Source organism: Winogradskyella sp. 3972H.M.0a.05 (genome assembly GCF_040493455.1).
Taxonomy (GTDB): domain Bacteria; phylum Bacteroidota; class Bacteroidia; order Flavobacteriales; family Flavobacteriaceae; genus Microcosmobacter.
In genome coordinates, this window is sequence record NZ_JANFDA010000004.1 from 1 (window position 1) to 57,671 (window position 57,671).

At 36.4% G+C, this 57,671-nt stretch carries 53 protein-coding genes and 1 tRNA gene (1 of these 54 running past the window's edge); 29 read left to right on the forward strand and 25 right to left on the reverse strand.

Annotation, left to right across the window (positions count from 1 at the left end):
- The 8 genes from NCE97_RS09065 to NCE97_RS09100 all read right to left on the reverse strand — a co-directional run.
- The coding region (locus NCE97_RS09065) for a hypothetical protein (protein ID WP_353778749.1) at positions 1-199 on the reverse strand (199 nt) is incomplete at its 3' end.
- 20 nt (positions 200-219) lie between these two features.
- Positions 220-9,423, reverse strand: coding sequence for a BspA family leucine-rich repeat surface protein (locus tag NCE97_RS09070; protein WP_353778750.1), 9,204 nt, complete (start codon positions 9,421-9,423; stop codon positions 220-222).
- A gap of 116 nt (positions 9,424-9,539) precedes the next feature.
- Entirely contained in the window at positions 9,540-11,222 is a 1,683-nt protein-coding gene (locus NCE97_RS09075) for a tetratricopeptide repeat protein (RefSeq protein WP_353778751.1), read from the reverse strand.
- Between the two features lie 162 nt (positions 11,223-11,384).
- Complete coding sequence (locus tag NCE97_RS09080; RefSeq protein ID WP_353778752.1) at positions 11,385-11,741, reverse strand: hypothetical protein; 357 nt, start codon at positions 11,739-11,741, stop codon at positions 11,385-11,387.
- A 128-nt stretch (positions 11,742-11,869) separates the two neighbouring features.
- Positions 11,870-11,942: transfer RNA gene (locus tag NCE97_RS09085), tRNA-Met, on the reverse strand.
- 112 nt (positions 11,943-12,054) lie between these two features.
- Positions 12,055-12,966 carry a leucine-rich repeat domain-containing protein gene (locus tag NCE97_RS09090; protein ID WP_353778753.1) on the reverse strand — a complete coding sequence of 304 codons (912 nt, stop codon included), beginning with the start codon at positions 12,964-12,966 and terminating at the stop codon, positions 12,055-12,057.
- 131 nt (positions 12,967-13,097) lie between these two features.
- The gene (locus tag NCE97_RS09095) at positions 13,098-13,283 is read right to left on the reverse strand and encodes a CPXCG motif-containing cysteine-rich protein (RefSeq protein ID WP_353778754.1); all 186 of its coding nucleotides are present in this window, start codon (positions 13,281-13,283) and stop codon (positions 13,098-13,100) included.
- A gap of 5 nt (positions 13,284-13,288) precedes the next feature.
- Complete coding sequence (locus NCE97_RS09100; protein WP_353778755.1) at positions 13,289-14,524, reverse strand: ABC transporter permease; 1,236 nt, start codon at positions 14,522-14,524, stop codon at positions 13,289-13,291.
- 8 nt (positions 14,525-14,532) lie between these two features.
- Between NCE97_RS09100 and NCE97_RS09105 the strand changes: the two genes are divergently transcribed.
- Positions 14,533-15,774, forward strand: a complete 1,242-nt coding sequence (locus NCE97_RS09105; protein ID WP_353778756.1) for an exo-beta-N-acetylmuramidase NamZ family protein — start codon at positions 14,533-14,535, stop codon at positions 15,772-15,774.
- Here the strand turns inward: NCE97_RS09105 and NCE97_RS09110 are convergent.
- From NCE97_RS09110 to NCE97_RS09130, 5 genes are all read right to left on the reverse strand, one after another.
- Entirely contained in the window at positions 15,771-16,169 is a 399-nt protein-coding gene (locus NCE97_RS09110) for a hypothetical protein (protein WP_353778757.1), read from the reverse strand. The two genes, NCE97_RS09105 and NCE97_RS09110, sit on opposite strands and share 4 nt — an antisense overlap.
- Positions 16,170-16,300: 131 nt before the next feature.
- Complete coding sequence (locus tag NCE97_RS09115) at positions 16,301-17,170, reverse strand: glycerophosphodiester phosphodiesterase family protein (protein WP_353778758.1); 870 nt, start codon at positions 17,168-17,170, stop codon at positions 16,301-16,303.
- The gene (locus NCE97_RS09120) at positions 17,157-17,999 is read right to left on the reverse strand and encodes a sterol desaturase family protein (protein ID WP_353778759.1); all 843 of its coding nucleotides are present in this window, start codon (positions 17,997-17,999) and stop codon (positions 17,157-17,159) included. The genes NCE97_RS09115 and NCE97_RS09120 overlap by 14 nt, the downstream gene beginning before the upstream one ends.
- A complete protein-coding gene (locus NCE97_RS09125) occupies positions 17,987-18,907 on the reverse strand; it encodes a hypothetical protein (protein ID WP_353778761.1) in 921 nt (306 codons plus the stop codon). The genes NCE97_RS09120 and NCE97_RS09125 overlap by 13 nt, the downstream gene beginning before the upstream one ends.
- On the reverse strand, positions 18,904-19,398 hold the full coding sequence (locus tag NCE97_RS09130) for a YkgJ family cysteine cluster protein (RefSeq protein WP_353778762.1): 495 nt from the start codon (positions 19,396-19,398) through the stop codon (positions 18,904-18,906). The genes NCE97_RS09125 and NCE97_RS09130 overlap by 4 nt, the downstream gene beginning before the upstream one ends.
- 59 nt (positions 19,399-19,457) lie before the next feature.
- On the opposite strand from NCE97_RS09130, the gene NCE97_RS09135 reads away from it, so the two are divergent.
- Positions 19,458-20,156: a class I SAM-dependent methyltransferase gene (locus NCE97_RS09135; RefSeq protein WP_353778763.1), complete on the forward strand. Its 699-nt coding sequence runs from the start codon at positions 19,458-19,460 to the stop codon at positions 20,154-20,156.
- Here NCE97_RS09135 and NCE97_RS09140 read toward each other — a convergent pair.
- The 3 genes from NCE97_RS09140 to NCE97_RS09150 all read right to left on the reverse strand — a co-directional run bounded on the left by NCE97_RS09140 (position 20,146) and on the right by NCE97_RS09150 (position 24,882).
- Positions 20,146-20,553 (reverse strand): hypothetical protein, encoded by a 408-nt coding sequence (locus NCE97_RS09140; protein WP_353778764.1) that lies wholly within the window; start codon positions 20,551-20,553, stop codon positions 20,146-20,148. The two genes, NCE97_RS09135 and NCE97_RS09140, sit on opposite strands and share 11 nt — an antisense overlap.
- Positions 20,550-22,172 (reverse strand): amidohydrolase, encoded by a 1,623-nt coding sequence (locus tag NCE97_RS09145; protein WP_353778765.1) that lies wholly within the window; start codon positions 22,170-22,172, stop codon positions 20,550-20,552. Before NCE97_RS09145 ends, NCE97_RS09140 begins: the two co-directional genes overlap by 4 nt.
- A 79-nt stretch (positions 22,173-22,251) precedes the next feature.
- The gene (locus NCE97_RS09150) at positions 22,252-24,882 is read right to left on the reverse strand and encodes a valine--tRNA ligase (RefSeq protein ID WP_353778766.1); all 2,631 of its coding nucleotides are present in this window, start codon (positions 24,880-24,882) and stop codon (positions 22,252-22,254) included.
- A gap of 163 nt (positions 24,883-25,045) precedes the next feature.
- On the opposite strand from NCE97_RS09150, the gene NCE97_RS09155 reads away from it, so the two are divergent.
- Positions 25,046-25,474 carry a DUF1573 domain-containing protein gene (locus NCE97_RS09155; protein ID WP_353778767.1) on the forward strand — a complete coding sequence of 143 codons (429 nt, stop codon included), beginning with the start codon at positions 25,046-25,048 and terminating at the stop codon, positions 25,472-25,474.
- Between the two features lie 35 nt (positions 25,475-25,509).
- Here NCE97_RS09155 and NCE97_RS09160 read toward each other — a convergent pair whose 3' ends face one another.
- The gene (locus NCE97_RS09160; protein ID WP_353778768.1) at positions 25,510-26,733 is read right to left on the reverse strand and encodes an aspartyl protease family protein; all 1,224 of its coding nucleotides are present in this window, start codon (positions 26,731-26,733) and stop codon (positions 25,510-25,512) included.
- Positions 26,734-26,984: 251 nt separating this feature from the next.
- Between NCE97_RS09160 and NCE97_RS09165 the strand changes: the two genes are divergently transcribed.
- The 4 genes from NCE97_RS09165 (at position 26,985) to NCE97_RS09180 (ending at position 30,748) form a co-directional block, all read left to right on the forward strand.
- Complete coding sequence (locus tag NCE97_RS09165; protein WP_353778770.1) at positions 26,985-28,175, forward strand: pyridoxal phosphate-dependent aminotransferase; 1,191 nt, start codon at positions 26,985-26,987, stop codon at positions 28,173-28,175.
- Positions 28,175-29,185 (forward strand): UDP-N-acetylmuramate dehydrogenase, encoded by a 1,011-nt coding sequence (gene murB, locus NCE97_RS09170; protein WP_353779211.1) that lies wholly within the window; start codon positions 28,175-28,177, stop codon positions 29,183-29,185. Before NCE97_RS09165 ends, murB begins: the two co-directional genes overlap by 1 nt.
- A 222-nt stretch (positions 29,186-29,407) precedes the next feature.
- The gene (locus NCE97_RS09175; protein WP_353778771.1) at positions 29,408-29,938 is read left to right on the forward strand and encodes an RNA polymerase sigma factor; all 531 of its coding nucleotides are present in this window, start codon (positions 29,408-29,410) and stop codon (positions 29,936-29,938) included.
- A gap of 12 nt (positions 29,939-29,950) precedes the next feature.
- Positions 29,951-30,748 (forward strand): anti-sigma factor, encoded by a 798-nt coding sequence (locus NCE97_RS09180; protein WP_353778772.1) that lies wholly within the window; start codon positions 29,951-29,953, stop codon positions 30,746-30,748.
- A gap of 71 nt (positions 30,749-30,819) precedes the next feature.
- Here the strand turns inward: NCE97_RS09180 and aqpZ are convergent, their stop codons facing one another.
- Positions 30,820-31,509, reverse strand: coding sequence for an aquaporin Z (aqpZ, locus tag NCE97_RS09185; protein ID WP_353778774.1), 690 nt, complete (start codon positions 31,507-31,509; stop codon positions 30,820-30,822).
- Between the two features lie 178 nt (positions 31,510-31,687).
- Here aqpZ and NCE97_RS09190 point away from each other — a divergent pair, with 178 nt between their 5' ends.
- The 7 genes from NCE97_RS09190 to NCE97_RS09220 are packed head-to-tail and all read left to right on the forward strand — an operon-like array spanning position 31,688 to position 38,970.
- Positions 31,688-31,891: a membrane or secreted protein gene (locus NCE97_RS09190; RefSeq protein WP_353778775.1), complete on the forward strand. Its 204-nt coding sequence runs from the start codon at positions 31,688-31,690 to the stop codon at positions 31,889-31,891.
- 5 nt (positions 31,892-31,896) lie between these two features.
- On the forward strand, positions 31,897-33,009 hold the full coding sequence (locus NCE97_RS09195) for a glycosyltransferase (RefSeq protein WP_353778776.1): 1,113 nt from the start codon (positions 31,897-31,899) through the stop codon (positions 33,007-33,009).
- Complete coding sequence (locus NCE97_RS09200; RefSeq protein ID WP_353778778.1) at positions 33,000-33,545, forward strand: RNA polymerase sigma factor; 546 nt, start codon at positions 33,000-33,002, stop codon at positions 33,543-33,545. The genes NCE97_RS09195 and NCE97_RS09200 overlap by 10 nt, the downstream gene beginning before the upstream one ends.
- Positions 33,545-34,762, forward strand: coding sequence for an NRAMP family divalent metal transporter (locus NCE97_RS09205; RefSeq protein WP_353778780.1), 1,218 nt, complete (start codon positions 33,545-33,547; stop codon positions 34,760-34,762). The genes NCE97_RS09200 and NCE97_RS09205 overlap by 1 nt, the downstream gene beginning before the upstream one ends.
- A gap of 41 nt (positions 34,763-34,803) precedes the next feature.
- Positions 34,804-35,682 (forward strand): lipoyl synthase, encoded by an 879-nt coding sequence (gene lipA / locus NCE97_RS09210; RefSeq protein WP_353778781.1) that lies wholly within the window; start codon positions 34,804-34,806, stop codon positions 35,680-35,682.
- Positions 35,683-36,699, forward strand: a complete 1,017-nt coding sequence (gene gap / locus NCE97_RS09215; protein WP_353778782.1) for a type I glyceraldehyde-3-phosphate dehydrogenase — start codon at positions 35,683-35,685, stop codon at positions 36,697-36,699.
- Positions 36,700-36,729: 30 nt separating this feature from the next.
- Positions 36,730-38,970, forward strand: coding sequence for an ATP-binding protein (locus NCE97_RS09220; protein WP_353778784.1), 2,241 nt, complete (start codon positions 36,730-36,732; stop codon positions 38,968-38,970).
- Here NCE97_RS09220 and lpxK read toward each other — a convergent pair.
- Positions 38,957-39,970, reverse strand: a complete 1,014-nt coding sequence (gene lpxK / locus NCE97_RS09225) for a tetraacyldisaccharide 4'-kinase (RefSeq protein WP_353778785.1) — start codon at positions 39,968-39,970, stop codon at positions 38,957-38,959. The genes NCE97_RS09220 and lpxK overlap by 14 nt on opposite strands.
- A 52-nt stretch (positions 39,971-40,022) precedes the next feature.
- On the opposite strand from lpxK, the gene NCE97_RS09230 reads away from it, so the two are divergent.
- The 4 genes from NCE97_RS09230 (at position 40,023) to NCE97_RS09245 (ending at position 43,185) form a co-directional block, all read left to right on the forward strand.
- Positions 40,023-41,117: a Nif3-like dinuclear metal center hexameric protein gene (locus NCE97_RS09230; protein ID WP_353778787.1), complete on the forward strand. Its 1,095-nt coding sequence runs from the start codon at positions 40,023-40,025 to the stop codon at positions 41,115-41,117.
- A 2-nt stretch (positions 41,118-41,119) separates the two neighbouring features.
- Entirely contained in the window at positions 41,120-41,899 is a 780-nt protein-coding gene (locus NCE97_RS09235; RefSeq protein ID WP_353778788.1) for a zinc ribbon domain-containing protein, read from the forward strand.
- Between the two features lie 134 nt (positions 41,900-42,033).
- Positions 42,034-42,690 (forward strand): peptide-methionine (S)-S-oxide reductase MsrA, encoded by a 657-nt coding sequence (gene msrA / locus NCE97_RS09240; protein ID WP_353778789.1) that lies wholly within the window; start codon positions 42,034-42,036, stop codon positions 42,688-42,690.
- A gap of 69 nt (positions 42,691-42,759) precedes the next feature.
- Positions 42,760-43,185, forward strand: coding sequence for a hypothetical protein (locus NCE97_RS09245; protein WP_353778790.1), 426 nt, complete (start codon positions 42,760-42,762; stop codon positions 43,183-43,185).
- Positions 43,186-43,212: 27 nt separating this feature from the next.
- Here the strand turns inward: NCE97_RS09245 and NCE97_RS09250 are convergent, their stop codons facing one another.
- A complete protein-coding gene (locus NCE97_RS09250) occupies positions 43,213-44,010 on the reverse strand; it encodes a class I SAM-dependent methyltransferase (protein ID WP_353778792.1) in 798 nt (265 codons plus the stop codon).
- Between the two features lie 41 nt (positions 44,011-44,051).
- Here NCE97_RS09250 and NCE97_RS09255 point away from each other — a divergent pair, with 41 nt between their 5' ends.
- Positions 44,052-44,726, forward strand: a complete 675-nt coding sequence (locus NCE97_RS09255; RefSeq protein ID WP_353778793.1) for a hypothetical protein — start codon at positions 44,052-44,054, stop codon at positions 44,724-44,726.
- A gap of 135 nt (positions 44,727-44,861) precedes the next feature.
- On the opposite strand, the gene NCE97_RS09260 is transcribed toward NCE97_RS09255, so the two are convergent.
- Positions 44,862-45,152: a GNAT family N-acetyltransferase gene (locus tag NCE97_RS09260; protein WP_353778795.1), complete on the reverse strand. Its 291-nt coding sequence runs from the start codon at positions 45,150-45,152 to the stop codon at positions 44,862-44,864.
- 1 nt (position 45,153) lies between these two features.
- On the reverse strand, positions 45,154-45,573 hold the full coding sequence (locus NCE97_RS09265; protein ID WP_353778796.1) for a (4Fe-4S)-binding protein: 420 nt from the start codon (positions 45,571-45,573) through the stop codon (positions 45,154-45,156).
- A gap of 103 nt (positions 45,574-45,676) precedes the next feature.
- On the opposite strand from NCE97_RS09265, the gene kynU reads away from it, so the two are divergent.
- The 10 genes from kynU (at position 45,677) to NCE97_RS09315 (ending at position 54,548) form a co-directional block, all read left to right on the forward strand.
- The gene (gene kynU / locus NCE97_RS09270; RefSeq protein WP_353779212.1) at positions 45,677-46,942 is read left to right on the forward strand and encodes a kynureninase; all 1,266 of its coding nucleotides are present in this window, start codon (positions 45,677-45,679) and stop codon (positions 46,940-46,942) included.
- Entirely contained in the window at positions 46,942-47,568 is a 627-nt protein-coding gene (locus NCE97_RS09275; protein WP_353778797.1) for an FMN-binding negative transcriptional regulator, read from the forward strand. The genes kynU and NCE97_RS09275 overlap by 1 nt, the downstream gene beginning before the upstream one ends.
- 99 nt (positions 47,569-47,667) lie before the next feature.
- Positions 47,668-49,065 (forward strand): FAD-dependent oxidoreductase, encoded by a 1,398-nt coding sequence (locus NCE97_RS09280; RefSeq protein ID WP_353778798.1) that lies wholly within the window; start codon positions 47,668-47,670, stop codon positions 49,063-49,065.
- Between the two features lie 124 nt (positions 49,066-49,189).
- Positions 49,190-49,624: a RidA family protein gene (locus NCE97_RS09285; RefSeq protein WP_353778799.1), complete on the forward strand. Its 435-nt coding sequence runs from the start codon at positions 49,190-49,192 to the stop codon at positions 49,622-49,624.
- A gap of 5 nt (positions 49,625-49,629) precedes the next feature.
- Positions 49,630-51,072 (forward strand): aldehyde dehydrogenase, encoded by a 1,443-nt coding sequence (locus NCE97_RS09290; RefSeq protein ID WP_353778800.1) that lies wholly within the window; start codon positions 49,630-49,632, stop codon positions 51,070-51,072.
- Between the two features lies 1 nt (position 51,073).
- Positions 51,074-51,844 carry an SDR family oxidoreductase gene (locus tag NCE97_RS09295; protein ID WP_353778801.1) on the forward strand — a complete coding sequence of 257 codons (771 nt, stop codon included), beginning with the start codon at positions 51,074-51,076 and terminating at the stop codon, positions 51,842-51,844.
- A gap of 33 nt (positions 51,845-51,877) precedes the next feature.
- Positions 51,878-52,369, forward strand: coding sequence for a 3-hydroxyanthranilate 3,4-dioxygenase (locus NCE97_RS09300; protein WP_353778803.1), 492 nt, complete (start codon positions 51,878-51,880; stop codon positions 52,367-52,369).
- A gap of 42 nt (positions 52,370-52,411) precedes the next feature.
- Positions 52,412-52,825: a PaaI family thioesterase gene (locus NCE97_RS09305; RefSeq protein ID WP_353778805.1), complete on the forward strand. Its 414-nt coding sequence runs from the start codon at positions 52,412-52,414 to the stop codon at positions 52,823-52,825.
- On the forward strand, positions 52,822-53,904 hold the full coding sequence (locus tag NCE97_RS09310; RefSeq protein ID WP_353778807.1) for an amidohydrolase family protein: 1,083 nt from the start codon (positions 52,822-52,824) through the stop codon (positions 53,902-53,904). Before NCE97_RS09305 ends, NCE97_RS09310 begins: the two co-directional genes overlap by 4 nt.
- Positions 53,904-54,548 (forward strand): O-methyltransferase, encoded by a 645-nt coding sequence (locus NCE97_RS09315; RefSeq protein WP_353778808.1) that lies wholly within the window; start codon positions 53,904-53,906, stop codon positions 54,546-54,548. The genes NCE97_RS09310 and NCE97_RS09315 overlap by 1 nt, the downstream gene beginning before the upstream one ends.
- A gap of 3 nt (positions 54,549-54,551) precedes the next feature.
- Here the strand turns inward: NCE97_RS09315 and NCE97_RS09320 are convergent, their stop codons facing one another.
- From NCE97_RS09320 to NCE97_RS09330, 3 genes are all read right to left on the reverse strand, one after another.
- Complete coding sequence (locus tag NCE97_RS09320) at positions 54,552-54,836, reverse strand: Sec-independent protein translocase subunit TatA/TatB (protein ID WP_353778810.1); 285 nt, start codon at positions 54,834-54,836, stop codon at positions 54,552-54,554.
- A gap of 80 nt (positions 54,837-54,916) precedes the next feature.
- Positions 54,917-57,181 carry a M1 family metallopeptidase gene (locus NCE97_RS09325; protein WP_353778811.1) on the reverse strand — a complete coding sequence of 755 codons (2,265 nt, stop codon included), beginning with the start codon at positions 57,179-57,181 and terminating at the stop codon, positions 54,917-54,919.
- 69 nt (positions 57,182-57,250) lie between these two features.
- Positions 57,251-57,671, reverse strand: partial view of a DUF6702 family protein gene (locus NCE97_RS09330; RefSeq protein WP_353778812.1) — the 3' portion only. 89 nt of this gene lie beyond the right edge of the window; only the last 421 of its 510 coding nucleotides appear in the window; the start codon falls outside the window, past its right edge — the gene reads right to left on this strand; it ends in the stop codon at positions 57,251-57,253.

Consider the following 57,671-nt stretch of genomic DNA (forward strand, 5'->3'; position numbering starts at 1 on the left):
TGTTGCCCGCCGTGATGGCAAAGCTAACCTGCATGTCCGCAAAGTTCGGGGAGGCGTTGGTGAAGTCTGGCGTTGCCACAAAGGTCATCTCATAGGTGTCGCCAGTGTTGTTGTAGTCGCTAACAACACTGAACTCATAGGTCTGTGCCGTCAGGGTCATGGTCGTTGCCATCAATACTATTTGTAATATGCGTTTCATCTCTTAAAGGGGTTGTGTTGTTAGTTGTTGTTCTGTTGCTTGTTTCGTTCGGTCATCTCTATATCGAATGCCATCCGTGCCGATGGCACCACTGCTGGGAGCTGCTCCAGGATGTTGTAGCCATAGAACTGGAGGAACTGGTTGATCGGATGGTTCAACACATCGTCCCTGAGCACGTTGGCATCGTTGTTCGCGCCGATGATGTTGGCGCCTCCTGTGAGATTGACATCCTCGTTGGTGTAGCCCGATACCGTGAAGCCATAGAACTGGATGATCTGGTTGATCGGGTCGTTGAGGATCGCGTCTCGGATCGTGTTGGCATCGTTTGGTGCGCCGATGATGTTTACCTTGCCATCGCCGTTGGCATCGCCTGCCCACATACCTTGAATACCTAGTGGCATGCCAAAGGTCGTCTGGGCGTTGGTGCCGAAGGTGGCTACACTGCCGTCGGTGAAGTCGACCACAGTTGTCGTACCGTTCAGTGCAATCGTTGAAGCGCTCATGATTCCTAAATGGTTGCGGTGCTTGACAGCTATATAATAGATTCCCGGGGATTGAACGAAGTCTACTGGTGAGGTCCCATCAACATCCACTACATCGCCGTCGCGCTGCAAGAGTGCCGACCTGTTGTCGATGATGGTCGTATTGGAACTGCCATCTCTCAACTCCACCCAGACCCAGTCAACTATCGCATCTGGTCCTGTGTTCGCGAGCACTGAACCATTCATGGTCAGTCCATCTCCATATGGAGATATTGTTGGAACATAACCAGACAGCCTTATATCGTCACGCATCAAGGTCTCTTCGCCAATATTTGGGTTTAAGCTCGCCCCCTGTAGATAAACTATTGGGTTGACCAATACAAAACTGCAGTCCAAACCTCCATCTGTTATAGTCCAGTTGTAAGTCGTGTCCAAGCTTATCCATTGTGGTTCGGCATTACAATAGTTGCTATTACCTCCATGAAATACAATATTGGATGGGACATCATCATCCCCGTCTCCTGCTAAGCCACTTTCATCAGTATGCCAGCCTATTAATGTAGCGTCGTAATTGGCTGTAGATAGTGCCGCTCCATTGAACATATTTTCCATGGTTGTGATATCACTTATATCCCAATCACCTAAGTCCTGATTAAAGTTCACTGTATTTCTAAACATTTGACTAATGCTAGTTGCCGCACCAATATCCCAGTCTCCGATATCCTGATTGAAGGCATTTGCTGTACTAAACATACTGGCAAATGTTTGTACACTACTTACATCCCAGTTGGTGATGTCTTGATTAAAATCTAGTGCACCTCTAAACATTTCACGCATATTGGTAACATTACCTACATTCCATGAGCTTATATCCTGATTAAAATCGTTGGCACTTCTAAATGCACCTCTCATATTGAGCACATTACTCACATTCCAATTTCCGATCGGCTGATTAAAGTTTGACGCGCCTTCAAATATTGAAGAGATGTCATTTACAGTACTAGTATCCCAATTGTTAAAATCAACGGTCCCAACAAGCGTATTACAAGACTGAAACATTTGCGCTAATGACGAGACGTTAGACAAATCTGGAATATCGGTAGCCACCACATCTAAGTTAGTGCAACCCAAAAAGGCTCTGCTCATGGTTTCCCAAGAAATAATCCCCCATTGCTGGACGGTTAATATCTTGTCCTTGTCTCCAGAATTATTAAAATATATACTTGGAAAATCTCCTGTGATACTCACCGCATGTATGCCTGGCGTAGTATATTGATGTGTAGCATCTCCTGTTTCATTGGTTGTTATGTTGCCATCACCCCAATCTACTGTATAGTTGTATGTTCCACTTGGAAGTGTTGGGATAGTTATAGTTTCGTTGGCTGTTGTGGTTTCCCAAGTAGTGATAAATGAAACTCCAGGGCAAAAGAATCCATCGTCAATAATGGTCCAGCCATGTGTATCGATTAAGTCTTGCCGTTCTACTTCTGAGTTACAATATTGACTATTGCCGCCATGGAAATCAACGTTAAAGGGTACGTCATCGTCACTATCTCCAGCTGCCCCACTTTCATCGGTATGCCAACCTATTAGAGTAGCATCATAATTATCTGTGGATAAACCTGCTCCTAAAAACATATCATGCATATGTTCATCTATACTGCTTAAATCCCAATTACCAATATCTTGATTGAAAGCTATAGCATCTCTAAACATATCCGTTGTATTAACTACACTAGACGTATCCCAACCACCTATGTCCTGGTTAAAGCTAACCGCGTTTTCAAACATTGAAAACATAGATGTTACCGAACTAGTATTCCAGCTACTTAAATCCTGATTAAAACTCATAGCGCTTTCAAACATACTTGACATAGTTGTGGCAGATCCAGTGTTCCAATTTCCAATGTCCCTATTAAAACTAGTGGCTTGGTAAAACATATCCCTAAAGTCCGTTACATTGGATGTATCCCAAGTTGTTATATCTCCATTGAATGCAGTAGCCTGTTGAAATACATCTTCCATTACCGTGATACTAGATGTATCCCAATTATTAAGGTCTTGGTTAAAAGCTTCAGCTTGTTGAAACATCCCTCCGATTATTGTTACATTAGAAACATCCCAACTGTTTAGAGGTTGATTAAACACCAAAGCGCCTAAAAACATTTCATCCATATTGGTAACATTACTTACATTCCAACCACTCAAATCCTGATTGAAAGCTTCAGCGTCTTGAAACGTAGAATCCATATTAGTGACATTACTCACATTCCAACTGCTCAAATCCTGATTAAATGCATAGGCTTCAAAAAACAATGCTTCCATAGTTGTAACATTACTCACATCCCACAAGTTTAACGGTTGATTAAAATCAGTTGCTTCCCAAAACACACGTTCCATAGTTGTAACACTTGACACATCCCAATCGTTCAGAGGTTGATTAAATACCGTTGCACCCTGAAACATTCTCTCAATATCGGTGACATTACTCACATTCCACAAGTTTAGAGGTTGGTTAAAACCAGTGGCATCTCTAAACATGGACTTCATGTCTGTAATTGTACTTGTATCCCAGTGATTTATGTTATTATTCATAGAAGTACATCCTCTAAACATTGCTTGGAGACTAGTTGCATTTGAAAGATCGGGGGCATCTGTCGCATTGATTACAAGATTTTCACAGCCGCGAAATGCATCTTCCATATTTTGCCACATTATGGTTCCCCATTGTTCTACTGATAATATTTTCCTGTCGTCTCCATCGTCATTAAATCGAATTCGCGGAAAATCCCCTATAATTCGTACCTCATAGGTTCCAGGTGTAGCATAGGTATGTGTAATGTCTCCTGTAACATTCGTATCACTATTGCCATCTCCCCATTCAACTATATAACTATAGGTTTGTCCTGAAACTGTTGGAATAGTAATCTGATTGTTATCTGATGACCCAGGGTTATCCGTTTTCCAGGTCGTTATAAAGAAGTCTGTATCTGAACAAAAACCACCATCTGTTATCGTCCAATTAAACGTATCTGTTAAATTCTGATGTTCTATTTCAGAAAAGCAATATATGCTATTGCCTCCACCAAAGATTATGTTGGACGGAACATCATCAATACCATCACCATCTGATCCACTGCTATCATTTTGCCAGCCTATTAATGTTGCATCATAGTTAGGGGTTGATATACTAACACCAGTAAACATGTTTTCCATTGTTGTGATGTTTGTAATATCCCAGTTTTCTAAATTTTGTTGGAAAGCAATCGCATTCCTGAACATACTACTCATTGTTGTTACATTAGAAACATTCCAGTTACTTATATCGCTATTAAAAGCACCTGCATTCTGAAACATACCTTCCATATTGGTTATCGTACTCACATTCCAAGCACTCAAATCACCTGTCATCGACAATGCGTTTAAGAACATGAATGATGTATTATCTGTTTGACTTAAATCTGGAGTATCAGTCGCGTTGACGATTACATTATCGCAATGCCTGAAGGCTGCTTGCATGGACGTCCACTGCATGCTTCCCCATTGTTCTATAGTCAATAACTTATCGGCATCATTAGAGGAAGTTCCTATAATTCTGAAATCTCCTAAAATTCTGATAGTGTAAGTTCCTGGAACGGCATAAGTATGTGTAATATCTCCTGTTACTCCGATATCAACATTACCGTCACCCCAATCAATATCAAAATCGAGCCCGCTTCCTTGTGTATCTATAAGTATTTGGTTATCTGACGTACTTCCTCCTGGTTGGTCAGTTTTCCATGTTGTTACAAACTGATCGGCACTGCAGGTACCTCCATCTGTAATAGTCCAATTATGTATACTTTGGAGATTTACTTTTCCATTTTGATCGAAGCACGAAATACTATTACCTCCATGAAAACTAATACTAGAAGGGATTTGTGTTTCTCCGGAATCAACATCTAAAATACTCCAACCTCTTAGCAGGCTGTCATAATGGTCAGTAGATAACGTAACATTTACAAACATGTTTGTCATATTGGTAATACTACTAATATCCCAAGCGCCTAAATCCTGATTAAAAGTCGTTGCATTTTCAAACATTTGCTGCATGTCCTCTACACTGCTTACATCCCAACTACTAACATTTCCATTAAAGGCTAATGCGCCTTTAAATGCTTCCCCCATATTGGTTATGGAACTCACATCCCAGTGGTTTAAATCTCCATTAACAAGTACTGCATCTTGAAAGATCCCAAACATACTGGTAGCATTACTTAGGTTTGGTGCATCGGTGGCATTGAGCAATAAGTTAGAGCAACCTCTAAAGGCAAATTGCATGTTGAACCATTCAATGTTTCCCCACTGCTCTACACTGAGGATTTTATCTTTATCGCCTTGATTATTGAACAGAATGAATGGAAATTCACCGATGATCTTTACTGTATATGTTCCAGCGGAATCGTAAGTATGTGTATAATCTTCAGTCAGGTTAAAGCTGTAATTACCATCGCCCCAATCAACGCTGTAATTGTAAGTATTTTGTGAAAAGGTTGGAATCGTGATTTGCGTATTCCCTGATGTCCCGGAATTATCCGTTTTCCAGGTAGTGATAAAACCATCGTCAAAATTAGTTCCACAGTCTGCACCATCATCAGAAATTGCCCAATTAAAAGGTGCAGAAGTCAAGATAGTTCTGGCGGGTTGTCCAAAACAATATTTGCTATCTCCTGCACTAAAAGTGATTCCTACGGGAATCTGTGTTTCACCCTCGTCTAATGTACTCCACCCTAAAAGCAAGGCATCATAATTTTCTATGCTAAGCGTAACACCACCAAACATGCTTGTAGCATCTGTAAGCGCACTGATATCCCAAGCACTTAGGTCTTGATCGAAAGCTGAAGAACCACTAAACATACTAGCCATATCGGTAATAGTACTCACATCCCAATTGTTAAAATCACTATTTACTGAAGTCGCCGCCGCGAACATACTGTTCAATGATGTCGCCCAACGCAAATTTGGTGCGTCTGTAGCATTAACTACCAGGTTCTGGCAAAAGAAAAAAGCGGCTTCCATGGATTGCCATCTCACATTACCCCATTGTTCAACAGATTTGAGTTTGGCTCTGTTTTCTGGTGTGGTATTTGCCATTAAAATGCGAGGGAATTGACCTATAATTCTAACTGTATGTATGCCAGGGTTGGCATAGATATGGAGTGCAATGCCAGTTCTATTAAAAGTTGTATTACCATCGCCCCAATCGATATGGTAATCGTAGGTATCGCTTGGTGATACCGGAATGATAATAACTTCATTAGGCGTAGTGGTTTCCCAGGTTGTAATAAAACCGTTATCAAATTGTTCGATATTACATTCTTGTCCTTGATCGTTGATTGTCCAACCATAAGTATCGATAATGTATTGGCGCTCAGCAATGGCTGCGCAATATTTAGAATCACCAGCATCAAAATTTTCATTAGGCATTAAACTTGGTAGGCTACTCCATCCCATCAATAGGGCGTCATAGTTGTCTATGGATAAGCCCGAATTGTTGAACATGTTTCCAAAATTGTTGACACTACTCACATTCCAATCACCGATATTCTGGTCGAAATCTCTGGCGTAAGAAAACATAAATTGCATTGTAGTCACATTTGAAACGTCCCAAGCACCAATGTCCTGATTGAATTTCAATGCAAGACCGAACATTTCTGTCATATCGGTAACGCTCGACACATTCCAGTTGCCCAACTCCTGATTAAAATCTTCGGCTTCATAAAACATTGACCTCATACTAGTGACATTACCCACATTCCAACTATTGATATTCTTGTTGAAATTTCGGGCAGCGTCAAACATTTGGTCCATATTTGTTACATTACTCACATTCCAATTACCAATCTCCCCGTTGAAGTTTGTGGCATAATTAAAAAGCTCTGACATATTAGTCACATTACTTACATCCCAATGGTTTAGATCAGCATTAAGACTGGAAGCACCTTCGAACATGCGTCTCATATTAGTGACATTGGACAGATCTGGAGCATCTGTTGCCAATACATTCATATTCTGACAATCAGAAAAGGCTGAATTCATAGTTTCCCATTGTATGTTTCCCCATTGATCTACAGACTGTAATTTTTGAGCATTATTAGTAGAGAAACCATCACCAAATCTTGCAGCAGGAAAGACCCCAATTATTTTTATTTGATAAGTTCCCAAGGCATCGTACACATGATCTATATGACCTGTAACATTCAAGTCCCTCTGCCCATCACCCCAGTCGATGTTATAGGAGTAAGTCAAGTTTTCATCTATCATGATGGATATGGTCTGTGTAGACGTCCCAAGATTTGTGTTCCACGTGGTAATCAATCCATTTTCAAAAGGATCACTGCAATCCTCACCATCATCAAAAATCTGCCAACCAAAATCATCAATAATCTGTTGGCGTGCCGCTGCACCTGCACAGTACATACTATTACCTGCATTGAACGTGACATTGTTTTGCAAGGAAAGATTCGCCCAACCATTTAATAAAGCATCATAATGATCCACAAATAACTCAGCTCCAGAAAACATGGCTGCCATATTTGTAACATTGCTCACGTTCCAAGCGCCTAAGTCCTGATCGAATGCAACAGCATCATGAAACATACTTCTCATATTGGCAACGTTACTCACATTCCAGTTCCCAATATCACTATTAAAGCTTGAAGCCCCTTGAAACATACTTCTCATATTGGTAACGTTACTCACATCCCAAGCGCTTAGATCTCCATTAAAGCTACTGGCATTAAAAAACATAAAACTCATCTCAGTCACATTGCTAAGATCTGGTATATCTGTTGCGTTAAGGGTCATATTGGTACAGCCGCTAAAAGCTCTTTCCATACTCGTCCATGAATTTGTTCCCCATTGCTCTACAGACACCAGCTTTTCTTTACTATCATTCGCTCCGAAATGTATTCGTGGAAAATCTCCAATAATCTTAACTGTATAGGTTCCTATTTCTGCATAACTATAAATAAAACTTCCTGTATGTCCAGTACTTATGTTACCATCACCCCAATCCACTGCATAATTATAGCCTGGTCCTGTTGTTTCTATGCGTATGGCTAAATCATGGTCAACTCCTGGGTTATCTGTTTTCCAAGTGGTAATGAAGGCATCAGAACAATTTAAACCACCATCGGTAATGGTCCAACCTTTTCCACCATTGGCAACTGTCTCCGTCAAGAAATCATGTTCTTCCTCTCCCAAACAATACGGAACCGTACCCACTGAAAATGTCTGGTTTTCTAAAAGCCCTGGCAGTGTACTCCATCCGATAAGTATGAGACCGTAATTGTAACTGGACAATCCTGAGTTCTCAAGCATAAGTTGAAAATTAGCGACGTTGCTAACATTCCAACTACCAAGATTTTGATTAAAAGATGTTGCATTTAAGAACATACGCTCCATATCAAGAGCAGCACCTATATTCCAGCTAGTGATGTCTTCATTGAAACTAGGATTATTTGCGAACATAAAGGCAAAAGACTCTACATTACTCACATCCCAAGCATTTAGGCCAGCATCGATATTTGTATTTTGAAACATGCGCGACATATCCACTACGTTGCTAAGGTCTGGTGTATCAGTGGCATTAATTACCAGATTAGTACATCCACGAAAAGCCTGATTCATGCTTGCCCATGCATTTGAGCCCCACTCTTCTACTGATAAAATCTTTTGTAAATCACCCGAATTAGCGAAATATAACTGAGGGAACTCTCCTTTAATTTTTACTGTATACGTTCCCGAGCTAGCATAGGTATGCGTAACATCTCCTGTAATATTGGTTTGAATATTACCATCTCCCCAATCTACTGCATAACTATAGGTTGCACTATTATTTGTTGGAATTGTAATTTGATTGTCACCAGATGGTCCATTATTATCAGTTGCCCAAGTCGTTACGAAGGCATCGTCAAAGAAGTCAATACAGGCATCGTTATTATCGATGAGTGTTACATTTGCCATGCAGGAACTTTGATTACCAGCATCATCCCGAACCGTCAATTCCACAATAGCCCCTGCCAAATTATCACAAGTTAACATGGGTGGCTCAACACTATAACTTGTTATTCCTGTATCATCTGTAGAACCTCCGTCGATATCAGATATTTGCACAATATAGTTACCTGAAGCATCTAAATTCGCTGTAAAATCCTGACAAACAGCTACTGGAGGTTCTGAATCAACATAACCAACTTCGAATCTTAGATCTTCATCGCTTTCTGAAATCCAATTGCTTCCTGTAAACCTTTGTGCACTACCATCAGAATAAGGTGGACTACCGCTAAATGATTCATAGCGTATAATTTCAGTATCCTCAATAGTGAATGTATAGACCTCTCCTAGAGTAACATTTATTGGGGATGACAGTATAATAGTATTACTGCCGATACTTGGAAAGTCTGTTGAAAAAGTCTGTAATAATGTAGCTCCACCACTACTCACCGCACCTTGATAAATTGATACATCAACTTCCGATCCTGTGGGCACAGAAGGCGCTGTATCCACCCAGACCCTAAACCGGTCAATTTGTCCCGTACAAGTACTTGTAAATGATTGTCCGTAACCTAATGCGGCAATTGATGCTGTATTAGCTTGGTTTTGTATAATCGTATCTCCTGCGCCACACTGTGTATTTCCTTTTGAGATGCCTGATAGAAAGATCAATACCATCAGGCCATATTGAAGAACTGTTTTCATTTTAAAGGGGTTTAAAAAATTCAACAGTTCAAATGTATATTCAGCTTACCCTAGTGATGAAATTTCAGGGGGCTACAAAAGGGCTACAAAATTTTAAGTTATTGATTTTCAGTATTTTAAAAATCTCTCAAAAATGCATAGATATCTTGATCTGGATTGAGATTTAGCTTTTTTCTGAGTCGATAACGACTCATTTTTACGGATGAGGGGCTAATGTTTTGTAGAATAGCTATCTGTTTACTATCCATATTTAACTTGATTAAAGAGCATAACCTTACGTCGGTTTTGGTAAGGTTTTCAAAGCTATTTTTTAAACGTTCGTAGAAAGCTGTACTCAGGGTATCAATCTGGCTATAAAATTCCTTAGTACTTTCATCAATCCACATGTGGTTTTTTATTTCACTTTCAAGATCTTTAAATGCTTTATTGTGCTTTACTTCAGAATCATTTTTAACATCATTGAGTTTATCTGATAGTACTTTTACCCATTCTTGATTCTTGGAGATATTAATAGCAAAATTGGTAAGGTCCTTTTTCTTGTGTTCAATTTCAGTACTCAATAATTTATTTTGGAGGGACATATATTTGCGCTTCGCTTTCTGTTTTACATAGATATAGATCAGTAGCCCCGCGAACAATATAAGTCCAATCAACATCCATTGAAATTGCACCCTTTTCTTCTTGGCTAGCACTTCTAAATTTGCTTCTGCAACTTCTCTTTCTTTGACCAATTGAAGACTATCCACTAATTTTTCTTGTCGAAATTCACTTTGAATTTCGAGGCGTTGTATTTTCCTAAGATTTTCGTCATTTATTAATGAATCTGAATGTTTTTTAAACAACTTATAATTGACTAGAGCCTGCTCAAAATCTCCTGTTTTATTTTGAATGTTGGATATTCTGTTATAGGCTTTGGATACACGCTGTTTCAACCCCTCTTCTTGAGCTACTTTCAACGAGGCTCTAGCATAAATCATTGAGTTGGGATAGTCCTCCATTCTATAATAGCTGGTAGACACATTGTAATTGGTAGATGCCATGGATGATTTATTCCCGAGCTTTGTATAATAGGCCAAATTCTCTAAGTTTAGCTTAAGGCTTTTATCATACTGTTTCTTTACATTGTAGAGCACAGCCATATTACCATTAACTCTATGCAGATCTTCTTCTCGGTCTAAATCCTTGAAAATAGATTTGGCTTTTTCATAGCAATATAGTGCCGAATCTAATTGATTTACCTTTCTATAGGACACACCTAGCATGTTGTAACCTGCTGCGACTCCTTTTTTATTTGAGTTTAGCGCCTCTAAAATGGCTATTGCCGATTTATAGTTTTCAATAGACTTAGGGTATTCACCCATAAATCGATACAAAACACCCATGTTGTGCATAATGTTGGCTACATTGGAGGAGTCTCCTATTCTGAAAAAGGTTTCTTTTGCTTTGACAAAATAAGACATTGCATCTGCATAATCGCCTTGCCTTCTTTTTACAATACCCAATATGCTGTATGGCGGAGCTAAGTAACCACCTTCTAATAAATCTTTATTGTTATTCACAATTTCAACAGCTGTAAGCAAGTGATCTTCAGCTTCACTAAATTCTCTGTAAACTTCATATTCAGCCAATGCGACTAACGAAGTTACCCTAGCAGAATCTGTTTTTGCTACTTTGTATTGTTGCTCTAGGTTTATGAGGATTGTATCCTTATCTTCTTTGGCAGTTTCATTTTCAGCTTGCTGCTGACTGTAAGAACTATTTGTAATTAATAGTAGTATGAATACTAAAACAAATCGCATGAACTAAAGGGTAAGAGGGTTATATACTCGTAAAGATATTAAACTTTACAGAGCAACATCAAATCCTTTAACAAAAAACTCCAACCAAAAAGGTTGAAGGTTTTACTTGTGGTGGGAATTGGACTTGAACCAGTGACCTTCAGGTATTGATGGTAAAAAAGATCATGAATTTCTTGTTACCAAAAATTCAAACTTAAAGAACTTTTGATTGGGAGATTGCTCAACAGAAACTTTATCGATGTTAATCAATTTTATTTCAGCGTTGTCTAGCTTGACGATATTTCTCTTATCAAAATCCAATGTAATAACCTTACTATGTTCATTATGCTCATTAAATACCAATTGGCTTATAGTTGCTCCTTGTTTTTTCTCCTCATCGATATAATCGGTGATGTTGCCATCAACCAATAACGTAACTAATTGATCATTATAAGGAGCATGAAGTTGAAAGTTGTAACCAAATGCCTCTTCCATAGGAGGAGTGAATGGGGATAAGACAATACTAAACAATTTATTCATAACAGGTATTTTTAAGAGAAAAGGTCGTTTCTGGTTGCGAGCCTGGTTGGGGGTTTATATCACAAAAATAAGAAAAGCATTCTAGTAAGAATAACTAAAATGCTTTTAATCAGTGGCCTTGGCCTTAGTAGCGGGAACTGGACTCGAACCAGTGACCTTCGGGTTATGAGCCCGACGAGCTACCTACTGCTCTATCCCGCGATATCGGACTGCAAAGATAACACCTTTTTTAACAATTCAAAGTATTTAAAACAAAAAAACTCCTACATTTCTGTAGGAGTTTAATCTAACTAAAACTATAAATGATGATTAACTAATCTTCATCTTCGGTATCCAATGTTGCTATGCTTCCTTTGCTATCTGTATTTGTGTAATCGAACATGATTCCTTCTGGTAATTGCTCACCAAGTGCGGCAAAATCTCCTTTAAAACCGTTATTGCCAATCATAAGCACTTTAAGGTTTGTTAAGCTCGCCATACCACTAGGTAAGTCCCCATAAAAGGCATTGTTGGAAAGCACCAATTCTTCAAGGCTTGCCATCTCTCCAAGCTTAGTAGGTAGAGTGCCAAATAGACTATTGTCAAAAACACTCAATGCTTTTAATCCTTTCAAATTAGAAATGCTGGCTGGCAGCTTTCCAGAAAGTTGATTACTACTGATTAATAGTTCTTTCAGGTTGTTAAGCTCACCTATAGAGCTTGGGATTGATCCCGTTAAACTATTGTTGTATAATTCTAATACTTGTAATTTCTTTAAGTTCCCAATATTTGATGGTATGTTACCCTCAAGTTCATTCATAAATAATTGAATGGACTCTAACTCCGTTAGCTGAGTTATTGCTTCTGGTATTTGCCCATTTAAATTATTGAAAGCAATATTTATTTCTTGAAGTGATTTCAGATTAACGATAGACTCAGGAATAGCACCATTGATTTCGTTTCTGAATAAACAAAGCTTTTGTAAATGGGTAAGATTTCCTAGCTCTTCTGGAAGTTCTCCGGTTAAATTGTTGAACATCAAATTTAGCTCAACAACTTTGTCTCCAGAGACAACCACACCATACCATTCACTAACTGGTTTGGTAAGATCCCAAGACGTACTCCAGGTATCTCCATTGGTACTCTTATAAAACGCCTCTAAGGCTTCTTTTTCTTGTGTTGAAATATTGGCAAATGCAAAAGCAGATACCAAACATAGTAGAAGGGTTAGTTTCAAAGATTTCATAATAGCAGATTTGAGGAGGGACTCATTAACACCACGAATCTACTAAAACATCGTTAAAATATCAATTTTTTTCGATGAAATGCATTAATGAAAACATATAAAACTGATATTCAATATGTTACAGAAAGTGATTATTGAACTATTTTTGCTGAAAAATCAGTAATTGCATCTGCTTCTATTCTGAAATTCAACTGAATAGGATTACAACACACTTCGCAATCTTCGATATAATGTTGCTGATTTTGAGAACTATCAATCAGCATTGAAATTTGTTCCCAGCAGTGTGGACATTGAAAGAAATATTCAAACTGATTCATGGCATTTATTCAAACCTAATTGCTTTTACTGGCGTAATTTTGGTGATGACATAAGAAGGTACCAGCAACATAATCATGCATACCAAAAATGTACCTACATTTAGTAAAATAACATAGTCTACACTAATATAAACTGGAGCTTCGGTCACATAATAGGTTTCAGGATTCAATGGTACTAGTTTAAAGTATTTCTGCATTAACAATAAGCCTAACCCGATAACATTTCCCCAGAACAATCCTAAACCAATAAGATAAGATGCATTGTATAAAAACACTTTTCTCACACTCCAGTCTGAGCTTCCGAGTGCTTTCAAAATACCAATCATTTGTGTACGTTCAAGAATAAGTACTAATAACGCAGTAATCATATTGATGGCTGCCACCAAAATCATAATACCTATAATACCATAGACATTGTTATCAAAGATTTTTACCCACTCGAATACTGATCCGTATTTGCTAGATACCTTTGTAGCGTTTAATAATGAAGGAAGTACTTGGTAAACTTCAACTGTTTTTTGATCTAGCTCATCAAAATCATCAATAAAGACTTCAAAATTCCCTATCATGTCCTCAGACCATCTATTGAGTCTTTGTACGTGTTTAAGGTCACCGATGATGAAGGTTTCATCCAGTTCTTGAAATCCAGAATTATAGATTCCGACTACTGTAAATGCTCTTATTTTTGGTACTCTCTGTAGATCTTCTTCTCCGAACACCATTTGAAACTTATCTCCTACTTTGAATTGTAGTCTATTGGCTAAATATTGAGAGATTAATACCTCATCACTCATTGTATCACCAAATGCTGGTAAGGTTCCTTCTCTCAAAAACTCTGAAAAATAATCCCAGTTATAGTCCTTTCCTACGCCTTTCAATACCACACCTTCAAAATCGGTTTCGGTTCTAATCAATCCAAACTTGGAAGCCACAGCCTGTACATGAGAGATCCCTTCAATGGTTTTGAAGTTTGGATAGAACTCTTGATTAATGGTTACAGGGACTTTGGACTCGTTTGAAAGGTTATTATCGTAGTTCGAAACCACAACATGACCATTAAAAGCCACCACTTTTTCGCGTATCTTTTTCTGTAGGCCAAGACCTGTAGCTATAGAGATAAGCATTACAATAATGCCGATTGCAATGGCTGCAATACCTATTTTTATTATTGGTGCCGAAACACTACTTTTATACGACTTACTGCCAATAATGCGTTTAGCTATAAAAAACTCGTAATTCAAAATTGAATATGCTTTTAAAGGTCCTCAAAAATACTGTTTTATTATTTGTTTTGGTATTGATTGCTTGTGGTTCTGGTGTTGAAAAAAATAAGACTCAAAATGACGAGATTCAGAATGACAATTTAAAGTTAAATGACACCGGAATTATTGTCGGAGCTAATCAAACCGAAAACTATTTACCGTTACTAAACGGAAAATCTGTTGGTATTGTTGCGAACCAAACTTCTGTGATTTTTAAAGATGAAAATAATAACTACGCACATATAGTTGATTCTTTGCTTGCTTTGAAGGTTGACATTAAAAAAGTATTCGCACCTGAGCATGGCTTTAGAGGAAAAGCAGATGCAGGAGAACATGTAGATGACGGTTTTGATACCAAAACCAATTTACCAATTGTATCACTTCATGGGAAAAACAGAAAACCTACTTCGGAGCAGCTTAAGGATTTAGACGCCGTAGTTTTTGACATCCAGGATGTAGGCGTTCGTTTCTACACCTATATTTCTACTTTGCATAATGTGATGGAAGCATGTGCTGAAGCTAATATCCCTGTAATAATTTTGGACAGGCCAAATCCTAATGGACACTATATAGATGGTCCTACTTTAGAAATTGAAAACAAGAGTTTTTTGGGAATGCATCCTATTCCCTTAGTCCACGGAATGACTATTGGTGAATATGCACAAATGATTAATGGAGAACATTGGTTAAAAAATGGAATACAATGCAATATCTCAATCATACCAATTAAAAATTATTCGCACAGTACTTCGTATAGTCTACCAATCCGTCCTTCTCCAAATCTTCCTAATGATCAATCTATTAAACTTTATCCTAGTTTAGGGCTTTTTGAAGGCACCAATATTAATGCTGGTAGAGGCACAGAATTTCAGTTTCAGAGATACGGAGCGCCATTTTTAAATAGTGAGACCATGAGTTTTACGTACACACCTATTGCCAATTTTGGTGCTAAATATCCAAAACACCAAAACAAACTATGCTATGGTGAGGACTTGAGAAATGCGGAAATTAATGGGCAAATGACTCTAAAATGGGTTATAAAAGCTTATGAAAACTCAACTGATAAGTCTAAATTTTTTAATACTGACAATTTCACTAAACACGCTGGTACTAGCAAGCTTCAAAAGCAAATAGAAAACGGAGATACCGAAGCTCAAATAAAGGCATCTTGGCAAGAAGGCTTAGCTAGTTTTAAAAAGGTTAGAGAGAAATATTTATTGTATGATTAGTCGTTTTTTGTTGCGACCAGATTTTCTTCTTCTGTAGTTACTAATGCCAAACCATCTTTGAGAACATTCACAACAAAAACAATTCTCAAAGGCGATTGCACGACTACAAATACATGCCTACCTCTAGACAAACTATTTAATGGCACTTGAAATTCGTTAGCATTGACTGTATAACTTAGTTCTCGTTTTACACTTTTATTGATGGAATAGACATAGTTTATCTTCTTATTGCTTTCTAGAAGTAATGTGTCCTTTGTAGCGTTGAGCTCATGGTACAAATCCTTGGCTTGTACATTGACATTCTTCTTTAGTGTGGCATAAGGTGTTTGTGCTGAAACTGGATTAAAGAACAATCCAAAACAGGCTAAAATGACCAGAATTGTATAAGTTTTCACGATTTACTATTAAGTTCTACTTCGTTGAACTCAACTGTAATCTTTAGCCCTCTCGTGGTAAATGTAGCCGCTTTCAGCAAAAACGAACTAATTTATCCACAAACGCATTAAAATATTCGAAGAAAAGCGATTTACTTGCCTAATAAGCCTATTAAACGGTCTGGGTAGTCAGTAATAATACCATCAACACCGTATAATATCATCTGTTCCATATCACTAATCTCATTGATTGTCCATGGAATTACCTTGAATCCTTCAGCCTGTAATTCAGTGACATTTTCGGCATTCAACAACTTATAATATGGGCTTATAATTTCTGGTGTATAACTAAGCTTAGACAGTTTGTTCACAATTGCTTCACCTTCATCTATTAATAAAGCAACTTCCATATTAGCATCTTGTTGTTTTATTTCTTCTAGAATCCTAAGGTCAAATGACTGTAGATTGGTTCTATCGAACACGTCTGCAGTTTTAAGTTGATTCATAACTAAAGCCACAAATTCTTTTGGGTTAGGTGTATAAATACCATCATATTCTGGTTTTGCCTTAAGCTCAATGTTGTATTTAATACTAGGATTGATAGCCTTAGTCATTTCAAAGACTTCACTCAAAAGTGGTTTGTAGACACTTTGCAACTCTTGATCTGGAAACCTTGGATGTGCTTTTGTACCACAATCGAATGTTTTGATACTATCAAAAGTCATTTGATATAGGTTGTATTGCTTATCTGATTCAACAGGAATATGATTACCATCAGGAAGTTTACAAATAGTTCTACTCATAAAGGGCTCGTGAGAAACTATAATCTTGTGATCTTTGGTCACTGCGATATCCATTTCTAAGGTATGGACACCCAATTCTATGGCTTTTTTGAACGCTGGCAGTGAGTTTTCTGGTAATAAGCCTCTACATCCTCTATGCCCTTGTATGTCGATCACTTTGTTTGAATTACAACTCGTTAATGCCATCAGAATAACTAGCAAAAATCTACTTATCTGCATCTGGGATATATGTCGGTTTTTGATACTTCTGAAAAGGTTGTTTCAACAATTCTATGATATCGCTGTTCTTCTTTTCATCTGGAAACACATCTACACCATAAATTAGTTTTTCTCTATCTATAGTCATGAAAGTCCCAAGCAATCGATCCCAGATTGAAAAGATATTGCCATAATTAGAATCTGTATATGGCAAGACATAATGATGATGGACTTTATGCATATCTGGTGAAACCAACACATAACTTATGGCTTTATCTACTTTCTTTGGCAGTTTGATATTTGCATGATTGAATTGTGTCGAAACCAAAGACAATGATTGATAGAGCATAACTATATATATTGGTGTACCTATGATCCAAACTCCAGCCAGAGTGAACACAAAACGAATCATGCTTTCTAGTGGATGATGTCGATTTGCTGTAGTAGTATCTACCTTATGATCGCTGTGATGCACCAAGTGTACCATCCATAATGGCTTCACTTTATGCTCTACATAATGAGGTAAATAAGCGCCAATAAAATCCATTAATAGAATTCCTAAAAGCACATAAGCCCAACTTGACATTTCGGGAAGCCAGTTGATGATTCCAAAATTATTAGCTTCAACCCAATCCGCTGATGAAATCAGAAGAAATGCCAAAGCAAAGTTTACAATGATTGTGGTTATTGTAAAAAAGATATTGGGTATGGCATGTCGCCATTTCTTATAATTGAACTTGAATAATGGCAATGCACCTTCGAGTAACCAAAACAGGGTTAACCCTCCGACAAGTATTATACTTCTATGAGATGATGGTATATCTCTGAAATATTCAATTATGGTTTCCAATTCTTTTCGGTGTTTTTAGTGATTATTAGTTCGGATTTCTTCAAATCTAATAAAGAAACTTTACTTTTCCATAATTCTGCTTCTTCTTCATCCTTTAATAATCGATGCGAAATGTAATTTAGAAAGTTAAACATGGATTGATTAATACTGTAGATTTCTTCTTTACTCAATCGGTTTAACTCTCTTAATATTTTTCTAGGCCTATTGACTACTGTATACTGATACACGCGTTGCAATTCACACTTTTGTGCAAAAGCCAATCGTTTATCTTCATCAACGTCGCCTAATAATTGCTTAGCTTCATCTAAATAAATTAGAGCTAGATCTATAATTTCATTTTCTACAGCAGAACTCTGAAAAATTGCATAGTCCATATACTTTGACGCCAATCGAAATGTGGTCGTGAAGTTTTTGACCTCAGCATAATTACGCAGCTCCTTATTGATGTAATAGGTGTTTAAGGCATATTTGTCTATGAGATAAGAAAGATCAACATTGGAATAATCCTGAATATTAAATTTAGCATTCAAGATATTTCCGTTAGTATCCATAATTTTGACGCTATCGTCATTGAATTTGCTGATATAGCCTAATCTACGTTTTTCCTTTATTTCTAAAAACAACTTCTCATAATTGGTTTCGCTGAGTTTAACAGGTACAAAATGTTCCCAGATAACTTCGTTAGCACTATTATTTCCTCTGGCGCTTACAATTATTGTATTGCCATTGGCATCCTTAAAGGTTATGGTTTGAAGGTCTGATGCTGCTTGTTCCCACATTACAAAGAGCATTTTGTTTTGAGTCAAAGCCAATCGTTTTGCAATATCCAATGAGGTCATCCATTCGGACTCTTGGCCAAATGTAGATATCGATAAACTCATTATAAGCAAAAGGACTATACGCTTCATAATCTTATTTTCTCTTTCATAGCTTCAACAATATTATATGCTGCCGGACAAATTGCAACATTCTTCAGTGTAAGATTTGAGATTTGTTGAAACTTCTTACGATCCGTATGCGGAAATTCTCGACAAGCCTTCGGTCTTACATCATATATTGAACAATAATTATCTGCTCCCAAAAACGTACAAGGCACAGATTGCAACACATAATCATTATCTTCATCTACCCTCAAATATTGTGCTATAAATTGTTGTGGCTTTAGTTTAAAGAACTTTGCTATGCGCTCTATATCCTTATCTGTAAATAAAGGTCCAGTGGTTTTACAACAATTTGCACATTCTAGGCAGTCAGTTTTTTCAAACTCATCATCGTGCAATTCTTGCATTACGTAATCTAATTGTTTTGGAGGTTTCTTTTTTAGCTTGGCAAAGAACGCCTTGTTCTCTTTATGTTTATCTTTGGCGAGCTTCGGAAGATTATCAATAATGTCTTGCATAGTGTAAAAATACTGAGAATAAGATGCTGAATCAAACTTAGCATTGCTAAAAATTGTTAATGAAAGACCTCATCGGAAAAGCAATGATCGATTACCAAAATGGTAATTATACTGAAGACATCATCACATCTACAAATATTTCTGATGATGATGTTTTACCACTTCCATATTTATTCAGAACTTATTCTGAAATGTCTAAGCTAGAACAAAAAGCGCTAAACCTTAGCAAAGGTAAAGTACTCGATGTTGGTTGTGGTGCGGGGAGTCATAGTCTATATCTTCAAAATAAAGGTTTAAGTGTAAAAGCGATTGATATCTCTGAAGGTGCTATCAACGTTACTAAAGAGCGTGGTGCCAATAATGCTAATGTTTTGAATATACTGGATGAAACCGAAACGTTCGACACCATTTTGTTACTCATGAATGGGACTGGTATCTTTCAGACTTTAGAGAATACGTTATTCTACCTTAAGCATTTAAAATCAACATTAAATCCTGGTGGTCAAATCCTGATAGACTCTTCAGACATTAAGTATATGTACGAAGATGATGATGGTGGTTATTGGATGGATATGAATGCCGCTTATTATGGGGAATTGGATTATTTCCTGAAGTATAAAGGTGAAGAAGAAACGCCTATGAAGTGGTTATATCTGGATTTTGAAACTTTAAGCACTAAGGCTGATTTGGTTGATTTAAAGTGTGAAAAGATTATGGATGGTGAGCATTTTGATTATTTAGCTAGACTTAGTCATTGATATTATAACGTGTATAAAGCCTTCCATTCATGGTAAATTGATCTTTAGAATCAAACCGCAACTCCTCTAGCACGCTACCGTATAAAGCACTTATTTCTAAATATGGCACAAAGCATTCCCCTTCTTGCTCCAAAACAATCCGATAGTCCTCATTAAAGACCAAATCGTATTTATTGGAATTTCTATTGGGATTAAAATCCATACTCTCCAAAGTCTCAATTTTGCCTGAAGTATTGCTAAAGGATATTTTATAAAACATCCCAGATGTTGACCCCTCTACCTTCCAGAATCCTTCAACAAGTTGCTTTACTTCATCAGATGATGGTAAGCAGGTATAGTCCTGAGCCATTAGTCCAAAACTAAAACAAAGCAAATATATCGACACTAGCTTTTTCATTTCACTTGTTCTCCTCCTATAAACGTATTAATCACCTTAATATTTGGAATCTCTTTGGCGTCTACAGTCATGATGTCTTTATCTAGCACAATAAAGTCTGCAAACTTTCCAACTTCAATACTTCCTTTTTCAGCTTCTTCAAAATTAGCATGCGCTGCCCAAATAGTCATGCCTTTCAAAGTTTCTTCTCTTGTTAACGCATTATCCATAAGGTAACCACCTTCTGGATAGGCTTCTAAATCTTGCCTAGCTACAGCAGCATAGAACGTAAGCAACGGACTTACTTTTTCAACAGGAAAATCTGTTCCTAAAGCCACCGTGCCACTAGCATCCAATAAATCTTTGAAGGCATAAGCACCTTTTTCGCGTTCATCTCCTAGTCGATCGCCTGCCCAATACATATCACTTGTCGCATGTGTTGGCTGTACAGATGGTATAATGTTTTTATTCTTGAATAATTCAAAATCATTATCTGTTATCACCTGAGCATGTTCTACACGCCAGCGTCTATCAGAGTCGTCGTTTAAAATATCTTTGTAGGTATTCAGCACCACTCTATTAGCAGAGTCACCAATAGCATGTGTATTCATTTGATATTCTGAATTTGCAATACGCTGAGCCAAGCTTTTAAAATCATTAACTCCTATAACCATAGCACCGAAATGGTTTTCTTTATCTGAATAGGGTGCCTTTAATACAGCACCACGGGATCCTAAAGCGCCATCTGCATAGACTTTCACAGATCTCACATTGAGATAGTCAGTTTTTATCTTGCCTTTAGGTAAGTAATAGTCAAGGTTCTCTTTGGTATTGCTAATCATGGCATAGACCCGCATTTTTAGAGCCTCGCCTTTTTGCATGGTCTCGATCAACTCTATCACTTTCTTATCCAGCCCTGCATCTGAAACTGTGGTAAGCCCAAGATCAAAGCATATTCTTTGCGCGTCCAACAAAGCCCTTTGTTGTTCTTCCAGTGTTGGCTCTGGATACACACCTTCAACCAATTCCATTGGGTTATCAATAAGGACTCCTGTCAATTTACCGTTTTCTTTTAAAATCTCTCCGCCTTCTATTCTTGATTCTGAAGTAATGCCTGCTAAATCTAATGCAGCTTGATTGCACAACATCGCATGACCATCGATACGCGTTAACGCAACTGGTTTGTCTGGAAATAATTTGTCTAACAGGTTTTTATCTGGAAAATTCTTGTCCTCCCAATCATTCTGATCCCAGCCTCTTCCTATTATAAAACTAACATTACGTTCGTTTTGAAAATCTACAACTCGCTTCATTACCTCTTCAAAACTTGTTGTTCCAGTAAGGTCTACTCTATTTTGATTGAGTCCTAAATTGTAAAAGTGGCAGTGTGCATCTATAAAGCCAGGCACAATAGTTTTACCTGTAAAGTCTAAGGTTTCGTCTGCTTCAAATTTATTTTGAATATCATCTTTTGAGCCTACTGCTACGATCTTTCCTTCATTAACAGCAAAAGCTTCAGCGATTTCAAAGTCTTGATTAACTGTATAGGTTTTGCCTGAAATAACTATGGTTTCTACTTGTTCTCTTTTTGAACAAGCCACTAAAATGAATACACAAAATAGTACTGCAATATTTCTCATAGGAGTTTCAATTTGCTATAAAAATAAAAAGCATTCTCGTAATTGAGAATGCTTTTTCAATATTATACGTAAAGAAGTTCTAGTTTAGACTCGCTAAACTGGCTTTTATCGTTTCAATTTTAGCTAGCGCGTCGGCTTCTTTCTTCTTCTCATTTGCAACCACTTGCTCTGGTGCGTTATTAATAAAACGCTCATTGGACAGCTTCTTCTGAACAGATTTCAAGAACCCTTCGGTGTAATTAAGTTCTTCTGAAAGTTTCTTTATTTCTGCTTCAACATCAATAGAACCGGCCATAGGAATAAAATACTCATTCGATTTTACCCTAAAGGTTAGTGCGCCTTCAACGGCTTCGGTAACATATTCTAGCTTTTCAATATTGCCAAGTTTGAGTATTACTTCATCAAAAGTATTCTCTATTTCCTCATTGTTCATAACAAATAAAGATATGGACTCTTTAAAAGCAATATTTTTCTGTTTTCTAATTGCTCTTATTCCTGAAATAACTTCAGAAGCAAAATTAAATTTATAGACAAGTTTCTCATCAAAAGTCTCCTTTTTTGGCCAGCTACTAATCATTAGTGCCTCCTCTGGTTTTCTTTCAGTAATATGTTGCCAAACTTCTTCAGTTAAGAATGGCATAAAAGGATGTAATATCTTTAAATTATTCTCTAATATTTCAATTACCGAACTATAAGTAATTTTATCAATAGGTTCACCATAAGCTGGCTTCACCATCTCCAAAAGCCAAGAACAGAAATCATTCCATATTAATTTATAAGTATCCATCAGTGCATCACTTAATCTATACTCACTATATAAATATTCGAACTTAATTAAAGTTTCTTGAAACTTACTTTCGAACCATTCAATTGAAATCTTAGCATATTCTGGTTGTTCTATATCTGCCACTTCCCAACCCTTAATTAATCGAAATGCATTCCATATTTTATTAGCAAATTGCTTTCCTTGTTGACATAGGGCTTCATCGAACATCAAATCATTTCCAGCAGCTGAGCTTAACAATAACCCTACTCTAACACCATCTGCCCCATATTCTTCTATGAGTTTAAGAGCATCTGGTGAGTTCCCTAAAGACTTAGCCATTTTGCGACGTTGCTTGTCTCTAACCAACCCTGTGAGATAAACATTCTCGAATGGTTTGGCATCCTTGTACTCATAACCTGCTATGATCATACGAGCTACCCAGAAAAATAAAATATCTGGGCCTGTAACCAAATCGTTAGTTGGATAATAGTAATTGATCTCTTCATTCTCAGGGTTGCGAATACCATCGAATACACTCATTGGCCATAACCATGACGAAAACCAAGTATCTAAAACATCTGAATCTTGTCTTAAGTCAGACACTTTCAAATCTGAATTACCTGTTTTGTCCTGAGCTAACTTTAAAGCTTCTTCAGCAGTTTCGGCAACTACAAAATCATTTTTACCATCACCATAATAGTACGCAGGGATTTGCTGTCCCCAGTATAACTGTCTAGAGATATTCCAGTCTCTGATGTTCTCCATCCAGTGGCGATAGGTGTTTTCAAACTTCTTTGGAAATAATTTTACTTCACCTGTTTCTAAAACAGCTTTTAGCGCAGGCTTCACCAAATCTTCCATATTCAAGAACCATTGGTCACTCAAACGCGGTTCAATAACTGCTTTGGTACGTTCAGAAGTTCCTACATTATGTGTAATGGATTCTGTTTTTACCAAAATCCCCATCTCCTCTAGTTCCTTAGCTACATCTTTTCTGGCAATAACACGGTCTTTTCCTTCATGATGTAATCCAAAACTGTTCATTGAACCATCTGGATTAAGGACATCTACTACGTCTAGATTGTGTCTGTCTCCTATCTCCTTGTCATTAACATCGTGTGCTGGTGTCACCTTTAAGCATCCTGTACCAAATTCGATATCTACATAGTCATCTTCAATTATTGGAATTGAGCGATTACAGATAGGAACTGTTACTCTTTTCCCTTTTAAATGTGTGTAACGCTCATCTTCAGGATTAATACAAACTGCGGTATCTCCCAAAATAGTTTCAGGTCTTGTTGTAGCAATGGTTACATAACCATCTTCACCTTCAATTTTATACTTTACATAGTACAACTTATCTGTACGCTCTTCATAATTTACTTCTTCATCAGATAATGTAGTCTGAGCTTGTGGGTCCCAATTTACCATACGATAACCACGGTAAATAAGTCCTTTGTTGTATAGATCAACAAAAACCTTGATAACTGCTTCAGACATGTCATCGTCCATAGTAAACTTGGTACGATCCCAATCACAAGAGCATCCTAGTTTTTTTAACTGCTCTAAGATGACTCCTCCATATTCGTGAGTCCAATCCCATGCATGGGCCAAAAACTCTTTTCTAGTTATGTCATTTTTGTCAATACCTTCTGCTTTGAGTTTTGCAACAACTTTAGCTTCTGTAGCAATGGAAGCATGGTCTGTTCCTGGTACCCAACATGCGTTTTTTCCTAATAATCGTGCGCGACGAATTAATACATCCTGAATGGTATTATTTAACATATGTCCCATATGCAATATACCTGTAACATTTGGTGGTGGAATTACAATAGTATAAGGCTCTCTTTCGTCTGGTTTTGAATGAAAATAGTTGTGTTTCATCCAGTAATCATAGCGCTTATTTTCTACTAAACTAGCATCATATTTAGATGGTATGCTCATACTTTGGAACAGTTTTTGGATAATGACTTGCAAAAGTACTTATATTTATGTTCTTTCGAAATTTTTAGGGCTATAAACGTTAATATTATGTTACCTTTCGTCTAATTAATTTTGTCGGACTTAAAAAAGTAAGTAGCTTTGATAATCAATTAAAACTTAAGTGATGAAAAATTTAATTACAATTTTATTTGTTGGTTTATTGAGTTTTGGTGCTTTAGCACAGGATAAGAAGGTAGCGAAAATAGAATTTAAAGAAACCACTATAGACTATGGAACTATAGAGAAAGGAGCAAATGGCGTAAGAACATTTGTATTTACTAACACAGGTAATGCTCCATTGATAATCTCTGATGTAAAGTCGTCTTGCGGTTGTACGGTTCCAAAAAAACCTAAAGGCCCTATTTTACCTGGTGAAACTGGTGAAATTGAAGTAAAGTATGATACTAAGCGTGTTAACCCTATTAGAAAAACAATTACTGTGATTTCTAATGCTGATACACCAACTGTAGCTTTAAAAATCAAAGGTCTTGTTGTAGACCCAAATAAAACAAGCGTTTTAGAAAAGAAAAACAAAAGTGTGGTTGAGCAATAGAAAAAGCCTACACTCAAAAAAATAAAACCCTCAAGTTATTGAGGGTTTTTTCTTTGAAATACATCTCTTAGTTTGAACTTAAAGGTCATTAATCGACCATCCCTATCGACTTTGATCTTTACTAGCTTACCCGTTCTATTACTCAAATAGCCATTAACATCTTCTAGAGTCATCCCCTGAGTTTCATTACCATTTATAGAGATAATAATATCATCAACCAGAAGTCCACATTCTTTCCCTGGAGAGTTGTCTCGCAATTCAACTATAGTAAAAGCTGGCTTTAAGGCATAGCGATAGGTATCGATCAAATTAATGGTGATATTATCTTCGTTTGATCTTCCGTAATTATCAACCGTATTTTGAGTGGATTTTTCTCTAACGACCCTAAACCCAATTTGTTCTAGTACAATACCGCTTTTGTTGTAATAAAACGGAGCTTTAAACTTACTATTCTTCTTTAAGGTTATCTTATTGTTTGGGTAATCAAAAATAATATTGAATCGTTTCAGTATTTCTCCAGAAATACTTCCATTTCGTTCTTTGAATCGCTTGGCATAACTAATCGATGTCGAATCAGGGAATGCTACATTGACATCTTTGAGCCTAAATTCCCCTATGTAAAATGAGTTTATCTTTGAACGTCTTCCATGTACATCGCCACTCAATCCCTTTCCAAGGAAGTCTTCAAAATACATTCCTTCGGGAGGCATTATGTTTCGTTCCTTGTCTTCGAACAACCACAAAGCATCACTTCCACCAGTATCGATAAGTAGTTTTACTGGCATTACTGTCCCCTGATCATCTATTTTCACCCTACCTTCTATAAATGGCTTATTGTTATTAATGGTTAATGGGAATGTCCTACATTTTTTACACTCTTTATATTCATGATTTTCGGGCTTGTAGAGTTTTATATATCTAGAACTATAGTTGACCTCTACTACAAAATCCTTGAATATATCGTAACCTATAATCCCATGAATGGGTACACCAAGCCTAGGTGTAAAGTTTATAGAACTGTCAAAAACTACGAATATGTCCTGATTAACATTGATAGCATCGCCAACTTTTACGAAATTGTTTTTGGATTTTAATGCTTCAATCATACCTCCTGCTCCCAAACCTCTTAAATACATTCTTTCTACATCCTTTATCTGCAAAGAATCGGTATTCACAAAATTGAATAAAATAGGTCTGCTAACACCAGAATCTAAAATAAAAGAGAGTTCCAAGCCATTTAATTCTACTGGTATGATCATAAGATTACCAATAAGCTTGAATCTTATCTTACTGCTTTCGCCTTGGGGCAAATTAAATTTACTTTGGGAAAAAACTGATATACAACCTATTAAGGCACATAATAAAAATGTAGCACGTATTATTCTCTTCAATTTAGATTAGGTTTAATAACAAGTTACAAATCTTTAACATAAAGGTTGGATTAATAGATGCTTTTTTAAAAAAACTTTAAGATTATTTTTAGAACTTTGCATTTCTAATTATAATTCTAATGCCAAAGATTTCCCAAAAAGGTAATTCAATGCCAGCTTCGCCAATTCGTAAATTGGTTCCTTATGCTGAAGAAGCTGAAAAAAAAGGAAAGCATATATACTATCTCAACATTGGTCAACCAGATATAAAAACTCCAGATGTTGTCTTTGAAGCTATAAGAGATATTGATATCGATGTTATAGCCTACTCAAGGTCTGAAGGTTCTGAAGCTTATCGCAAGAAAATATCTGAGTACTACAAAAAAAATGACATCTCTGTTGAAGCAAACGACATCGTTGTTACCACTGGTGGTAGCGAAGCGCTTTTATTTGCTTTTGGTAGTATCATGGATGCTGGTGATGAAATCATAATTCCAGAACCTTTTTATGCAAACTATAACGGATTCTCAACAGCATCTGGTGTTAAGGTCGTTCCTGTAATTTCTAAAATTGAAAACAACTTTGCTTTACCTCCTGTTGAAGAGTTTGAAAAGTTGATTTCTCCAAATACTAAAGCGATCCTAATCTGTAATCCTGGTAACCCAACAGGTTATTTATACAGTAAAGAAGAAGTTGAGAAATTGGCAGCAATGGTAAAAAAGCATGATCTGTTTTTGATTGCTGATGAAGTGTATAGAGAGTTTGCTTATGATGGTGCTACGCATCATTCAATTTTGAAAGAGCCAGGCTTAGAAGAACATGCTATCGTCATTGATTCTGTATCTAAGCGCTATAGTATGTGCGGCGCTAGAATTGGTTATTTAGTATCCAAGAACAAACAACTTATACAAACTGCTTTGAAATTTGCTCAAGCAAGATTGAGCCCTCCTACACTTGCTCAAATAGCGAGTGAGGCTGCTTTAGACACACCTCAAAGTTATTTTGACGAAGTTATATCAGACTATGTAAACCGACGAAACACACTAATTTCTGAACTAGAGAAAATAGATGGTGTCACAGTCGCTAAGCCAAATGGTGCTTTTTACTGTATTGCACAATTGCCAGTAAAAAACTCGGATGATTTTGCGCAATGGTTATTAGAATCTTTTGATGTAGATGGAGAAACAATTATGGTTGCTCCTGCTGCTGGATTTTATTCTTCTCCTGGCGTTGGTCTAAATCAAATTAGGATTGCTTACGTCCTTAAAGAAGAAAGCTTATTAAAAGCCGTTAATATTTTAAAGCAAGCTTTAAAAGCTTATAAAGACTGATCACTATCGAGCATAATATTTCCTTAAAACCTTATAATACCTTTGGCTTAGATGTTGTCGCAAAGCATTATGCTTCAATTGATTCTGTAGAATCACTTAAAGACACCTTAAAAAGCAAACCAGAGGATATTTTTATTCTAGGCGGTGGAAGTAATATGTTACTCACTAAAGACATTGATGCTTTGGTGCTTCATATAAACTTAAAGGGAATTTCGATTGTTTCTGAAGATGAAACCCATGTTATCGTCAAAGCTAATGCTGGTGAAAACTGGCACGATTTTGTGCTTTGGTGTCTACAACAAAATTATGGTGGCATTGAAAATCTTTCATTAATTCCGGGTAATGTTGGTACAGCTCCAATGCAAAACATTGGCGCATATGGGGTTGAACTCAAAGATGTTTTTCAATCGTGTGAAGCCTTAAATATAGATACCTTAAAAGAGCGAACATTCAACAATGAAGATTGCAATTTTGGATATAGGGAATCCATTTTTAAGCATGAATTAAAGGGAAAATATATCATAACAAGTGTAACATTCAGGTTGACCAAAACCAATCATACGTTACATACCTCTTATGGTGCGATTACATCGGAGTTAGAGAATTTGAATATTACACAGCCAACTATTCAAGACATATCAAAAGCCGTAATCAATATAAGACAGAGTAAATTACCAGATCCAAATGATATTGGAAACAGTGGTAGTTTCTTTAAAAATCCAGTAATTGATAAATCGCATTTTGAAGAATTGAAAACAATGTTTCCTGAAATTCCTAGTTATGTAGTTTCGGAAACACAAATCAAAGTCCCTGCAGGCTGGCTTATAGAGAAAGCTGGTTTTAAGGGTAAACGTTTTGGAAAATACGGTGTTCACAGTAAACAAGCTTTGGTCTTGGTGAATTATGGAGGTGCAGATGGAAAGGATATTCTTAATTTAGCGAGATTAATCCAGAAGACTATTCTTCGTATCTTTAATATTAAGATCGAAACAGAAGTAAATATTGTGTAACAAAAAAGCCATAACCGAAGTTATGACTTTTAGTACCATAGAATATTTTTATAGATAAAGCTATTAATCAATCATTTTAAAAAGAAAATGGATATTCTAAGGTTATGTTTTGGTAATTTGAGTATCTAGATTTTGTTACATTTACTGTTTCTAACAGTAGATACGATCCAAAATCAATTTTGGATCATCTTAAAATGTTAAAATTTAAAATAGTTAGATAAATTGAAGTTATCGATAGAGCAACAGATCATTCAACTCCTTGCAAACGAGGATCAACGTGCATTGAATTTATTGTACGAAAATTACTCGGATAGCCTCTATGGAGTTATTTTGAAGATCACTAATAATGAAGAAGTTGCAGAAGACGCTCTACAAGAAACCTTTGTAAAAGTTTGGAAAAATAGCAAAAAGTACGATTCTAAGAAGGCTAAATTATTCACTTGGCTGTACAGAATTGCCCGCAATACAGCTATTGACAAACTGCGAAGTTTTAACAACAGATTTCAAAAAGAAGTCCAAATAGACAATTCGAACGTATATATACTACCAACGATGAATCTCAATCAAGATGTAATAGACTTGAAAGAGCATGTTGGCAGACTCGATGAGAAGTATCAAATTGTGTTGGATGCCTTGTTTTTTCAAGGGATGACACAACAGGAAGCTAGTGATGAACTAGACATTCCGCTTGGTACAATAAAGTCGAGATTAAAAATAGGGCTAAGAGAACTAAAAAAAGTTTACAGTCCTTAAAAACAGGTAGATATGGAACACAAACTACAATCTTTTCTTAAGTCTGGCCTATTAGACAAATATATAATAGGCGAAACTTCTGCTACAGAAAACTTGGAGGTAGAGCATTACATTAATACCTACCCTGAAGTTGAAGCAGAATATCTAAGACTTCAAGATAATTTAGAAATTCTGGCCAAAGCAGATGCTGTTGAAGCGCCAAAAGGTGTGCTTCAATCTGTATTTGATGACATAAATGCTTTGGAAGAACCAAAAGTAATTACACTTCACAAAGAGCCAAAAACACGTTGGTATAGTGTTGCTGCAAGTGTAGCTGCTTTGTTATTTGCCGCTACTTCATTCTATTTTTATAATCAATATCAAATTTTACAAAAAGAAAGTTTGATTGTTGATGAAGAAATAAATGACTTGAGAGGCGATATTGAAAACAACAATCAGAAATTAGATGATTTAACACGTCAGCTTCTAAAACTCAACAACCCAGATTCGAGAAAATATGTCTTAAGTGGGAATGAGCGTGCTAAAGACCTTAAAACTGTGGCATACATCAACCCTATAGAGAAAACCTCTTTAATTGATGTTGTTGAATTACCTCAGTTACCAGAAGATAGATGCTATCAAATTTGGGCTGAAGTACAAGACAGAATGATTAGCTTAGGCATCTTAGATGAAACTGAGCGTCAATTACAGTCTATTCCTTATGTGGAAGATGCATTAGCCCTAAGCATTTCTATTGAACCAAAAGGTGGTTCTGAAGAATTTAACGAGGAAGAAAATGCAGTGGCTGAAATCTCTTTAAAGGATAATTAACCCCTTTATTATCCAAGAAAAAAGCCATCACTTCATTGCGATGGCTTTTTGTTTTATAGAATATCCTAAATCTATTCTTTATCAAAAAGTGCCTTGTGGATGAAACCAGCAATGATAGCTCCAGCAATTGGTGCTAACCAGAACAACCACAATTGACTCATAAATTCTCCATTGGTAGCAAATATTGCTTGACTAGTAGATCTCGCAGGATTTACTGAAGTATTCGTAATAGGAATACTAATTAAGTGAATTAGAGTTAGTCCCAAACCAATAGCGATTGGTGCAAATCCTTTAGGTGCTCTTGCATTTGTACTACCCAAAATAATGAGTAGGAAAAATGCAGTAAGTACAAATTCCGCTACTAAAGCCGATGTCATTGAAAACCCACCTGGCGATAGACTATCATAGCCATTTGCAGCAAAATTGCCTACATCTACAAACCCAGATTTGCCAGAAATTATAAGATATAAGACTCCAGCAGCTGCAACAGCGCCTACTAATTGAGCAATGATATAACCTACAAGATCTTTGGCATCAAATTTTCCTCCAGCCCAAAGTCCAAGTGACACGGCCGGATTAAAGTGCCCTCCAGAAATATGTCCAACTGCATAAGCCATAGTCAAAACTGTTAAACCAAAAGCTAATGCAACACCAACAAACCCAATTCCCAGCTCTGGAAATCCTGCGGCAAAAATTGCACTACCACAGCCTCCAAAGACTAGCCAAAAGGTTCCAAAAAATTCTGCAAAAAGTTTTTTCATAATCATAAAGTGTTAGTTGTTAGTATTTAAAAATACGAATAATCGATAATTTAGACACAGCTTATAAAGTTCAAGTCACATATTCAAACTCTATAAGCCGACTTATAAATTTGGAAATAACATCTAAAAAAATCGGACAAAAGCGTATCTTTGCAAACAGATTTTAGAAAACTTCAAAATGAAATTAGTAATCCTTACTTTAGTCCTACTTGGTATTGCCGTTGCAGGTATAGCAATAAAACTTTGGGCAAAAAAAGATGGTGAATTTGCTGGAACTTGTGCAAGTCAAAACCCAATGCTTAACCAAAGTGGAGAAGCCTGTGGTTTTTGTGGTAAAACACCAGACCAGTTCAAGGATTGTACCGATTCTAACCACGCTTAGATTTCATGCTATTTCTTGACATTCTCTTCTATGCATTTTGCATCATAGTTGCAATTCAAGTTTTATTTTATTCAGGAATATTTACACCCTTTACGGTTTCAAAACCAAAGAAATCAAATCGGAAAAACATCCCGATTTCTGTACTGATTTGTGCTAAAAACGAATCAGAAAACCTAAAAACCTTTCTTCCATTAATAATCGAGCAAGAGTATTCAAACTTTGAGATTATTCTAATTGATGATTCTTCAAGTGATGATACACTAGATGTAATGAAAGAATTCAAGTCCAAGCACGATAACATAAAAATTGTTGAAGTTAAAGCTATTGATGCCTTTTGGGGAAATAAAAAATATGCCTTAACGCTTGGTATCAAAGCAGCTTCAAACAACTTTTTACTATTTACTGATGCAGATTGCAAGCCTACCTCGAAACATTGGATTACTGAGATGAGTAGTCATTTCTCCAATAGTAAATCTATTGTCATTGGGTATAGTGGATATGAACACATCAAAAATTCATTCTTAAACAAATTAATCCGTTTTGAAACACTGATGACTGCGGTGCAGTATTTCTCCTATGCCAGAATTGGGCTGCCTTATATGGCAGTGGGAAGAAATCTAGCATATCGAAAAGAATTGTTTTTCAATAATTCTGGCTATATGAGCCACATGAATATTAGGTCTGGCGATGATGATTTATTTATCAATCAAGTTGCTAATAAAGAAAACACAGCGCTCTGTTTTTCAAAAGATAGTTTTACCAAAACACAGCCTAAAACGACTTTTAAAGATTGGATCAATCAAAAAAGACGACACGTAAGCACTGCAAAGCATTATAAGTTTAAGCACAAGTTCCTACTCTCTTTATTCTATTTTTCACAATTCTTTTTTTGGGTTTTGGCTATTCTTCTGATGAGTTTTTTATTCCGTTGGGAATTCGTTTCAGTATTAATTCTGTTAAGATTTATTAGTTTATACATTGGTTTAATCTATGGAGCGAAGCAGTTCAACGAAAAAATGTTAATTCCTTTCTTCCCAGTACTCGATTTATTTTTAGTTAGCACGCAATTGGTTATATTTATATCTAATCTAATTTCAAAACCTGTAAGTTGGAAATAGAGGACGCAATTGCTAAAGCTAAAGACAATAATCAAATTGCCTTTAATTTTTTGTTGGATAGATTTTGGAACGACGTTTATGCATTTCAATTAAAACGCATTGAAAATGAAAACGACGCAGAGGATATTACTATCCAAACATTTTCTAAGGCCTTTGATAATATTCACACGTTTAATGAAAAGTACAACTTCAAAACTTGGCTGATTACGATCTCTAAGAATATTCATATAGACCTCATCAGAAAAGAAAAGAATAAGCTAGCTCCACTTTACAAAGATGATGATGACAAAGCTTATCAAGTACTAGACGAATCTCCATCACCTGAAGACAAATTGATTACAGAACAAAATCTGGCTAAGTTGCTACGAGACATAAAAAAGCTAAAGCCGCATTACCAGGAAGTAATTAATCTAAGATACTTTCAGGAGTTAAGCTATAAAGAGATTTCTGAACAACTCAATGAACCCATGAATAATGTCAAGGTAAAACTCCTTAGAGCTAAAAAACTGTTAGCAGAAATTATTCAAAAAAAATAATGCGTTCCATACTCAAAAAACTTGGTCCAGGACTACTCTTTGCTGGTGCAGCAATTGGTGTTTCGCATTTAGTACAGTCTACAAGAGCAGGTGCAGATTTTGGCTTGGGATTGATCTGGGCTTTACTTTTGGTCAACCTGTTTAAATATCCATTTTTTCAATTTGGACCAAGATATGCCTCCGCTACTGGTGAAAGCTTGTTGGATGGTTATAAAAAACTAGGCAAAGGCGTTTTAATCGCCTATTTCGTACTTACATTAGCCACAATGTTCACCATTCAAACTGCAGTAACTATTGTCACCGCAGGATTGGCATCTTCGCTCTTTGGTGACTTTGTTAGTATAGAAGTTTGGACTATCATCATTCTTGTAATTTGTCTTTCATTATTATTGATTGGTAAGTATAAGCTTCTTGACAACCTCATTAAGATCATCATTCTTACGCTTACAATTAGTACTCTCGCTGCAGTTGGTTTTGCTTATTTTGGCAACTCTGACCCAATATCTTTTACACAAATTTTTCCTGAAAGTACGCTTGGAATAGCATTTCTGATTGCCTTTATGGGTTGGATGCCTGCGCCTTTAGATATCTCTATTTGGCATTCTCTATGGACAGTTGAAAAACGAAAAGATACAGAAGAGTTTACACCAAAAACAGCACTGTTTGATTTCAATATTGGGTATATAGGAACTATAATACTAGGTATATGTTTCGTATTATTAGGAACTCTGGTCATGTACAATTCCGGAAGTACTTTCAGTACTAAAGCTGGAGCTTTTGCTTCCCAGCTCATAGATATGTATACAACAAGTCTAGGAGATTGGGCTTATATAATTATTGGAATAGCAGCCTTTACAACCATGTTTAGCACAACACTTACAACACTCGATGCTTCACCTAGAGCGATGGATAAGACCGTTGAGTTATTAGCTAAGAAGGATTACAAGAAAGGATACCTGTTTTGGATTATTTTTTTAGTTCTAGGAAGCATAGCTATATTTCTTTTATTAGAATCTAGAATGGACTTATTGATAGAGATAGCCACCATTCTATCTTTTCTTACTGCTCCGTTTTATGCTATAATTAATTACATACTTATTTCGAGTAAGCATACGCCAAACAATTGGCGTCCTAGCTTGTTCTTACATATTCTTAGTTGGTGCGGTATTATATTCTTGATAGGATTCGGAATTTGGTACCTTATCACATTGTCATAATTCGTATTAGTATTCGTATCTTTGTAAGCTGAAATTGTTGTATGGAAACAAAAGTTGCTTCAAACATATTACCAGAGCGTCAACCTAAGCCAAAATGGCTTCGCGTGAAGCTACCTACTGGTAAAAAATATACAGAACTTAGAGGATTAGTAGACAAGTACAAACTCAATACTATTTGTACTTCTGGAAGCTGCCCAAATATGGGTGAATGTTGGGGAGAAGGAACCGCTACATTCATGATTCTTGGGAATATTTGTACACGTTCTTGTGGTTTTTGTGGTGTGAAAACGGGTCGACCAGAATCTGTAGATTGGGATGAACCTGAAAAAGTAGCACGTTCGATTAAGATCATGAACATAAAGCATGCTGTACTAACTAGTGTCGATAGAGATGATCTTAAGGATATGGGAAGCATCATGTGGGCTGAAACGGTTAAAGCCGTAAGACGCATGAACCCTAATACTACGCTTGAAACTTTGATACCAGATTTTCAAGGTGTAGAACGTCATATAGACCGTATTATAGATGTTGCTCCTGAAGTTGTATCACACAATATTGAAACAGTACGACGATTAACTCGTGAAGTAAGAATCCAAGCAAAGTATGATCGTAGTCTTGGTGTACTGAAATATTTAAAATCGCAAGGACAACGTAGAACCAAATCTGGTATCATGCTTGGACTTGGAGAAACAAGAGAAGAAGTTATTGAAACGCTTCATGACCTTAGAGCTAATGATGTCGATGTTGTTACAATAGGTCAGTATTTACAACCAAGTAAAAAACACTTACCAGTAAAACAATTTATTAATCCAGCTCAATTCGATGAATACAAACAAATAGGTTTAGATCTTGGTTTTAGACATGTAGAGAGTAGTGCGTTGGTAAGATCTTCCTATAAAGCTCAAAAGCATATAAACTAAATGATCAATGTTGCCATAAATGGTTTTGGTAGAATTGGCAGACGCGTTTTTCGACTTATTGAAAAACATCCAAATATTCAAGTTGTGGCCATCAACGATTTGGCTGATGCTAAAACCTTAAGCCATCTTCTAAAGTACGATAGTATTCATGGGTTATTTGACGAGGCAGTAAGTCACGATGCAAATAACATCATAGTCAATGATACAGCTATACCTCTTGGCAACCATGATCATCCTCAGCATATAGACTGGTCTTCTTATGATGTAGATTTCGTTATAGAAGCTTCGGGCAAATTCAAAACAGAATCAGAGCTTACGCATCATGTTAGCAATGGTGCAAAAAAGGTAATCTTAAGTGTTCCACCTACTGAAGAATCTATAAAAACTATAGTCCTTGGTGTAAATGATGATGCTTTGAATGGAACTGAAACCATTATCTCCAATGCGTCTTGTACCACGAACAATGCGGCGCCGATGATGAAGATCATAGATGACCTTTGTGGTATTACGCAAGCATACATTACTACAGTTCATTCTTATACTACTGACCAAAGTTTGCACGACCAACCGCATCGCGATTTAAGAAGAGCTAGAGCTGCTGGTCAATCGATTGTGCCAACAACAACTGGTGCAGCAAAAGCATTGACAAAGATTTTTCCCGAACTCTCTAGTGTTATTGGAGGTTGTGGCATTAGAGTTCCTGTCGCAAATGGATCTCTAACCGATATCACATTTAATGTAAAAAGAGAGGTCTCTATAGAAGAAATCAACAACGCTTTTAAAGAAGCTTCACAAGATTATCTAAAAGGTATACTCGAATATACTGAAGACCCAATCGTTTCTATTGATATCGTTGGAAATAGCCATTCCTGTATATTCGATTCATTGATGACATCAGTCATCGGAAACATGGTTAAAATTGTAGGCTGGTACGATAACGAAACTGGCTATTCTCACAGGATTTTAGATTTAATTTGCAATTTATCGGATAAAATAGCACTTTTATCGAATAAATAATTATATTTGTTTTAATTAAGTGATCTAAAAATGTCCCGAATCAAATATATTTTATTTGTTTTTTTAGTATCAAGTGCTTGTATTTTGGCAGCTCAGAATGTAACTCAAGATGAGGATTTGCTAAAAATGCGCATTGAAAGTCATATCGCTCAAGCAGGTTTTGAAAGCGAGAGAGGTGACTATTACAATGCTGAAGAGAATCTAGAAAAGGCTCTTGAGATTGCCGATAAGGTCGGTGACCAAAAAAGCAAAGGTATTATCCACACCAAAATAGCCAAGCTTCAGTTTTTAGTTCAAGAACCAGAAAAGGCTTTAGTATCACTTACCAAAGCAGCAGAAATTCAAAGAGAAATAGACGATTATCCCAATCTGGCACTCACCTACAACATTAGAGGTGTCTTGCATACTAGCAAGAAAGAATATCAGACCGCTTTGGGGTATTTTAAGTCTTCAAAAGCTAAATTCGAAGAAGAAGATCTCGAACAATATATCCCAGAGGTTTTACTGAATGAAGCCAAAGTATATGTAGAATTATCTGATTTTAAATCTGCTAAGACTGAATTGGAAAAAGCTATTGTGCTGTCAAAGAAGCATGAGCTATCAAGCGTGCTTAGTAGTGCATTAATTCTTAGTGGTAAGGTTCATAACAATTTGGGTAATTCAGATCAGGCTTTGAACATGACCAATGAAGGGCTTCAAATTGCAGTATCGCAAAACCTTATTGAGAATACAAATAATGCTTACCTAACCTTAAGCAACATATATCAAAGCAAAGAGGATTTCAAGCTTACAAGTGAATATCTGAGAAAGCATATCAAACTCTCTGATTCTATCTTAAACATTAAGCGCGAAAGCTTGTCTGCACAAGACAATTCAAAATTTATAACACAATATAATAAGGCTGAAAACCAACAGCTAAAGGCTCAGATAGATGAAACTGAAGCTGGTAGTAACCTCACTAGGATTACAACCATATTGAGTATTGCTTTGATTACCATTCTATCATTATTAACGCTTTCGTTATATAAAAACAACAACATAAGGCTTAGAACCAACAATATGCTTCATAAGAAGAATGATGAACTTATTGTGGCAAAAGAAAAAGCTGAACTTGCATCTAAGACCAAAGCCAACTTCTTATCTACGGTAACACACGAGCTAAGGACACCGCTTTATGCCGTTACTGGTCTGACCACTATGTTGATGGATGAAAGTCCAAAACCAGAACAGATTCCGCATTTAAAATCTTTAAAATTTTCAGGTGATTACTTGTTAACCTTTATTAATGATATTCTTCAAATCAATAAAATTGAAGCTAATAAAGTAGAACTAGATCCTGAGTTATTCAACTTGAAGAATAAAGTAGAAAATGTGATTTCTGCGCTAAACAATTCAGCATTAGAAAACAATATCAAAATGCATTTTGAGTATGAAGCTGGGTTACCTGAAAACTATGTGGCAGATCAGCTCAAAATTTCTCAAATACTCATCAATCTTATTGGTAATGCCATTAAGTTTACTAAAGATGGTGATATCTGGGTGCGAATAAGCAAAATTGCCGAAAAGAAAGACAAGCACACGCTTCGTTTTGAAATTGAGGATAATGGGATTGGTATTACAAAAGAGAAGCAAGAACACATGTTTGAAAGCTTCTCGCAAGGGTCTGTACAAATCAATAGAAAATATGGTGGTACAGGACTTGGTCTATCTATTGTAAAGGGATTAATTAAAATATTAAAAGGAAAAATTTACTTAAAGAGTGAACTAGGGAAAGGATCTACATTCTTCTTTGAAATCCCTATGGAAGTTTCTAATGAATCCATTGAAACTAAAAAACCTGAAACAAAAACAACAAATAACATTAAGAACTTGGATCTAAGCAACATTAAAATTTTAGTAGTAGAAGACAACAAGATCAACCAAATGATTACTAAGAAGATTCTTAATAAAATGGATCTTTATTGTGATGTTGTCGATGACGGAGAAACTGCTGTAGAAAGTGTGAAGAAAACCAATTATGATGTTGTGCTTATGGACATCCACATGCCAGGAATAAGTGGATTAGAAGCTACAAAGATCATTAGAACTTTCGACAAGGAGATCACAATCTTTGCACTAACAGCCGTAACATTAGAAGACAAAATGCCAGAGTTTGAAGAAGCTGGTTTTGATGACATTATTTCTAAACCATTCAAGCAAGAAGACTTTGAGAAGAAGTTATACTTAGCTTTGAATAGCGAGAAAGAAATGCTACAATTTAATAGGTCTTAATAAAGTCCTTAACCTTGTCTTCAAAAGCGTCTTTATTATTCAACTTTACTTCAATAGGTAAGTAAAACAATGTGTCCTCATCTTTAAAGTAAGGACTCAATCTCATATAATCTTTCTCCGTAGTTAATACAAGTTCCTTTTTCTTGAGTGCAGTAATTTCATCTTCAGAAAACTTATGATGATCCTTAAAGCTTTGATGTTCAAAATCCAATCCTAAAGACTTAAGATGACTAACCAAAGGGCTAGGATCTGCAATACCTGTCACTAAAGTAAACTTCACACCGTTCATTGAATTCAAACCTCTGGTAGTATTTGACGATATAACCTCGTTAGCATAATCTATATGAGAAAAATAAACGACTTGATGTGATTCTGGACTCAAGAGTCTTTCAATTTTCACCTGTAAGTCTTCCGATAAATCTTCAGGACACTTCGTAACGATAATGACATCGGCGCGTTTTGCTCCAGATATAGGCTCTCTCAAATTTCCGGTAGGTAAACAAATGTCATTCACATAAAGTTTATCATAAGGCGTCAGCAAAATATTGAAACCAGCTTTCACATATCTATGCTGAAACGCATCGTCTAAGAGCACCAAATCTAAATCTGAGTTTTTAGATTTAAGCGTATCAATACCATTAACTCGCTTTTCATCAACAGCAACAATGATATCTTCATTATACTTAGAATAAAACTGAAACGGTTCATCGCCAAGAGATTCAGCAGTACTTTTAGAGTTTGCCTGTATAAATCCTTTTGTACTTCTGCCATAACCCCGACTTAGGGTTGCCAGTCTACGATCATCTTTGAGAAGTCTAATTAAATATTCCGTCACTGGTGTCTTCCCTGTGCCTCCTGTGCTTAGATTTCCAATACATATTACTGGGAAATTGTAAGATTTAGATTTTAAAACACCAAGGTCAAAAAACCAATTCCTTACCATGGCAACAAATCGATAGATAGGTACTACTGGCAGTAACAAGTATCTAAGTAACTTCATAACAACGAAAGTAATTATTTTATATTTGTTGAGAATTCAATTATCATAGAATATGATTGTTCAAGATGTTATTAATTGCCTACACGACTTAGCACCATTACATTACGCTGAAGATTTCGACAATGTCGGTCTTCTGGTAGGCGATAAATCCATGAAGGTTACCAATGTCCTGGTAACATTAGATACTTTGGAAGCTGTTGTCGATGAAGCCATTGAAAAAGACTGCAACCTCATCGTAAGCTTTCATCCTATAATTTTTAAAGGGCTAAAGAAACTTACAGGGAAAACCTATGTAGAGCGTGTTGTGATAAAAGCCATAAAGCACAATATTGCAATATTCTCTATTCATACTGCATTAGACAATGCACTACAAGGTGTTAATGATATTATTTGCAATCGTCTTGGCTTGGTTAACAAGCAAATTCTTATCCCACAAACAGGAACCATCAAAAAACTAACTACCTACGTACCAAAAGCCAATGCGCAAGAATTAAGAGCAGCTTTGTTTAATAATGGTGCAGGACATATAGGCAATTACGATTCCTGTAGTTTTAATACTGAAGGTATGGGTACGTATCGAGGCAATGAGGAGTCAAACCCAGCAATTGGTGAAAAAGGTGTTTTGCATGAAGAAGAAGAAACTTTGGTTTCTGTAACATTCTTGAAGCATTTGGAAAGTAAAGTCGTAAGCGCACTTTTCAAAACGCATCCCTATGAAGAAGTGGCTTATGAAATAACCACACTAGACAATACCAATCAAATGATAGGTATGGGAATGATCGGTGAACTTGAAAATCCTATGCCTGCTAATGATGCCTTATCCTTTGTAAAAACACAAATGAATGCATCTAGCATAAGACATTCTGAACTGACTGATAAACCTGTCAAAAAGATAGCCGTTCTTGGAGGCTCTGGTGCGTTCGCTATCGGTGCAGCTAAAGGTGCTGGCGCTGACCTTTTTATAACAGCAGATTTAAAATATCACGACTTTTTTACTGCCGAAAACCAAATTGTATTAGCAGATATTGGTCATTATGAGAGCGAACAGTTCACAAAAAGCTTTTTAGTCGACTATCTCTCAAAAAAAATTACTAATTTTGCAATCATTTTATCAGTAACAAATACAAATCCGGTAAAGTATTTATAATTATGGCAAAAAAAGCTGAGGTTTCTGTAGAAGATCGTTTAAGAGCACTTTACGACTTGCAACTTATCGACTCAAGAGTAGATGAAATAAGAAACGTAAGAGGTGAGCTTCCATTAGAAGTTAGAGACCTAGAAGATGAAGTTGAAGGTTTAAATACAAGACTTGAAAAACTTAATGCTAACCTAGAAGTTATCGATGACGATATCAAAGCTAGAAAAAACCTTATCGAAGAGGCAAAAGCATTAATAAAGAAGTACAGTGAGCAACAAAAAAATGTTAGAAATAACAGAGAATACAACTCACTTACTAAAGAAATTGAATACCAGGAATTAGAGATTCAATTGGCTGAAAAGCATATCAAAGAATTCAAAGTACAGATTGAGCAAAAGAAAGAAATCATTTCTGAAACTAAGGACAAGTTAAAAGACCGTCAAACACACCTTAAGCACAAAAAAGGTGAATTAGACGAAATTTTGTCTGAAACAGAAAAAGAAGAACATGCACTTATTGCAAAGTCTGAAGAATTTCAAAAGAAAATTGACGAGCGTTTAGTAAAAGCTTACTTACGCATAAGAAATAATGTAAAGAATGGTTTAGCTGTTGTACCAATTGAAAGAGGTGCTTCAGGAGGTTCTTTCTTTACAATTCCACCTCAAGTACAGGTAGAGATTGCATCACGCAAGAAAGTAATCACTGACGAACACAGTGGTCGTATCTTAGTAGATGCTGTTTTAGCTGAAGAGGAAAAAGCAAAAATGGAAAAATTATTCGCTAAACTATAACTAACTTTTTAAGTTAAAATTGTAGAGCCTTATCTCATTAGAGTTAAGGCTTTTTTTATTGTGAAAACTTTTACAATTTAATTTTAAGGTTTCGTAAATTTATACGTCTACCTGAAAAAGAAAACATAAAATTCATGAGACGTATACTTCCAATTATAGCAATATCACTTTTATTCAGTTGTAACAACACTGCACAAGTCAATCCAAAACAACAAGCCGTTATTGATGCTGATCCTGTAGTAGTACCACTGCAGAATGGTAAAGCAAGAGCTTACTTTGCAAGCGGTTGCTTTTGGTGTGTAGAAGCTGTTTACGAAAGCGTAAAAGGTGTAGAAGAATCTATTTCCGGGTATTCTGGCGGCTATACAGACAACCCAACTTATGAACTTAGCAATACAGGAAGAACAGGTCATGCAGAAGCAGTGGAAGTAATCTATGATCCAAATGTGGTGAGCTTTGCGACTTTGGTTGATGTATATTTTGCATCTCAAAATCCAACTCAAGTTAATGGTCAAGGACCAGACAGAGGCTCGCAATATCGTTCTATAATCTTCTATCAGAATGATGAGCAGAAGCAAATCATCTTAGAAAAGAAAGAAGCGCTCGCTAAGAAACTTGGAAAAAAAGTGGCTGCTGAAGTATATCCATTCCAAAAATTCTGGATTGCTGAAGCATATCACCAAAACTACGAAAGGCTGCACCCAAATCAATCTTACATTAGAAATGTATCTATTCCTAGACTAAGACGTTTCCAAGCGAAAATGCCTGAAGTATTGAAAGGGAGTCATTAAACTCGTGCACTTGTCCATCTCAATGAGGAAAGTTGACTAACTTTGTTTATAAGATATAGAAAGACAAAAGTGAATAATAAAAATGTTGAGTTAATTAAATTTGCTAATGGTTTAGACTCTCTGGCAGAGAATCTTGAAAAAGACTTTAAAAGATTTAAAACAGGTAAAGGAAAGAAATACAATACAGACTTTCTCTTTACAGAATGGGAATATCTAACTCAAGCAGGAGAAATTCTATGGCACGTTTTTGATAATCATTATTCTGATTTAGACAAAAAACTTCAAATTATAGTAGGAGATTGGAAAAGTCAAAATAAATCGTCTTACAATCCAAATTGGGCAAAGGCTAGAACATTTGAAAATGTTTGCAAAAAATGGATTCATAACTTTGATTGGATTCAGAAATCAAAAGGCTCTACTCTTTCTTACTCAATCGGAATGAAAAAAATTTCAGAATATTTAATTAGCTTAAATCTGGAACATAACAATTTATAGTATTCTTCTATTTCTTCAGAAAAGCACTTACTTACTCGCCTTCACCTCAAAAATCAAAGGATACAATTTATCCTTGGTGACATACATTCCAGACTCAGTCTCTGATAAACTTGTCAACACATCGTAAGGTGACTCATCGTATTCGTTGAGATACTCAATTTGCAACCCTGCTTCAATCAATGACGTAATCACTTCGCCAAGACCATGGTTCCAACCATATTCTTTACTTACCATCTTTGAGGATTCATTAGCATAGGTCCCTTCATATTCTTCGTAGATTACTTCATCTTGCATATAACCATACCTAAGCTTTGGCGGATTCTCCAGATAATCAAACATCCAAACTATAGGATGAAACTCGGCCATATAAAACGTACCTCCAGGCTTCAAACGTTCAGCAATCATCTTTGCCCAAGGCTTTAAATCGGGCAACCATCCTATAACACCATAACTGGTAAAGACAATATCGAAAGTTTCATATACATACTCAGACGTATCCAAAACATTACAGCATACAAATTCAGCATCAAGCTCTAATTCATCATTCAGTTGTTTTGCTAGTTTAATTCCAGCATCACTCAAATCTACACCTGTGCACTTAGCTCCCATCCTACTCCAGCTCAAGGTATCTTGCCCAAAATGACATTGTAAATGCAACAATGATTTTCCTTTCACATCGCCAAGAGCTTCTAATTCATAAGGCATCAGTGAGGATTTCCCTGCTTTGAACGCCTCCATATTGTACATATCACTCTTAGAATGAATATCCACCTTGGTATTCCACGTCTCTTGATTCGTCTTAAAATAATTAGCGTACTTATTCATGGTTGCTTAATTTCGCACTAAAATATAGAATCACTTTGAAAATGAATTATAAACAGGTATTAATTATTGTAGGGTTTATCGTTTTGGGATGTAAAAACGAAGAATCGAAAAAAGTCTTAGTAGAAAAAGATTTAACCGTGGCAGAAAGGATTGCCAAAGCACATGGTTATGATAATTGGGATAATGTTAATCGTATTGAATTTACCTTCAAAGTTGATAGAGAAGGGCAGTCTGGCTCTGGCCGTCATTGGGCTTGGGAACCAAAAAATGATGCTATAACATTGACTACTTCTAATGATACCATTTCATACAACAGAAAAAGCATTGATAGTCTATCTCAAAGAGCAGACAGAGCATTTATCAATGACAAGTTCTGGTTATTATTCCCGTTTCAATTGGTTTGGGATGAAGGCATTACAATCTCAGAACCAGAGCAGGTTAATGCTCCAATTAGTAATGAACTAGTCAATAAAATAGTTTTGACTTATGGTAATGAAGGTGGCTACACGCCTGGCGATGCTTACGATATTTATTATGATGACAATTACATCATAAAGGAATGGGGATTCAGGGAAGGTAACGCCGAAGAGGCATCATTAGTGAACACTTTTGAAACTTATAAAGATTTCAATGGGATAAAAATAGCCACAGAACATAAACAGAAAGACAAAGACTGGAATCTAAATTTCGCCGACATAAAAGTAATTGTAGAATAACAACTTTGGCATAACATTTGAATTTAACTATGTAAGTTAGTCAGGCAGATTACGACTTACTTTTCATAGTTTCATCCGCATTATGCGTCCATATATGTTCACCTGCGCTTTGTGATTTTTTGCAAAGCGCTTTTTTTATACGTTATATTTTGGTGACAATATGCGCTTCCATTCAGGATGTCTCTTGATATATGCCGCAACAAATGGGCATAGAGGTGCAAGCATCAGGTTTTGACGCTCAATGTCTTCTAGTGCAGCTACGACCAATCTTGATCCAATACCTTTACCCTCCATGGACTTAGGCACTTCAGTATGTGTAAGATAAATAGTGTCTTTTGCTTTTATGTATTCAATTATGGCAAACTCACCATCAACATTGGCTTCATAACGCTTCTTTTCGGGATTATCCCTTACTACCAATTCCATATTAACCTGCAAAGTTTTCCCTCACATGGGCGCCATCACAATACGGTTTGTTCTGAGAAGCTCCACACCTGCAAAACGCTGTGGTTTTGTTTTTCGTTTCAGAAGAACCATCTTTATGAGTTACCTTAAGCGTACCATATACTAACAGAGGACCATTTTCTAGAACCTCAACATTAGTCTCTAAGGATTCAGCTTCATGATTACCTTCAGCATTCATGTAATAACTCAATGCTCCTGAAGGACAAGCCTTTACTTGTTTCACCAAATCTTCGCTACCAGCAGCATCCATGGTTATCCAAGGGCGTTCTTTTGGCTTAAACACATTTGGTAATCCCCGAACGCAAATACCAGAGTGAATACACTTTTCTGGTTCCCATACAATGGTAACATCTCCATTGCTATATTCTTTAGTTTTTCCCATGATTTCTTTTTCTTAAAGTTACAAAAAAGTTCATCAATTTTTAAGCTTCATTTCTTAGATATTAATCCCTATTTTTGTGGGAAACCTAAAAAACAATCTAACCTTGTCCAACTATAAATTAGGTCTTCAATTTGCTAAAGAGCAAGACCAAAACGATGCTTTATCGACTTACAGAAATCAGTTTCATATTCCTAAAGACAGTAACGGAAATGATTTGGTGTATTTCTGTGGAAATTCATTAGGATTACAACCAAAAACCACTAAAGCATATATAGATCAGGAGCTAAAAGATTGGGCAGAATTAGGTGTTGAAGGACATCTCGAAGCAAAAAACCCTTGGCTTCCTTATCATGAATTTTTAACGGATAGCATGGCAAAATTGGTTGGAGCCAAGCCTATTGAAGTGGTTACGATGAATACCTTAACGGCTAATCTACACTTTATGATGGTGTCGTTTTACCAACCTACCCAGACGCGTTATAAGATTGTGATTGAAAGTGATGCATTTCCTTCCGATAAATATGCCGTGGAATCACAACTACGTCACCATGGATTTGATGATAAAGAAGGGCTTATTTTGTGGAAACCTCGCGAAGGAGAAGAATTGCTACATTATGAAGACTTAGAAGCCATTATGGAAGCACAAGGTGATGAAATTGCCTTGATTATGATTGGTGGTGTCAACTATTATACTGGTCAATTTTTTGACTTAAAACGTATTACTGAGCTTGGCCACGGCTATGGCTGTAAAGTCGGTTTCGATTGTGCTCATGGTGCAGGAAACGTGCCTTTGAATCTTCATGATTCTGGAGCAGATTTTGCCATTTGGTGTTCTTATAAATATTTGAATTCAGGTCCAGGAAGTCTAAGTGGCTGTTTTGTACACGAGCGTCATGCTCATGACAAAAACCTCAATAGATTTACAGGATGGTGGAGCCACAATAAACAGACACGCTTCAATATGCGTCATGAATTTGATGTATTGCCTGGAGCTGAAGGCTGGCAACTCTCGAACCCTCCTATCCTTTCGTTGGCAGCAATTAGAGCTTCACTAGATATTTATAATGAAGTTGGCATGGAACGATTAAGAGAAAAATCGTTGAAGCTTACAGGTTATTTTGAATTTTTGATGAAAGACTTAGGTGACGATGTAGTAAGAGTGATAACACCTTCAAATCCTGAAGAAAGAGGCTGCCAGTTATCTGTTCAAGTTAAAAATGCAGACAAATCATTACATAACAGATTAACTAAAGCTGGTGTCATTACAGATTGGCGTGAACCTGATGTAATACGCTGTGCGCCTGTACCTCTATACAATTCTTTTGAAGATGTATATGAAATGGTAGAACGACTAAAAGCACTTCTATAATGTACATACCGAAAATATATCAAAATCATGATGAAGCTGATATAAAAGCATTTATACAGCAAAACAGTTTTGGTATATTGGTTACGAATCAAGGCGGAAAGACAATAGCAACGCATATTCCTTTAGAGTTGCTTACCAATTCAGAAGGAAAAGAAGTCCTCCAAGGGCATATTTCAAAAGCCAATCCTCAAGGTCAACATTTTGATGAGGATGCAGAAGTACTTTGCATCTTCAATGGCCCACATAGCTATGTGTCATCATCATGGTACGATTTTGAAGAAGTCCCAACCTGGAACTATATTGCTATCCATGTATATGGTACTATTAAAACTATAGAAGGAGATGCTTTATATCAATCCGTAAAACATTTGGTTGATAAATACGAAGCAGATTCAGAGCGTCCATTGAGTATGGAAACACTTTCAGACAAAACCATGAGACAGCTTAATGGTATCACTGGTTTTGAAATTGAAATACAAGATATTCTAGCGAAAAAGAAGTTATCTCAAAACAGAGATGAGAAAAACCATAAAAACATCATTTCAGAATTAAATAAAAGAGATGATTATGGCTCCAAAGCTATTGCAAAAGAAATGGAGAAAAATAAATTAGAGTCTGGTGGTTGAGCGGAGTCGAAACTACTAACTAAATGATTAAACAGGTCACTTCGACTCCGCTCAGTGACCATATAAACAAACAGATTCCCACTTTGACGGGAAATGAATATGAATACACAAGAAAACATACTTATTATTGGCGCAGGTCTTTGTGGTAGTTTGCTAGCATTGCGCTTAGCTCAAAGAGGATATAACGTTACGGTTTATGAAAGTAGACCAGATCTTAGAGTTACAGACATTTCTGCTGGGCGTTCAATAAATCTGGCTTTATCAGATAGAGGCTTTAAAGCATTGCGTTTGGCTGATGTTGAAGATAAAGCTAGAGATATCTGTATTCCTATGATTGGGCGATTGATACATGATGTAGAAGGAAATACGTTTGCCTCAAACTATTCTGGTAGAGAAGATGAGTATATCAATTCCATATCGAGAGGAGATCTCAATGGTATGCTTTTAACCGAAGCTGATAAATTCGACAACCTTACTATTCACTTTAATACTGAATGTACTAGTGTAGATCTCGACACAAACACTGTATTCTTTAAAAACCATGTTACTAAAGAAGGGTTCAACATCACTGCTGATGTTATTTTTGGAACTGATGGTGCAGGCTCCGAGTTAAGAAAAAGCTATTATCTAGAACGTAAATTCTTATTCAGTTACTCACAGAATTTTCTAACCCACGGTTATAAAGAATTAGAAATACCTGCTGCATCGGATGGTGGTCACCAAATCAGTAAAGATTATTTACACATTTGGCCACGAGGAGAATACATGCTTATTGCCTTAGCAAATTTAGATGGAAGCTTTACAGTGACTCTGTTTTTAAGTCATGAAGAAGGTGAATACAATTTCAAAAATCTATCTTCAGAAGAAAATATAAAAACCTTTTTCTCAAAACAATTTCCTGATGCTTTAGAGCTAATACCAAATATTGCTGATGAATTTGCCAATAATCCAACAGGAGCACTTGGTACAGTAAAGTGTTCGCCTTGGTATTATAAAGGTCAAACACTTATCTTAGGAGATGCCGCTCATGCAGTGGTACCATTTTATGGGCAAGGTATGAATGCTTCTTTTGAAGATGTATCTGTTCTCGATAGCATTATTGAAAAGCATGAAGGTGATTGGGAAACCATCTTTAAAACCTATCAAAAAGCTAGAAAAGCAGATGCTGATGCCATAGGTGAGCTCGCAGAAGAAAACTATTATGAAATGCGTGACCATGTTGCGAATCCCATTTTTAAAGAAAAGCGCAAAATAGAAATGGCTTTAGAAAAGCATTATCCTGAAGCCTATTTTTCAAAATACTCAATGGTAACCTTCAATGAAAACATTGGTTACCGTGAAGCCATGACCAAAGGACGTGCTCAAGACAAGGCTATTCTAAATATGATAGCTGATGGCTCCATGAGTGCTGATGATAATTTAGAAACCATTTTCGAGAAAGTAAAACAAGAAACCGAAGCCATTCTAGAAGACGATAGAATTGCAGGATTAAAGTAGGTGTTAGGTGTTAAAATATAAAATCAGTTAAAATATTGAAGAATGTTGATTTTGAATTAGTTTACCCTGAGCGCAGTCGAAGGGTTTTGCTTCAAGACAAAATGAACATTAAAAATAGAATTATATGAGCAATAAAGACCATGAGATTCCTGCTTCCGCAGGAACTAAAGTAACCCCTCGAGGTGCCTATCCGCACACTAAACGTGCAGGTGACTTTATATTTGTCTCTGGAACCAGTTCGCGTAGACCAGATAATAGTATTGCAGGTGTTGAGATTATTGATGAAATGGGCACTAAACGTTTGGATATAGAAGAACAAACCAGAGAAGTTCTTAGAAACATAGAAAAGAACTTAGCTAAAGAGGGTGCCACACTACAAGATGTAGTCGATGTCACTTCGTTTCTGGTAAATATGAATGACTTTGCTGGCTATAACAAAGCCTATGCAGAATTCTTTGATAAAGCTACTGGACCAACAAGAACCACAGTAGCAGTGCATCAACTGCCACATCCAGATTTGGTAGTAGAAATTAAAGTGATGGCTTATAAAAAGTCTTAAGCATTATGCAAAACATTCAAAACTACATAAACGGTGAATACTCCAATCCAATTCAAGAGCTATGGATCGACAATTACAATCCAGCTAATGGAGAGGTGTATAGCCAAATTCCAAACTCACAATCAGACGATGTAGAAGCAGCTTATACAGCTGCTAAATCAGCTTTTAAAGAGTGGAGCAATACTACATTAGAAAAACGCAGCAGAATCATGCTCAAAATCTCTGAGTTGATTGAAGCTAACTTAGACAAACTTGCAGAAGCTGAAAGCAAAGACAATGGCAAACCAATTTGGTTGGCTAAAGCTGTAGACATTCCAAGAGCATCCAGTAATTTTAGATTCTTTGCCAATGCAATAACTCAGTTTGCTAGTGAAAGTCATGAAAGTGTTGGACAAAATGCTATCAACTATACATTAAGACAACCCATTGGTATAGTCGGTTGTATTTCTCCTTGGAACCTTCCACTCTATTTATTTACATGGAAAATAGCTCCAGCCATAGCAGCAGGCAATTGTGTGGTTGCAAAGCCTAGTGAGGTTACACCAATGACAGCATACTTGCTTGGAGATATTTGCACACAAGCAGGTTTACCAAAAGGCGTTTTGAATATTGTGCATGGTCTTGGAGGTTCAACTGGGCAAGCCATTGTAGCACATCCAGATATCAAAGCCATTTCATTTACTGGTGGTACTGTAACAGGAGCACATATAGCCAAAGTTGCTGCGCCAATGTTCAAGAAATTGTCCTTAGAACTCGGTGGCAAAAACCCAAACATCATATTTGCTGATTGTGATTATGATGATATGCTAACTACAACTGTTCGTTCGTCGTTTGCCAATCAAGGTCAAATATGTTTGTGTGGCAGTCGCATTTTTGTTGAAGAGACTATTTATGAAAAGTTCAAGGCAGACTTTGTAGAACGTGTAAAGAATTTAAAAGTTGGACATCCTTCAGCAGCAGACACAAAAGTAGGCGCATTAGTTTCCAAACCTCATCTAGAAAAAGTGATGAGCTACATAGATATTGCCAAAGAAGAAGGCGGTAATGTATTATGTGGAGGAAACAAAATTACAGTTGAAGGTTATGAAAACGGTTATTATTTGGAACCAACTGTCATAGAAGTTCCTACTGATGAATGTCGTGTCAATCAAGAAGAAATCTTCGGCCCTGTAGTTACCATTATGCCTTTTAAAACTGAAGAAGAGGTATTACAAATGGCCAACAAGGTAAAATATGGGTTATCGTCTACGCTATGGACTAATAACCTTAAACGTACTATGCGAATGAGTAATCAATTGCACGCTGGAATTGTCTGGGTAAACACTTGGCTAATGCGCGATTTGCGCACACCCTTTGGAGGTGTAAAAGATTCAGGTGTTGGTCGAGAAGGAGGTTTTGAAGCACTACGCTTTTTCACAGAACCAAAAAATGTGTGTATAAAATATTAATATGAATTTAAACTTAAACAATAAAAACGCCTTGGTATGCGGAAGCACACAAGGTATTGGTAAAGCAACAGCTATAGCTCTTGCTGAAGAAGGTGTAAATGTAACGCTGCTTGCAAGAAATGAAGACAGCCTAAAAGCTGTTTTGGCCGAATTGCCTGCACATAGAAATCACAGTTATATTGTCGCAGACTTTTCAGATCCAGAAGATTTAAAAGCAAAGGTTTCTGATAACGGAAATTTTCATATCCTAATTAATAATACTGGTGGACCTAAAAGTGGACAAATTCATTCTGCAACCACAGAAGAATTTGTAAATGCTTTCAACATGCATGTTGTGTGCAACCAAATACTGGTTCAGGCATGTTTACCTTTTATGAAGTCTGAAAACTATGGTCGCATTATCAATGTAATCTCAACCTCTGTTAAAGAGCCAATACCTGGACTTGGCGTTAGTAATACCATTAGAAATGCTGTTGCCAATTGGGCAAAAACATTAGCTGGAGAATTAGGTGAATTTGGCATTACTGTAAATAATGTATTGCCTGGCTTTACTGATACTGCTCGTTTAGATCAAATCATAAAAGTAAAGGCTGAACGTGCCAATACTACTGAAGCAGAAATGGCTGATATTATGAGAAGTTATGTTCCTGCTAAACGTTTTGCTAAGCCTGAAGAAACCGCAAATGCTATTACGTTTTTAGCGAGCGAATCTGCTAGTTATATCAACGGAATAAATCTTCCTGTTGATGGTGGTCGTACAAAAAGTTTGTAACTTTATAGAATTGACAAAAAAACATTATTACTCATGAGCAAAATATTCCCACCCGTTAATTTTAAAGATTGGATTGAAGAAAACAGACATCTATTAAAGCCTCCTGTTGGTAATAAAGTTGTATGGAAAGATGGCGATTTTATCGTTATGGTTGTTGGTGGCCCTAACAGCAGAAAGGACTATCATTACAATGAAACTCCTGAGTTTTTCTATCAGGTTGAAGGCGATATTGTTCTAAAAGTAATTGAAGATGGAAAACCAAAAGATATTCACATCAAGGAAGGTGATATTTTTTTATTACCGCCTGGTATACCTCACTCACCTCAAAGAGGTGCTAATACGGTTGGCCTAGTTATAGAATATCCAAGACCTGAAGGTGTAAAAGATAAATTACAATGGTATTCTGAAAAAAATGGAGATTTATTATACGAGGAAGAATTTACTTTGGATAATATTGAGACTGATATGCCTGCTATTTTTGATAGATACTACAATACTATAGAGAAACAAATATCCAAAGAGTAAGGGATAATCATTCAACCTCCTAAAAGGTAAAAATCGATTAGCATGTCTATGATTGAAGCTTCAAAGAAGAGTTTTGACAAACAAGGGTTTATGAAAACTCTGGGAGCAGAAATCATTTCGTTTGAAAAAGGAATCGTAAAAATACAATGCACTCTAAATGATACCTTAACCCAACAACATGGTTATTTTCATGCTGGAGTTATTACTAGTATTTCTGATGTTGCTTGCGGTTATGCTGCATTGAGTTCCATGCCAGAGGGTTCGGATGTACTTACAGTAGAATTCAAAACCAATTTTATTAGAGCTGCCAATACCAACACCATAATTGCAAAGGGTGAAGTCATCAAAGCTGGAAAAACCCTCACTTTTTGTGAAGGTGTTGTTACAGATGCTTCAGAAAAGATTATTTTCGCTACCATGCAAGCCACAATGATTTGCCTAAAACCAACCGAATGAAAAGAAAACTTCGCATAAATGGCCATTCTCATCTTCTTCCCTACCCAGAAGAGATACCACAATTCATGAAAGATAAGGGTATTTTTTGGGTTGATAAGGATAGAAAATTCATGCTTCAAAAAGATTGGAGACGTCCTGTTACAGACTCTAGTTTTTTCTTGAATGAGAAGCTCGAATGGATGGAGCACTTCAAAATAGATCATGCTGTTGTGCTTAATCTATCGCAACTATATGGAAATGGTCTTCGTCTGGAGGAAATGAAACAAGCCCTTCGCTTTCAAAACGATTTTAATGCCCGTATTCAACAAGACAATCCTAGTAAGTTTACTTGTGGTTTTGTGGTGCATCCAGGATTTGTAAGAGGTGCATGTTGGGAAATAGAGCGTTGTGTAGAAGAGTTGGGAATGAGACTCCTTTGCCTACCAACACATTATATGGATACCATTGGGACTTGGCGTTGTATTTTTGATGAGGAAAACGAGCCAATTTTTGAGCTTGCAGATAAGTACAACCTCGCTGTGGAAATTCATCCTTATGATGGCGAAAAGTTTATAAAATTAGAAAACACGACTTGGCGTTTTCACCTTATATGGATGCTCGCACAATGTGCTGATGCTTATCACTTCCTAACACTAAATGGCTACTACGAAAAGTACCCAAATATGCGAATCTGTTTTGCTCATGGTGGTCAGTTAGCACAGATAAATTTAGGACGCCGTATCCAAGGATTCGATGGAAGACCCGATCTATTTGAAGGGATGCAACATCCTAGAAAAGCAGTTGGTCATAAAAATATTTTCTTTGACACGCTAGTACACGACACCGGATCATTAGCGTTATTGATCAAAAATCAGACTTCTAAGCAGGTGCTCATGGGATTAGATGATCCTTATCCACTTGGCGAAATGGAAAGCGATGCACAATCGTCTTATCCTGGTAAAATTCTTGATTTAGCTATAGATAGAGACATTATTACTGAACAAGAAAAAGATGAAATGTGGGAAGACAATGTCCTGCAATGGTTATTTGGAGACGATGAAAATGCTAAGCAAGATTTGGTAAATAAAATTCTTTCCTGATGCATTTTATACCAGAAGAACTTGATGATTATGTAGTAAGACACAGTGAAGACGAGCCTGAATTACTTCAGAAGCTGACACGAGAAACCTATCAAAAGATTCTACAGCCACGAATGCTCAGCGGACACTATCAAGGTCGTTTATTGAGCATGATTTCAAAATTAGTTAACCCGAAAACTATTCTTGAAATTGGAACCTATACAGGGTATTCTGCATTATGCTTAGCAGAAGGTCTTCAAAAAGACGGTAAGCTTCATACTATTGATATTAATGAAGAATTGTATGATTTTGCTCAACAGTATTTCGATGCCTCAGATTATAAAGATCAAATTATTCAATACACTGGTAATGCCATAGATATCATACCAGACATTAGTGAAAATTTCGATTTAGTTTTTATCGATGCCGATAAGCCAAATTATCCTAACTATTTTAATTTGATAATTGACAGGCTTAATCCTAGTGGTATCATATTATCTGATAATGTATTGTGGAGTGGAAAGGTTTTAGACAAAACCTTCAAAAAAGAAGATCTTTCTACACCAGCTTTGATAGAATACAATAAACTTCTGAAAAATGATAAGCGTATAGAAACGGTTTTACTGCCTATCAGAGATGGATTAACCATCAGTAGAAAAGTTTGATACTTATTTACGCTTTACAGAACCAGTAAACTGCTGTAGATCGTCTTTAACTTTATTGATTTCTTCATTAACGTCTTGAGCAACGCTAGTATCAATACCTCGTTCTTCAGCACTTTTATTGATCTCGTGCTTAATATCATTGGTAGCATTGCGAAGGCTCTTCATAGTTTTTCCCATACCTCTGGCGATTTCTGGTAATTTATCTGCTCCAAAAACCATAATAACTATAAACAGTATGAAGACAATTTCTGTACCTCCGATGAATAAAAATGTAGCTGCTTGTATCACACTGCAAATATAATGAGTTGTTTGCTTTAAACTAAAAAAGCCAGCTTAAAAAGCTGGCTTTAATTATCTAAAAATAAACTCTAGTTCTTAATCTTGTTTTTGAACTCGTCAAACTGATTTGGCTTTGACTCCTTTGGCCAAGCATTGTTCGTCATGTCAACATCAGCAGTTTCTAAATCTGGATCCACAACAATGTTAGTGATCAGTTTATCAGACTTAAATACTTTCTTAACCTCCTCGTCATTATATCTCCAAATCTGCGCTGGGAATGTTTTGCGCTCTGTTGAGCCATCTTCGTAAGTCAACTCTACAATAATTGGCATCACTAATCCTCCTGGCTTATCGAATGTCACTTCATAGAAATAGTTAGGCATATCCTCTACAATATCCGCTTTTTCATCATCAGACATTTTTGCCAAATGCTCTTGTAAGAATGGGAATTCACTAGCCTTTTTAGCATCATCTCCAGGCACACCATTTTCAGCCTCTTTGTAATAGACTAACTTGTCCTTATACTCATCTAGGTTAAGGTTATTATTTGTTGCAAATTCCTTAGCCCTATCTGTTGCTTGGTCTGTTAAGTAGTAGCTCTTTACTTCTTTAACACCTATATCTGTGTAATCAGTAGTGTAGAACCATCCTCTCCAGAACCAATCTAAATCCATTGCAGAAGCATCTTCCATAGTTCTGAAGAAATCTGCTGGTGTTGGGTGTTTGAACATCCAACGTTGCGAGTACGTTCTAAATGCATAATCGAACAATTCAGGCCCCATAATTGTTTGTCTCAACATATATAGACCAGCAGCTGGCTTCGTATATGCATTTGGACCAAATTGATATACATAATCTCCTTGAGACATAATTGGAGAAATATACTGTTGATCTCCTCCCATATATCTTACGATATCTTTTGGTAAGTTACCTGTAAAGAAATTTGGATCGTAATCTAACTCCGCTAAAGTTTCTACAAAAGAACATAATCCTTCATCCATCCAAGTCCACTGACGCTCATCACTGTTTACGATCATTGGGAAGAAGTTATGTCCAACTTCATGAGTAATTACACCAATCATACCACGCTTTACGCGCTCTGAATAGGTGCCATCTGGATTTGGTCGTCCATAGTTGAAACAGATCATTGGATACTCCATTCCCTGTCTCTTAGCATGTACAGAAATAGCCTTGCTGTATGGGTAATCGAAAGTCAATTTAGAAAACTCCTCTAAAGTATTGGCTACAACTCTTGTAGAGTGCTCTTCCCATAGTGGGTTACCTTCTTTTGGATACATAGAAATTGCCATTACAGTCTTTCCATTGATATCTACTGCCATTGCATCCCATATGTATTTTCTAGATGATGCAAAAGCAAAATCTCTAACATTTTTAGCGTTAAAATGCCAAGTCTTTTCGCCTCCAGTTCTCTTCTTTTCTGCTGCTTCAGCTTCTTCTTGAGTAACTATGAAAACAACATCATTGAATGATTTTCTTGCTTCATCGAAACGCTTACGTTGCTCTCTTGTTAGTACATCTTTAGGATTTTGAAGTTCTCCGGTTGCCTCTAAAACGTGGTCAGCAGGAACAGTAATTTTCACATCATAATCTCCAAACTCTAAAGCCCACTCACTTCTTCCCCAGAATTGCATGTTTTGCCATCCTTCTACGTTATCATAAACACATAATCTTGGGAAAAACTGTGCTATTGTGTAATTATTGTTACCATCTTCGAAAGCTTCGTAACCTGAACGTCCACCTATCTCAACATAATTGTTGATGTTGTACCACCAATCTATCTGGAAGTTGAAAACACCTCCTGGAGCTAATGGTGTTGGTAAATTGATACGCATCATGGTTCTGTTAATCAGGTATGATAAATCCGAACCATCTGCATTTTTTACTGCAGTGATATTGAACCCTCCGTCAAATCGTTTCTTTAAGTTATTATTAGTGAAAGAATTCGGTCCATTTAACGTACTGTTAAATCTATCTGAATTAATGTCTGGTGTCTTAGAATCAGCCGCTCTCATGTTCTGATCTAACTGAATCCATAAGTACTCTAAGTGATCCTTAGAATTATTGTGATAAGTAATCTTCTCGTCTCCGTAGATTTGATTTTTTTCTTCATCTAGGCGAATATTCATTACATAATCTACCTTCTGCTGTGTATACTCATGACCTGGGGCTCCAGATGCTGTCCTCTGACTATTAGGTGTAGGCAAAACATCTTTCATTTGCCTAAACTTGTTTTGGTCAGTGTGACCTTTTACAGCTTCTCTTTGCTTAGTTTCCTGTCCATAAGTGACAAATGTCATCAATACTACAAGAACTAAAGAACCAATTTTTTTCATTTTTTAAGTGAGTTTTGTTTTAAATAATTCAGAAAAATACTGCTTTAGCAGTTATTATAAAATGGCGAATTAAAAATTTAACAAACCTTTATAATTATCTATTGTGAGCATAAGGCTCTTAAAGGTTTTGTTGATTTTTAGTTTGACTAGATTTTGCTGTTCTGGTAAGATATCCATCAGCACTTTATTTTCTACTTCTATAGAAGAAACAGACGTTACATTTTCTATCTCAATGTAGAAATACACCACATCACCTTCGTACTGGTGCCCTATGTATTTATATGTTGTATCGGCATTATTGAGTTGAACGTTGAACCGCTCCGATAAATAAGCCTCAATATAGGTGTCTACATCTTCTATTTCTTCTGGTGTATTGAGTTTGAAAGACTTATCATTTTGTTTTTCCAAAGCTCTTTCGATATCATCTATAAATACGTTCATGATGATTTGCAATGCTTTAGAATCCTGAACATGTTCAATCTGTGTAAGA

Excerpts from the sequence above, each read along its gene's own strand:
- NCE97_RS09070 (WP_353778750.1), bottom strand. The coding sequence starts at position 9,423 with ATGAAAACAGTTCTTCAATATGGCCTGATGGTATTGATCTTTCTATCA.
- NCE97_RS09075 (WP_353778751.1), bottom strand. The coding sequence starts at position 11,222 with ATGCGATTTGTTTTAGTATTCATACTACTATTAATTACAAATAGTTCT.
- NCE97_RS09080 (WP_353778752.1), bottom strand. The coding sequence starts at position 11,741 with ATGAATAAATTGTTTAGTATTGTCTTATCCCCATTCACTCCTCCTATG.
- NCE97_RS09090 (WP_353778753.1), bottom strand. The coding sequence starts at position 12,966 with ATGAAATCTTTGAAACTAACCCTTCTACTATGTTTGGTATCTGCTTTT.
- NCE97_RS09095 (WP_353778754.1), bottom strand. The coding sequence starts at position 13,283 with ATGAATCAGTTTGAATATTTCTTTCAATGTCCACACTGCTGGGAACAA.
- NCE97_RS09105 (WP_353778756.1), top strand. The coding sequence starts at position 14,533 with ATGCTTTTAAAGGTCCTCAAAAATACTGTTTTATTATTTGTTTTGGTA.
- NCE97_RS09115 (WP_353778758.1), bottom strand. The coding sequence starts at position 17,170 with ATGCAGATAAGTAGATTTTTGCTAGTTATTCTGATGGCATTAACGAGT.
- NCE97_RS09125 (WP_353778761.1), bottom strand. The coding sequence starts at position 18,907 with ATGAAGCGTATAGTCCTTTTGCTTATAATGAGTTTATCGATATCTACA.
- NCE97_RS09130 (WP_353778762.1), bottom strand. The coding sequence starts at position 19,398 with ATGCAAGACATTATTGATAATCTTCCGAAGCTCGCCAAAGATAAACAT.
- NCE97_RS09135 (WP_353778763.1), top strand. The coding sequence starts at position 19,458 with ATGAAAGACCTCATCGGAAAAGCAATGATCGATTACCAAAATGGTAAT.
- NCE97_RS09140 (WP_353778764.1), bottom strand. The coding sequence starts at position 20,553 with ATGAAAAAGCTAGTGTCGATATATTTGCTTTGTTTTAGTTTTGGACTA.
- NCE97_RS09145 (WP_353778765.1), bottom strand. The coding sequence starts at position 22,172 with ATGAGAAATATTGCAGTACTATTTTGTGTATTCATTTTAGTGGCTTGT.
- NCE97_RS09150 (WP_353778766.1), bottom strand. The coding sequence starts at position 24,882 with ATGAGCATACCATCTAAATATGATGCTAGTTTAGTAGAAAATAAGCGC.
- NCE97_RS09155 (WP_353778767.1), top strand. The coding sequence starts at position 25,046 with ATGAAAAATTTAATTACAATTTTATTTGTTGGTTTATTGAGTTTTGGT.
- NCE97_RS09160 (WP_353778768.1), bottom strand. The coding sequence starts at position 26,733 with ATGATCATACCAGTAGAATTAAATGGCTTGGAACTCTCTTTTATTTTA.
- NCE97_RS09165 (WP_353778770.1), top strand. The coding sequence starts at position 26,985 with ATGCCAAAGATTTCCCAAAAAGGTAATTCAATGCCAGCTTCGCCAATT.
- NCE97_RS09180 (WP_353778772.1), top strand. The coding sequence starts at position 29,951 with ATGGAACACAAACTACAATCTTTTCTTAAGTCTGGCCTATTAGACAAA.
- aqpZ (WP_353778774.1), bottom strand. The coding sequence starts at position 31,509 with ATGAAAAAACTTTTTGCAGAATTTTTTGGAACCTTTTGGCTAGTCTTT.
- NCE97_RS09190 (WP_353778775.1), top strand. The coding sequence starts at position 31,688 with ATGAAATTAGTAATCCTTACTTTAGTCCTACTTGGTATTGCCGTTGCA.
- NCE97_RS09195 (WP_353778776.1), top strand. The coding sequence starts at position 31,897 with ATGCTATTTCTTGACATTCTCTTCTATGCATTTTGCATCATAGTTGCA.
- NCE97_RS09205 (WP_353778780.1), top strand. The coding sequence starts at position 33,545 with ATGCGTTCCATACTCAAAAAACTTGGTCCAGGACTACTCTTTGCTGGT.
- lipA (WP_353778781.1), top strand. The coding sequence starts at position 34,804 with ATGGAAACAAAAGTTGCTTCAAACATATTACCAGAGCGTCAACCTAAG.
- gap (WP_353778782.1), top strand. The coding sequence starts at position 35,683 with ATGATCAATGTTGCCATAAATGGTTTTGGTAGAATTGGCAGACGCGTT.
- NCE97_RS09220 (WP_353778784.1), top strand. The coding sequence starts at position 36,730 with ATGTCCCGAATCAAATATATTTTATTTGTTTTTTTAGTATCAAGTGCT.
- lpxK (WP_353778785.1), bottom strand. The coding sequence starts at position 39,970 with ATGAAGTTACTTAGATACTTGTTACTGCCAGTAGTACCTATCTATCGA.
- NCE97_RS09230 (WP_353778787.1), top strand. The coding sequence starts at position 40,023 with ATGATTGTTCAAGATGTTATTAATTGCCTACACGACTTAGCACCATTA.
- NCE97_RS09235 (WP_353778788.1), top strand. The coding sequence starts at position 41,120 with ATGGCAAAAAAAGCTGAGGTTTCTGTAGAAGATCGTTTAAGAGCACTT.
- msrA (WP_353778789.1), top strand. The coding sequence starts at position 42,034 with ATGAGACGTATACTTCCAATTATAGCAATATCACTTTTATTCAGTTGT.
- NCE97_RS09250 (WP_353778792.1), bottom strand. The coding sequence starts at position 44,010 with ATGAATAAGTACGCTAATTATTTTAAGACGAATCAAGAGACGTGGAAT.
- NCE97_RS09255 (WP_353778793.1), top strand. The coding sequence starts at position 44,052 with ATGAATTATAAACAGGTATTAATTATTGTAGGGTTTATCGTTTTGGGA.
- NCE97_RS09260 (WP_353778795.1), bottom strand. The coding sequence starts at position 45,152 with ATGGAATTGGTAGTAAGGGATAATCCCGAAAAGAAGCGTTATGAAGCC.
- NCE97_RS09265 (WP_353778796.1), bottom strand. The coding sequence starts at position 45,573 with ATGGGAAAAACTAAAGAATATAGCAATGGAGATGTTACCATTGTATGG.
- NCE97_RS09275 (WP_353778797.1), top strand. The coding sequence starts at position 46,942 with ATGTACATACCGAAAATATATCAAAATCATGATGAAGCTGATATAAAA.
- NCE97_RS09280 (WP_353778798.1), top strand. The coding sequence starts at position 47,668 with ATGAATACACAAGAAAACATACTTATTATTGGCGCAGGTCTTTGTGGT.
- NCE97_RS09285 (WP_353778799.1), top strand. The coding sequence starts at position 49,190 with ATGAGCAATAAAGACCATGAGATTCCTGCTTCCGCAGGAACTAAAGTA.
- NCE97_RS09290 (WP_353778800.1), top strand. The coding sequence starts at position 49,630 with ATGCAAAACATTCAAAACTACATAAACGGTGAATACTCCAATCCAATT.
- NCE97_RS09295 (WP_353778801.1), top strand. The coding sequence starts at position 51,074 with ATGAATTTAAACTTAAACAATAAAAACGCCTTGGTATGCGGAAGCACA.
- NCE97_RS09300 (WP_353778803.1), top strand. The coding sequence starts at position 51,878 with ATGAGCAAAATATTCCCACCCGTTAATTTTAAAGATTGGATTGAAGAA.
- NCE97_RS09305 (WP_353778805.1), top strand. The coding sequence starts at position 52,412 with ATGTCTATGATTGAAGCTTCAAAGAAGAGTTTTGACAAACAAGGGTTT.
- NCE97_RS09310 (WP_353778807.1), top strand. The coding sequence starts at position 52,822 with ATGAAAAGAAAACTTCGCATAAATGGCCATTCTCATCTTCTTCCCTAC.
- NCE97_RS09315 (WP_353778808.1), top strand. The coding sequence starts at position 53,904 with ATGCATTTTATACCAGAAGAACTTGATGATTATGTAGTAAGACACAGT.
- NCE97_RS09325 (WP_353778811.1), bottom strand. The coding sequence starts at position 57,181 with ATGAAAAAAATTGGTTCTTTAGTTCTTGTAGTATTGATGACATTTGTC.